At 62.7% G+C, this 57,671-nt stretch carries 41 protein-coding genes and 3 pseudogenes (1 of these 44 running past the window's edge); 29 read left to right on the top strand and 15 right to left on the bottom strand.

The genetic code is table 11. The annotated features are described in order from the left end of the window. Positions 1 to 262 precede the first annotated feature (262 nt). The gene (locus tag ACZYZ3_RS12150) at positions 263 to 1,531 is read right to left on the bottom strand and encodes a plasmid pRiA4b ORF-3 family protein (RefSeq protein WP_463964078.1); all 1,269 of its coding nucleotides are present in this window, start codon (positions 1,529 to 1,531) and stop codon (positions 263 to 265) included. A gap of 184 nt (positions 1,532 to 1,715) precedes the next feature. On the opposite strand from ACZYZ3_RS12150, the gene ACZYZ3_RS12155 reads away from it, so the two are divergent. Beyond that, positions 1,716 to 1,898: a PspC domain-containing protein gene (locus ACZYZ3_RS12155; RefSeq protein WP_282383186.1), complete on the top strand. Its 183-nt coding sequence runs from the start codon at positions 1,716 to 1,718 to the stop codon at positions 1,896 to 1,898. Positions 1,899 to 2,512: 614 nt separating this feature from the next. Continuing rightward, the gene (locus ACZYZ3_RS12160; RefSeq protein WP_463964079.1) at positions 2,513 to 3,559 is read left to right on the top strand and encodes an AfsR/SARP family transcriptional regulator; all 1,047 of its coding nucleotides are present in this window, start codon (positions 2,513 to 2,515) and stop codon (positions 3,557 to 3,559) included. 367 nt (positions 3,560 to 3,926) lie between these two features. Here the strand turns inward: ACZYZ3_RS12160 and ACZYZ3_RS12165 are convergent, their stop codons facing one another. Continuing rightward, positions 3,927 to 4,130 carry a cold-shock protein gene (locus tag ACZYZ3_RS12165; RefSeq protein ID WP_024365339.1) on the bottom strand — a complete coding sequence of 68 codons (204 nt, stop codon included), beginning with the start codon at positions 4,128 to 4,130 and terminating at the stop codon, positions 3,927 to 3,929. Positions 4,131 to 4,389: 259 nt separating this feature from the next. On the opposite strand from ACZYZ3_RS12165, the gene ACZYZ3_RS12170 reads away from it, so the two are divergent. Further along, complete coding sequence (locus ACZYZ3_RS12170; RefSeq protein ID WP_463964080.1) at positions 4,390 to 4,827, top strand: helix-turn-helix transcriptional regulator; 438 nt, start codon at positions 4,390 to 4,392, stop codon at positions 4,825 to 4,827. Positions 4,828 to 4,837: 10 nt separating this feature from the next. After that, positions 4,838 to 5,242, top strand: coding sequence for a VOC family protein (locus tag ACZYZ3_RS12175; protein ID WP_463964081.1), 405 nt, complete (start codon positions 4,838 to 4,840; stop codon positions 5,240 to 5,242). A gap of 112 nt (positions 5,243 to 5,354) precedes the next feature. Here the strand turns inward: ACZYZ3_RS12175 and ACZYZ3_RS12180 are convergent, their stop codons facing one another. Both ACZYZ3_RS12180 and ACZYZ3_RS12185 read right to left on the bottom strand, forming a co-directional pair. Further along, positions 5,355 to 5,678 (bottom strand): helix-turn-helix domain-containing protein, encoded by a 324-nt coding sequence (locus tag ACZYZ3_RS12180; protein ID WP_463964082.1) that lies wholly within the window; start codon positions 5,676 to 5,678, stop codon positions 5,355 to 5,357. Positions 5,679 to 5,700: 22 nt separating this feature from the next. Continuing rightward, a pseudogene (locus tag ACZYZ3_RS12185) lies at positions 5,701 to 5,976 on the bottom strand (response regulator); the annotation flags it as partial. Between ACZYZ3_RS12185 and ACZYZ3_RS12190 the strand changes: the two are divergent. Continuing rightward, positions 5,962 to 6,072, top strand: a complete 111-nt coding sequence (locus tag ACZYZ3_RS12190; protein WP_463964149.1) for a heme-binding protein — start codon at positions 5,962 to 5,964, stop codon at positions 6,070 to 6,072. The pseudogene ACZYZ3_RS12185 and the gene ACZYZ3_RS12190 overlap by 15 nt on opposite strands. 167 nt (positions 6,073 to 6,239) lie before the next feature. After that, on the top strand, positions 6,240 to 6,821 hold the full coding sequence (locus ACZYZ3_RS12195) for a protoglobin domain-containing protein (protein WP_463964083.1): 582 nt from the start codon (positions 6,240 to 6,242) through the stop codon (positions 6,819 to 6,821). A gap of 65 nt (positions 6,822 to 6,886) precedes the next feature. Here ACZYZ3_RS12195 and ACZYZ3_RS12200 read toward each other — a convergent pair whose 3' ends face one another. From ACZYZ3_RS12200 to ACZYZ3_RS12210, 3 genes are all read right to left on the bottom strand, one after another. Continuing rightward, on the bottom strand, positions 6,887 to 7,432 hold the full coding sequence (locus ACZYZ3_RS12200; RefSeq protein ID WP_463964084.1) for a DM13 domain-containing protein: 546 nt from the start codon (positions 7,430 to 7,432) through the stop codon (positions 6,887 to 6,889). Between the two features lie 208 nt (positions 7,433 to 7,640). Beyond that, positions 7,641 to 8,867 (bottom strand): acyltransferase family protein, encoded by a 1,227-nt coding sequence (locus tag ACZYZ3_RS12205; protein WP_463964085.1) that lies wholly within the window; start codon positions 8,865 to 8,867, stop codon positions 7,641 to 7,643. An 83-nt stretch (positions 8,868 to 8,950) separates the two neighbouring features. Then, the gene (locus ACZYZ3_RS12210) at positions 8,951 to 10,918 is read right to left on the bottom strand and encodes a vWA domain-containing protein (protein WP_463964086.1); all 1,968 of its coding nucleotides are present in this window, start codon (positions 10,916 to 10,918) and stop codon (positions 8,951 to 8,953) included. 562 nt (positions 10,919 to 11,480) lie between these two features. On the opposite strand from ACZYZ3_RS12210, the gene ACZYZ3_RS12215 reads away from it, so the two are divergent. The 7 genes from ACZYZ3_RS12215 to ACZYZ3_RS12245 all read left to right on the top strand — a co-directional run bounded on the left by ACZYZ3_RS12215 (position 11,481) and on the right by ACZYZ3_RS12245 (position 21,013). Further along, the gene (locus ACZYZ3_RS12215) at positions 11,481 to 12,371 is read left to right on the top strand and encodes a hypothetical protein (RefSeq protein ID WP_463964087.1); all 891 of its coding nucleotides are present in this window, start codon (positions 11,481 to 11,483) and stop codon (positions 12,369 to 12,371) included. 3 nt (positions 12,372 to 12,374) lie between these two features. Beyond that, on the top strand, positions 12,375 to 13,379 hold the full coding sequence (locus tag ACZYZ3_RS12220) for a hypothetical protein (protein ID WP_463964088.1): 1,005 nt from the start codon (positions 12,375 to 12,377) through the stop codon (positions 13,377 to 13,379). Positions 13,380 to 13,560: 181 nt separating this feature from the next. Further along, positions 13,561 to 13,935 carry a PH domain-containing protein gene (locus ACZYZ3_RS12225; RefSeq protein WP_463877338.1) on the top strand — a complete coding sequence of 125 codons (375 nt, stop codon included), beginning with the start codon at positions 13,561 to 13,563 and terminating at the stop codon, positions 13,933 to 13,935. A gap of 230 nt (positions 13,936 to 14,165) precedes the next feature. Beyond that, the gene (locus ACZYZ3_RS12230; RefSeq protein ID WP_463964089.1) at positions 14,166 to 15,608 is read left to right on the top strand and encodes a DUF3375 domain-containing protein; all 1,443 of its coding nucleotides are present in this window, start codon (positions 14,166 to 14,168) and stop codon (positions 15,606 to 15,608) included. Next, on the top strand, positions 15,605 to 16,282 hold the full coding sequence (locus ACZYZ3_RS12235) for a DUF4194 domain-containing protein (RefSeq protein ID WP_463964090.1): 678 nt from the start codon (positions 15,605 to 15,607) through the stop codon (positions 16,280 to 16,282). Before ACZYZ3_RS12230 ends, ACZYZ3_RS12235 begins: the two co-directional genes overlap by 4 nt. Beyond that, entirely contained in the window at positions 16,279 to 19,695 is a 3,417-nt protein-coding gene (locus tag ACZYZ3_RS12240; protein ID WP_463964091.1) for an ATP-binding protein, read from the top strand. Before ACZYZ3_RS12235 ends, ACZYZ3_RS12240 begins: the two co-directional genes overlap by 4 nt. A gap of 37 nt (positions 19,696 to 19,732) precedes the next feature. Continuing rightward, positions 19,733 to 21,013, top strand: coding sequence for a Wadjet anti-phage system protein JetD domain-containing protein (locus tag ACZYZ3_RS12245; protein ID WP_463964092.1), 1,281 nt, complete (start codon positions 19,733 to 19,735; stop codon positions 21,011 to 21,013). Between the two features lie 68 nt (positions 21,014 to 21,081). On the opposite strand, the gene ACZYZ3_RS12250 is transcribed toward ACZYZ3_RS12245, so the two are convergent. Continuing rightward, positions 21,082 to 21,285, bottom strand: a complete 204-nt coding sequence (locus tag ACZYZ3_RS12250; RefSeq protein WP_463964093.1) for an antitoxin MazE-like protein — start codon at positions 21,283 to 21,285, stop codon at positions 21,082 to 21,084. 355 nt (positions 21,286 to 21,640) lie between these two features. Between ACZYZ3_RS12250 and ACZYZ3_RS12255 the strand changes: the two genes are divergently transcribed. Then, on the top strand, positions 21,641 to 22,024 hold the full coding sequence (locus ACZYZ3_RS12255) for a TfoX/Sxy family protein (RefSeq protein ID WP_463964094.1): 384 nt from the start codon (positions 21,641 to 21,643) through the stop codon (positions 22,022 to 22,024). A gap of 40 nt (positions 22,025 to 22,064) precedes the next feature. On the opposite strand, the gene ACZYZ3_RS12260 is transcribed toward ACZYZ3_RS12255, so the two are convergent. Further along, entirely contained in the window at positions 22,065 to 22,802 is a 738-nt protein-coding gene (locus ACZYZ3_RS12260) for a hypothetical protein (protein ID WP_463964095.1), read from the bottom strand. A gap of 288 nt (positions 22,803 to 23,090) precedes the next feature. On the opposite strand from ACZYZ3_RS12260, the gene ACZYZ3_RS12265 reads away from it, so the two are divergent. From ACZYZ3_RS12265 to ACZYZ3_RS12275, 3 genes and pseudogenes are all read left to right on the top strand, one after another. Continuing rightward, complete coding sequence (locus ACZYZ3_RS12265; protein WP_463964096.1) at positions 23,091 to 24,671, top strand: alkaline phosphatase D family protein; 1,581 nt, start codon at positions 23,091 to 23,093, stop codon at positions 24,669 to 24,671. A gap of 125 nt (positions 24,672 to 24,796) precedes the next feature. Then, complete coding sequence (locus tag ACZYZ3_RS12270) at positions 24,797 to 25,543, top strand: haloacid dehalogenase type II (RefSeq protein WP_463964097.1); 747 nt, start codon at positions 24,797 to 24,799, stop codon at positions 25,541 to 25,543. Between the two features lie 32 nt (positions 25,544 to 25,575). Then, positions 25,576 to 25,739 (top strand): annotated as a pseudogene (locus ACZYZ3_RS12275) (alkaline phosphatase D family protein); the annotation flags it as partial. Between the two features lie 193 nt (positions 25,740 to 25,932). On the opposite strand, the gene ACZYZ3_RS12280 reads toward ACZYZ3_RS12275, so the two are convergent. Then, on the bottom strand, positions 25,933 to 26,538 hold the full coding sequence (locus ACZYZ3_RS12280; protein WP_463964098.1) for a DUF4230 domain-containing protein: 606 nt from the start codon (positions 26,536 to 26,538) through the stop codon (positions 25,933 to 25,935). A 409-nt stretch (positions 26,539 to 26,947) separates the two neighbouring features. Here ACZYZ3_RS12280 and ACZYZ3_RS12285 point away from each other — a divergent pair, with 409 nt between their 5' ends. The 3 genes from ACZYZ3_RS12285 to ACZYZ3_RS12295 all read left to right on the top strand — a co-directional run bounded on the left by ACZYZ3_RS12285 (position 26,948) and on the right by ACZYZ3_RS12295 (position 29,366). Further along, positions 26,948 to 28,258, top strand: a complete 1,311-nt coding sequence (locus ACZYZ3_RS12285; RefSeq protein ID WP_463964099.1) for a hypothetical protein — start codon at positions 26,948 to 26,950, stop codon at positions 28,256 to 28,258. 71 nt (positions 28,259 to 28,329) lie between these two features. Next, a complete protein-coding gene (locus ACZYZ3_RS12290; RefSeq protein WP_463964100.1) occupies positions 28,330 to 28,557 on the top strand; it encodes a hypothetical protein in 228 nt (75 codons plus the stop codon). Between the two features lie 284 nt (positions 28,558 to 28,841). After that, on the top strand, positions 28,842 to 29,366 hold the full coding sequence (locus ACZYZ3_RS12295) for a hypothetical protein (protein ID WP_463964101.1): 525 nt from the start codon (positions 28,842 to 28,844) through the stop codon (positions 29,364 to 29,366). Positions 29,367 to 29,539: 173 nt separating this feature from the next. Here ACZYZ3_RS12295 and ACZYZ3_RS12300 read toward each other — a convergent pair whose 3' ends face one another. Together ACZYZ3_RS12300 and proA are read right to left on the bottom strand one after the other, a co-directional pair. After that, positions 29,540 to 29,896, bottom strand: a complete 357-nt coding sequence (locus ACZYZ3_RS12300; RefSeq protein ID WP_463964102.1) for a hypothetical protein — start codon at positions 29,894 to 29,896, stop codon at positions 29,540 to 29,542. Between the two features lie 200 nt (positions 29,897 to 30,096). Then, positions 30,097 to 36,513 (bottom strand): anti-phage protein ProA, encoded by a 6,417-nt coding sequence (gene proA / locus ACZYZ3_RS12305; protein ID WP_463964103.1) that lies wholly within the window; start codon positions 36,511 to 36,513, stop codon positions 30,097 to 30,099. Between the two features lie 254 nt (positions 36,514 to 36,767). Between proA and ACZYZ3_RS12310 the strand changes: the two genes are divergently transcribed. Both ACZYZ3_RS12310 and ACZYZ3_RS12315 read left to right on the top strand, forming a co-directional pair. Continuing rightward, on the top strand, positions 36,768 to 37,337 hold the full coding sequence (locus ACZYZ3_RS12310; RefSeq protein ID WP_463964104.1) for a hypothetical protein: 570 nt from the start codon (positions 36,768 to 36,770) through the stop codon (positions 37,335 to 37,337). A 210-nt stretch (positions 37,338 to 37,547) separates the two neighbouring features. Continuing rightward, entirely contained in the window at positions 37,548 to 37,862 is a 315-nt protein-coding gene (locus ACZYZ3_RS12315; protein ID WP_463964105.1) for a hypothetical protein, read from the top strand. A gap of 6 nt (positions 37,863 to 37,868) precedes the next feature. Here the strand turns inward: ACZYZ3_RS12315 and ACZYZ3_RS12320 are convergent, their stop codons facing one another. Further along, on the bottom strand, positions 37,869 to 38,798 hold the full coding sequence (locus tag ACZYZ3_RS12320) for an HNH endonuclease (protein WP_463964106.1): 930 nt from the start codon (positions 38,796 to 38,798) through the stop codon (positions 37,869 to 37,871). Positions 38,799 to 39,113: 315 nt separating this feature from the next. On the opposite strand from ACZYZ3_RS12320, the pseudogene ACZYZ3_RS12325 reads away from it, so the two are divergent. After that, positions 39,114 to 40,444: pseudogene (locus ACZYZ3_RS12325) on the top strand (ISL3 family transposase). A gap of 84 nt (positions 40,445 to 40,528) precedes the next feature. Then, positions 40,529 to 42,898 carry a HelD family protein gene (locus ACZYZ3_RS12330; protein WP_463964107.1) on the top strand — a complete coding sequence of 790 codons (2,370 nt, stop codon included), beginning with the start codon at positions 40,529 to 40,531 and terminating at the stop codon, positions 42,896 to 42,898. Here ACZYZ3_RS12330 and ACZYZ3_RS12335 read toward each other — a convergent pair. Then, positions 42,895 to 44,814 (bottom strand): hypothetical protein, encoded by a 1,920-nt coding sequence (locus ACZYZ3_RS12335; RefSeq protein WP_463964108.1) that lies wholly within the window; start codon positions 44,812 to 44,814, stop codon positions 42,895 to 42,897. The genes ACZYZ3_RS12330 and ACZYZ3_RS12335 overlap by 4 nt on opposite strands. Beyond that, entirely contained in the window at positions 44,808 to 45,959 is a 1,152-nt protein-coding gene (locus ACZYZ3_RS12340; protein WP_463964109.1) for a DNA cytosine methyltransferase, read from the bottom strand. The genes ACZYZ3_RS12335 and ACZYZ3_RS12340 overlap by 7 nt, the downstream gene beginning before the upstream one ends. 180 nt (positions 45,960 to 46,139) lie before the next feature. On the opposite strand from ACZYZ3_RS12340, the gene ACZYZ3_RS12345 reads away from it, so the two are divergent. The 5 genes in view from ACZYZ3_RS12345 to ACZYZ3_RS12365 are tightly spaced (at most 19 nt apart) and all read left to right on the top strand, a layout consistent with a single transcriptional unit that may run on beyond the window. Continuing rightward, positions 46,140 to 48,962, top strand: coding sequence for a DUF1156 domain-containing protein (locus tag ACZYZ3_RS12345; protein WP_463964110.1), 2,823 nt, complete (start codon positions 46,140 to 46,142; stop codon positions 48,960 to 48,962). Positions 48,963 to 48,981: 19 nt separating this feature from the next. Further along, positions 48,982 to 52,359 (top strand): DUF499 family protein, encoded by a 3,378-nt coding sequence (locus tag ACZYZ3_RS12350; RefSeq protein WP_463964111.1) that lies wholly within the window; start codon positions 48,982 to 48,984, stop codon positions 52,357 to 52,359. After that, entirely contained in the window at positions 52,356 to 53,903 is a 1,548-nt protein-coding gene (locus ACZYZ3_RS12355) for an ATP-binding protein (protein WP_463964112.1), read from the top strand. Before ACZYZ3_RS12350 ends, ACZYZ3_RS12355 begins: the two co-directional genes overlap by 4 nt. Continuing rightward, a complete protein-coding gene (locus ACZYZ3_RS12360) occupies positions 53,896 to 54,873 on the top strand; it encodes a PD-(D/E)XK motif protein (RefSeq protein ID WP_463964113.1) in 978 nt (325 codons plus the stop codon). The genes ACZYZ3_RS12355 and ACZYZ3_RS12360 overlap by 8 nt, the downstream gene beginning before the upstream one ends. After that, positions 54,800 to 57,671 carry the 5' portion of a Z1 domain-containing protein gene (locus ACZYZ3_RS12365; RefSeq protein ID WP_463964114.1) on the top strand. It continues 230 nt past the right edge of the window, so the window shows 2,872 of its 3,102 coding nt (coding positions 1-2,872); its start codon is at positions 54,800 to 54,802; its stop codon lies beyond the right edge, outside the window. Before ACZYZ3_RS12360 ends, ACZYZ3_RS12365 begins: the two co-directional genes overlap by 74 nt.

Below are 57,671 nucleotides of genomic sequence, written 5' to 3' on the forward strand. Positions count from 1 at the left end.
ACCGCGAACCATTCTCAGGATGTTTGTCAGGGGGTCGGTCGCAATCTCTCCGCATCAGCGGCGGCGACTCGAATTACTTTACACGCCACCCCGACAACACACAAATCCACCCCCACACCGCCCCCACACCCCCAAAACCCCCGCCACCACACGGAAACCGGACGGGCTCGCTGCCTGCCGCGGCCCCTTTCGGCGAACTCGGGTTGCTGTGTACTGGCTCACATCCGCGGCGGACCCTGCTGCCCTTTTCTACGCCTTTGAGTCATTGGCCTTCAAGAATCCGTTCAACCCGCAGAAGGAACTTCCGGCCGCCGTCGGTCAGGGCCGGTTCTTCGGTGAACGATTGTTCCGAAACCTTCAGCTGCAGGCAGTCCAGCGTCCAGCGAACCTCCTGATACAGGTCCCGGGCGGCGTCCAGGGGCACCGGCTGGCCACCCTTCATCCGGAACCCCGCTGCGGTCAGGGTGTCCGCGATGATCCGTGGCCGCCGGTCCCAGGACGGCGTGGAGCCTTCGAGCAGCCAGTGGACCACAATGCGGGCCGCGACGGCCGCTGACTTGTCCGCCGGGGAGGAAACGGCCTGGGCGAGGTAGTCCCATAGCGGGCGGCCGCCGTCGCGCATCTTCCGGCCGGCCGGTGACAGAACCAGCCTTCCCTTGCTCTTCCGCAGCAGTTTCCAGGCCTGCAGCTGCTGACGGAGCCGCAGCACAGGAAGGGTCTGGCTTTCGCGGTTCGCAGCTCCGGGCCAGCGGTAGGACCATCCAAGTGCGCGGACGGCCTCGCTGACCACGGCAGGTTTGAGATATCCATCCTGGGTTAATTGCAGTCCGTCCGAGCCCGCATGGGTCAGCAGCCACTGCACGGGACGGACGACGGCGTCGATCTCCCCGTCCGTGGGCGGTACCGGCCAGAGGCTCTTCGCCAGCCCGTCCAGACGGCTGTTGAGCGCAGCGGCGTCGAACGCATCCGGCTTGAAGGTGCCGGCGTCCTGTCCCGTCGCAAACTCATACCAGTCGGCGAGCTCCTGGTGGTCCTCATGCGAGGGATCGGCCAAGGCCTCAATGAGGCGCGCATAGCCGGAGGTCCCGCCGGCGTCCTCCACCGGGCCCCGGTGGGAGCCGCCGACGCAGCGCACCACACCGGCCGGCAGTTCGGCCGGCCCCATCAGTTCAACGAGGTGGGTCCATGAATCGCCGAAGTCGTACTCGTATTCGAGCGGGCTCGGCCCGGTCCGTTGCGCATCCAGGAGTTCAAAGAGCACGACGCCGGAAGCCGGCTCTGCGCCCGTCTCCACCGCCGCGTCGTCGGGACCGATGATGTCGCGGGCCTGGCCAAGCCGGTCCACACACCGGATGCCGAAGAGGTGGCGGTTCTCCCAGCCGAAAGCCGTCTGGAGCACCCGGTGCAGTTCCGGGACGGTGATGGTTTCCGGCACCAGCAGGCGGCGCCAGATCTCCGGTTCGGTGTCCTGGATGCTGACGCGGAGATCGTAGGCGGGGACTGACGCGGGAAGGGAAGTGACGGGCTCCATGCGGGCTATCCTGCCAGAGCCCCGCCGCCCGGCCCTACGGTGGCGCGCCTCACGACGCCACCCGGTGATCCCAGCCGGATTGCCAGCCGGGTTCTGTCACAGCGGGCCGGGCTGCTGGAGCGATGTTCCCGCGGGCAGCCGCTGTCCTGTTCTCCTGGCGCGCCCACACTGCTACGTTGGCTGGATGGAACGATCTTTGGCTAGGCCCAGGAATGGCAAGATCATCGCGGGCGTGTGCGCAGGCCTCGCCGACCGCTTCGGCATCCCCAGGACGCTGGTCCGCATCGGCTTCGTGTTCTTCGGCCTGTTCGGCGTCGGGGAACTCGTCTATATCGTGCTGTGGATCATCATGCCCAAGGGCCCATAGCGGCCGGAAGTCAGCGGTTAGCACGGGTTTCGAGGCGGACGTAAGCAGGGGACGGATTATTACTGCCGGCCCGGGCTTGCCGCGCCATTTGACGACCGGGGGTCTGGCCCCGCCCCGGCACCGGGTTTATCGATGTAAGGCCTGAGGGCCAACAAGTGTTTGGCCAGCGCGACTTCCGGTTGCCCGGGATGCGCGTCCACGTGTGCCCTCAGCTTTTCCCGTTCCCGCGCACTCTGCGGATCGGACAGTGCCATCAAGGCCTCAATAGCAGCTATGGCCTGCCGTCGAATGTCAGGCATCTTCCTGCCCCTGGGAACTTCAACTGGGCTGCTGCATACTAGGCGGGGTCGCGGAGGCGGCGGAGATCCGCCCAGGCTACGTTCCGGAAGTGAAGACGGACTGGTCGACATCTGGTGTCCCTTATTCCTGTTCCAGTTGAACCTGAAACGGATCCACGGCCATACGCGCTCCCAGGAGCGGGTGCTCGACGCGGAGGACTATAACATCAGTTTACGCCTTGACCGCAAGGCCCACTCCTGGCGGGTGCCTTTGCCATCCTGCCCGGGCCGCTTTTTTGCGATTCCATCGCTGGTCTGGGTGCGCAAATTACTCCTATGGCCGAGACGTGGATCCGGCTCCTGGGTCCGCCAAGGATCGAGTCGCCAGGCACCACTCCCCCACAACCCAAGGGCCGCAAAGCCTGGGCTGTGCTGGCCTACCTTGCCCTGCAGCCGGACGGCGTCAGCCGCTCCCGGACCGCCACCCTGCTGTTCCCGGACGCCGCGGATCCGCTGGGCGCCCTGCGCTGGAACCTTTCCGAGCTGCGCCGGAGCCTGGACGGGGTCTCCCTCACCGGCGACCCGCTGCGACTGACCCTCCCGCGGCCCTGGCGCTGCGATGCCCCGGAGCTGGTCGGCTCGGTCACCGGCACCGGGCTGGACCCGCGGCGGTTCGACGGCCAGCTGCTGGCCTCGGACACCGCACACTACGGGGACGCGGTGGCCGCCTTCGCCGAGTCCCGGAGACTGGCCCGTGCGGTCCGGAACCGCCGGCAGCAGGCGTTCAGCGAGGCGCTGCTGGGGCGGGTGCATCTGCTGCGGGGTGACCTGGAGCTCGCCGCTGCCGCGCTGGAACGGGCGCTCGACGGGGTGGCGGCGGAGCACTGGACGGCGTTCGAGCCGTTTGTCGCCGGAGTCCGGGGTGAAACCTACCCTGCTGCCAGCCGGATGGACGCCGCGGCGGACCTGATCGGCCGGACCTGGGTGATGGCCGAACTGGCCGGCGACCACTGCTACATGGCTTTGGCGGCGGGGGCTGAGGCCCGGCTGTTCCTGGCGCACGGCGACCTCCCTGCCGCCGAGCACTGGATCGACCGCGGTCTGGAGCCCAAGCCCTGGTACCTCTGGTACACGGCCCGGCTGCTGGACGTCGCGGCGGAAGTCACCATCGCCGCGGACTCGCCGCGCGCATCACAGTTCGTCGAGCGGCTGGCCGCACTGGCCAGCAAGAGCGGCATGCGGGAGTTCGCGGTCCGGGCGCCGTCCCACCGGGCGGCACTCGGCGACGAGGCCGCCGCCCAGGCCGTGCCCTGGCCGGCGAAGGAGATCGACAACCCCGCGCTGACCGCATTCCTGGCCCGGCGCCACGGCGTTTTCCTCTGAGTGTGCCGCGCGGGCAGGCCCGCAGCCGAGACCAGCGAAGAATTTACGACGGCGGCGCCGCTTACGATGCGCAAACCGGTGCTCGACGCGCTAATTTCCTGACGCGGCCGGGTTCCGGCGTCGCCAGGACTTTCGCGCAGCACCGGCCCTACAGAGCGTCGCCAGGACTTTCGCGCAGCACCGGCCCTACAGAGCGTCGCCAGGACTTTCGCGCAGCGCCGGGTGCCAGGGCGTTATGCGTTGCGACGCGACGTGGGTCCGGGACTCAGCACACCCCGGTTAAACAAAAGCAGGGCCCGTCAAAAGACGGACCCTGCTCGAAACCTGTAAGGTTCCGGACTCAGAAGAGTTAGCTGAAAGCTAAGTCTTAGAGAGCCTGGATGTTTACGGCCTGGGGACCCTTGGGGCCCTGCTCGGTTTCGAAGGAGACCTTCTGGTTCTCTTCGAGGGAGCGGAAGCCGGAAGAGGCGATCGCGGAGTAGTGTGCGAAGACGTCCTGTGAGGAGTCATCGGGGGAAATGAAGCCGAAGCCCTTTTCAGCGTTAAACCATTTGACGGTACCAGTAGCCATTATTTTTTGTCCTTCGTGAAGGTGGAGGAAAAGTCCCGACTTTCGGGTCCTCCGGTGTGGGGTGCTCAAAACCGCTGCTTCAGAAGAACAAGGTCTTTCAACCTTGCGTACTGCCTGAACTACGAACTGCATAAACACAACAACAAGATCAACTGTACAGGAGAAATCCGGAGCGGATTACCACCGGCGTGCACAGGGCGCCTCCGGCACCTATTCTTGGGTCCCTCCGCCGGGACCTCAGCGGATCTAGAATGGCGGCATGACACCGCAGGAGTTGGCCAACCTGGCGCACCTGCGCCGGGCCCGGGACCTGATCGACCGCCACTATGCAAGGCCCCTCGATGTGCCCGCCATGGCCGCCGGCGCCCTGATGTCCCCGGCGCACTTCTCCCGCCAGTTCAAGGCAGCGTACGGGGAGTCGCCTTACAACTACCTGATGACCCGGCGGATCGAACGCGCCATGGCGCTGCTGCGGGCCGGTGTGAGCGTGACGGATGCTTGCATGGAGGTCGGCTGCGCCTCGCTGGGATCGTTCAGCTCGCGGTTCACCGAGATCGTCGGCATGACCCCCAGCGCGTACCGGGCCCGGGAGCACTCCGCGGTGCAGGCCATGCCGCCGTGCATCGCCCGGCTGCGCACGCGGCCGCCGCGCAAACCGAGCAGGATTGGAGAAGCGCCCCCGCAGCCGCTGCCATAGCGTGAGGGACATGAACATCTCACTGCAGTACGCACAGATCACCGTCAACGATCTCGACGAGTCGCTCGCCTTCTACCGCGACGTGCTCGGCCTGGAGGTCCGCAACGACGTCGGCTCCGACGGGCAGCGCTGGGTCACCCTCGGCAGCAAGGCCCAACCTGACCTGGAACTGGTGCTCTCCGAACCGCATGCCGGCCGCTCCCAGGACGACGGCGACGCCCTCCAGCAACTACTCGTCAAGGGCGCCCTCCCCATCCTCGTGTTCCGCACCGACGATCTCGACGCCACGTTCGAGGCGGTCCGGGCCTCCGGCGCCGAGGTCCTCCAGGAACCGATTGTCCAGCCCTGGGGTCCGCGTGACTGCGCGTTCCGCGACCCATCCGGGAACATGGTCCGCTTCAACCAGGCTGCCTAGCCCCGCACCTCACGGCGGGCCGGCCTCGCGTTCGTCGGGAACCTCGTGGGCACCTACACGATGCCCTGGACCCGTGGCTGGAGGTTCGCGCCAGGCACTCGAGCTCGCTCCGTTATCCGCAGGGATGCGCCGGGACGGCTTCTGCTCCCGTCATCCCCGCGAGCATCGTCCGGTTCCGCGCGCCGGTCTTGCGCAGGATCGAGCCGACATGCTTTTTCACGGTCTTGACCGAGATGCCCAGTTCGCGGGCAATCTGCTTGTCCGCCATGCCGCGGACCACCATGTCGTGGACCTCTTTTTCGCGGGTGGTAAAGGCGCCTGTTCCTGGCTCGGACTCCGTGGACGAGGAGCCCAGGAGGTGGTCGAAGATGCCGCCCTCCACGAGCGCCTGGCCCTGGCCCGCAGCAACGAGGACGCGGGCAATCGTATCCCCCACTGGCCCGCCGGTTGATAAATCCCCGCACCCCGGCCTGCCGGGCCGGGCGCACGTGCTCCACGGCGGGGTTGTCCGTCAGCACCACAATTGCCACGCCGGGATCCGGTGCGCGGATCCCGGCCAGCACGCCGGTGGTGTCCTGAAGGACCATGTCCAGGTCCACCAGGATCACGTCCGGGCGCAGTAGTTCGAACGCGTCGCACAGCTGCTCCGCGGACCTGACCTCGGCGGTCACCTGGATGGCCGGTTCGGCGATGCCGAGCAGCACGGGCCGATCCACGGGCTGAGCGACGCCCACGGCGGGCGGCTGGTGGTGTTCCCCGGCGGGATCCCCCTGGTGCGCGACGGCCGGATCATGGGTGCCATTGGGGTGTCCACCGGAACGATCGAGTAGGACCAGGAGGTTGCCGAGGCCGGCGCCGGGGCTTATTGAGGAGCGTCGGCCGCAGTCCGGCCCGCCGGGCCCGGCACGACCACGACTGCCAGCTACTTGGGCTGGACTCTATACGGCGACGCCTCCAAGTGCTTTCATGAGAAAGTTCCCCGGCGAAAGGTGTCATCATGTCCACGATTCCCGGCTACAGCTTCGGTAGCGAGTCTCTTGTCCCGAGTCCCGTGTCCCTGGACGACCTGGCCCGGCTCGAAGCGGCGGTGCTCTGGACCCCGGATGACGCGAACGCGTTGCGGCGGGCCGGCGAGGTTCTTGGACCTCAAGCTGATCGCATCCTCGACATCTGGTACGGATTTGTTGGCAGCCATGATTTCCTCATTGCCAGTTTCGCCGGTGCAGACGGAACTGCGAATCCGGACTATCTGGGAGCCGTGCGGGCCAGATTCGCCCAGTGGATCATGGATACGTGTTCCCGCGACCGCGACCAGCAGTGGCTGAACTACCAGCATGAGATTGCCCTCCGCCACACGGCTGCGAAGAAGAACCTCACCGACGGTGTGAGCTCGACGGCGTCCGAGATCAACCTGCGCTACATCATCGCTTTTATAGTCCCGCTGACGGCCACAATCCGGCCCTTCCTCGCCGCGCAGGGCGCTGACGCGGAAGAGCTCGAGGCGATGTACCAGGCGTGGTTTAAGTCCGTCACGCTGACGGCCGCCCTTTGGGCCGAGCCGTACTCCCCGTCCTGGTAGGTGGCGGATCATCCGGGCAGGTGGCGGCGCCGCCACCTGCCTGCCGGATCTGCCTGCCGGTGTAACTAACTCGTCAGCTCGGCGGCGGCGAAGGAGACCGCGAAACGGGCGCACCAGATACTGACGGCGCTGTAGTCGGCCAGGTTCGCTCCGGGCGGGATCACATAATTCTGATCGCCCTTGTTGGCCTTGAGCACCCCCAGATCGAGGTAGGCTCCGTCGTCGAACACCTGCCAGCCGGCCGCTCCCTCGATGACCGGAGCGTCGCTGAGCCACACCCGAAGGTCTGGGCCATCGGACGTATCGAGGCCTTCAAACCTCAAGATCCGGCTGCCATCGGCGAGTTCGAGGATTTTCACGGTGCCGGAGCTCGCATGTTCGTGGCTGATCAGTTCGCCCGCCCTGAGTTGACGCGGCGGGAGCGGGGACGGTTCGGCCGATGGCCCCGCTGACTGGGGCGGAGACTGGCTGGCCTGCGGCGCAACGACCGGAACGTCTTCCGCCACGGTGGAACTCGTGAAGATCCGCCATGGCTGGAAAAGATACAGTCCGACGGCAGCCGTGACAACGGCCAGGATGACCACAACCGGAATCACAAAGCGCCTGTTCATACCCTTCCAACGACAGGCCCGTTAGCGGAGTTCCGGGCCAATGCCGGGCGCTCTCCATGCCGGGGACATCGCTTCCGTGGCCCCTGCCCCCAGCGGTGGGCGTTGAAGTGGTCGCTCAGGGCGTCGAGGCACTGTAGCGGCTTCTAGGCAGGGGAAGGTCCAGCGGTCAAGCGCGAGCGCGTTGCGTTTCAGGTGTCTGCCGTAGCCACTATCCGCGCCAACCCGAGGCCGCCTCCGCCATTGCCCGGACGGGCGGTGCCGCCGGGGTGTCCGGGCCACCCAGGGTGGCCACGGCGTCCGGAGTCGCCGGGCTGGCGTCGCGGCGGGTCCGGCGCCCCACGGCGCGCCCCACGGCCATCGAAAGCCTATGGGAGGGCTGTTCCACGTAGCGGTAGAACAGCTCGGCGATCACCAACGAGGCGGCCACGGACACGGCGAGCGCCAGCGGAAGCGAGACGGATCGCAGCAAGGTGACGCCGGCCAGAATGATCGGAAGGTGCACCAGGTAGAGGCTGAAGGACACCCGTCCGAGCCATTGCGCGGCGGCCGTGTCACCGAGCAGTTTGGCCGAGCGGCAGGACACGAACAGCAGGACAATCAGCGTCGCGCCCACCGTAACAACGGCCTCGACGCCGGGGATGGGCTGCTCCTGGCTGATCCATTCCGCGTTGGCCAGGAAAATGCCTGCGGCCGCCACGAAGAACCAGACGAAGCGGGGCCAGGACTGGGTCAGCTCCCGGATCCGCTCGCGTTCGGCGCCCAGGACGGCACCGATGGCGAAAATCGGGAGGTAGGACAGCCACTCCACGTCCAGCAGGGCTCCCGCCAGGGCCAGCAGGAGGGAAAGGCCGATTTTCACGGCCCAGAGGCGCCGCCAGCGGAGGGCGAGGAGGACGTAGGCCGGGAGCAGGAGGGAGAAGAGGACTTCCCATTTGAGCGACCACAGCGGGGTGTTGATGGTGCTGGCGTTCAGCAGCAGCAGGCCGTCTTTGAGGACCTGGCCCACGCTGGGGTCGGTCACGTAGATGTCCGCCCAGGGGCTCTGCAGCGGCGACGCCGACCGGGGAATGAGTGCCATCAGAGCAACAGCCACGGCCAGGGAGGCCCACGCCGGCAGGTAGAGGCGGAAAAAGCGCTTGGCGTAGTACTGGGCCCACTTCCCGGCCGCCCCCGGCCTGGTGAACGGCAGGACCAGCACGAAGCCGGAGAGCACAAAGAAGACGTGGACAGCCGGAGTGCCGTTCCAGAGCACATGCAGGGGCGAGAAAACGGCCCACGCCTCTGCGGTGTTGAGTCCCGCGGACCGGTCGCCACTGACAGCGCTCCCGATTCCCGGGAGGGTTGACAGGACGTGGCAGGCGACAACCACCAGGGCGGCAATCCCCCTGAGGCCATCGAGCTGCGTGACTCGTGTTGAACCAGAATTAGACCGCATTAGACCAATGTTACCAGTTCGTTATATTGCTCTCCTGGCTTCCGAACACTGGAGGGGCCTCGAACCGGCTATCCCGCTGTCCGCTACCTCTGCCTGCGCCGGAGAAACACGAACGTTCCGGCGGCCGCTGCCAGCAGTCCGGCAAGGCCCAGTCCCCACCACATCGGGCCGGCAGTGTCCGAGGCGGACGCCGCCTGCGGGGTGCCGGCGTCGGGCGCTGCCGGGGACTGTTCGGAGGGCTGTTGGGAGGGCTTGGCGGCAGCCGCCGTCGCGTTCAGGAGCGGCCCGTCCTCGGCGTCGCCGCTGACGTCGATGGCCAGGTCGAACGCCAGTTCGCTGCCGATGTCCACGGTCGAACCGTCCTCGAGAGAGGCGGCCAGGTAGTAGCCGCCCGGGTAGGCGATCAGCTCGATGCCCGTGTCCTTGGAATTACGGTTGTTGTAGCGCACCGGGACCGCCATGCTGGCACCCAGGCTGTCGCCGGTACCCATGAACGTGTAAACCAGCGAGTTGCCCAGGATGTATTTGTCGCTCCCAGGTGCGAGTTCAGCCTCCTGGCGCAGCGGGTTGAAGAGGGCGAGGTTCAGGCTTTTTCCCAGCGACCCGGCCGCGGCGCCGTCGGCTGTCACGGTGGCCTTGAAGCTGAGCCGCTGGCCGTAGCCCACGGGGATCTTGTAGAACTTTGTTTCCGCACCCAGGAGCGAATCGGAGAACAGGCCGGGCCTGAGCTCGGCCGCGGTGTTGTAGCTGGCTCCGCCGGTCACCGGGGATGCCGTGCCAGCGGAAGCCGGGACCACCGGGGGCAACGCCGCCGCATACGCGTCCGGCAGGCCCTTGGTGTCGCCGGCAGGCTCTGTGGCGAACAGGAGCTCCACAGGCAGTTCCTTGGTCCAGGCCCAGCTGCCGGAGCGCTCCACCTTCAGGAAGGCCTCACCCTTAGCGTCCGCCCCGAAGCACTTATCGCCGGCATCCTCGCCCAGGGCGGGGGTACTGACCGCCGCCGTCGGCGGGAAGAGGAAGGACTGGTTGGAGTTGACGTGCTCGGTGTCATGAATGAGGCACGGCGCGTCCTGCGCGTCCACGAAGGACACGCCAAGGTAGGCCGTGCCCGAGGTGTCCGTCTCCCCGGCCCGCGGGACCAGCAGCGTCGCGGCGGCGTGGGCCCGCTCCCCCGGGGCCAGCTCGACCTTGTAGTAGCGGGTGGACCCGGGCTCGGACGCGCTGTTCTTCTTGGACCCCTTGTCCAGCACATCCAGGTACTGCCCGGCGGACAGGAGCGGGGCGTCCGCCGGGGACGTGCCGCCGGTGATCGGGGTGCCCTGCGCCTCGTAGACGCCGATGGCCCGGGTGGTCCGGATGGTGAGTTCCTCCGTGAGCGCGGCCGCGTCCCGGGCGTCGGTATAGGTGCCTCCGGTAGCCGTGGCGATGCATTCGAGTTCTGCCCGGGCGGAGGCGTCCACCTTAAAACCGATGGAGTGGATGCTCAGCTCGGTGCCGGCGGCGGCGAGTTCCTTGGCGACGTCGCACGCGGCGGGAGGGGCGCAGGTATCGATGCCGTCGGAGACCAGGATGATGGACCGCGGGCCCTTCACCTCGGCCAGAGCCGCGCTGGCTGCCCGGAGCGACGCCCCCACCGGGGTGTAGCCGGTGGCCTTGATCCCGTCGACGGCGGTGGTGAGCGCCGCCTTGTCCACCGCGCCCACCGGCGCCAGGGTCCGGATGTCGGCGCACCCGGCGGCCTTGGAGGACGGAGCGGAATCGGTGCCTGTCCCGTAGACCATCAGCCCCATCCGGGCGGAGTCCGGGACGGCGCCGATGAGGTTCTTCACCGCGGACTTGGCGGCGTCGATCCGCAGGCCGGGGGCGTCGTCCTGCATCATGGAGCCGGAGGCATCGAGGACTACCATGACGGGCACGGACTCTTCTGCGGCCGCGGACGGCGCCGCCGGCAGCAGGATCGCGGCCGGCACCAGCGCGACGGCGAGGGCCAGGGCGGCTGCCGCGGAGGCTTTGCGGGTGAAACGGGACGTGCGGGGCGGTCGGCCGGACATGAGGCCCTTTCACAGCGGTGGAAAGTAAGAGTGGACTCCAACCTACCGGGAACGTGGGCCTGAACTGGGACGACGTGTCAATTGGGGGCCAGGCCGCAACGGCGAAATAGCTGCCACGCTGATCCCTCCTTCCTCCCGGGCCCCCCCGCATTGACCGCCCCCCGAGCCGAAGCCCCACCCGCGCACGGCGGGGGCGTCTGGAGCCGGGACAAGGACCCCATCGGGCAGGAGGGACCAGACGGAAGCGGACGACGGCGGGGACCTCCCGCCGTCGTCCGCTGAATACGTCGATGTCCTGCTGCGCCGAAATCCTCCCGAGGTAACGGGGAGCAGCCTGAGGGCACATCGCAGGCCGCCTCACCGGCCGCGGTGGTTCGTGGTGGGCAGGTCCCGGCGAGTCCGGAGCCGTGCCGTAATCCCGAGGGATAGGGTGGCGCATACGCCCCGATGCGCAGGGACGGCCGGATTGGCCGCAATGCAACTAGCCCGCACGTGAACTCGCATCGGAAGCCGTAGCATTCTGGCGCGGTTTGCGAGGTCGTCTCAAATGGGGGATATGGGCTTGGATACAAACGGAGAAGTACAACAGCGGCCTTCCTGGCGCAGGAGAATCATTGCCATTTCGCTGATAGCGGTGTTGTTAATCGCCCTCGGAGTCTGGTTTGCTGTTTCGCGCATGGCCGGAACGGCGCGTTCGGACCTTGTCCACCTCAACAATCAGCGTGCAATTGTCGACAGCTCGATGAACCTGTACGAGCCTCTGATGAACAGGTTTTCAACGCGATATACAACTGCCTTTTCAGAAGAAGCCTCTGACGAGGGCAAACAGCAGGTGCTTGACGAAGAAGCCGGGCGGCTGAAACATGAATCGCGCATAAATACGGATCGCCTGCAGCGAATGGAGTCATCCCCTGCGCTGCACAAGCAGGAAGTTGCCGCCGCGTTCAACGAATTCAAGCGGGCATACAGTGCAGTGATCACCTACAACGATCAGCTGGTGACCAATGTGACGGGCATTACCCGGTCGGTTGGCGGGGCCTGTGCATCCATACATTCAAAACTGAATGTTACTGGCGAAAAATACGCAGAGGAGTATGTCGGGGCCGCCGACGGATGCTTAGCGGCACTCTCATCGGCCAAGGAGGGTAGTGACCAGGAAACAACTAAACTCCTATCTGCCGTTGAGGGGCTCATTCAAAAGCAGCGGGACAGCGCGCAAAAGGTGGTCGGGAGCCAGGACTCCTTTGAGCGTTCCGCCGCAACCATCGAGTCCGCACTGGCGTTGCTGGAAATCAACGCACCTCTCAATGACGCGCAGCGGACCTACGAAGCTGATGTCCTGATGAAGCAAACTGAGATTGTTGACAAGGCCAACAAGTCAAATACCGAACTCGAACGGATCTTGAAGGACAGCCTTGAGTCGGCCGGTCAAGACATGAAGAGTGAGGGATAGGCCATGACTGCCAATCTGATCCGCGGAAAAGGCCGCAAGGGGCTTGTCGTACTAGCCGGCGTTATCGTCTTACTTCTCTTGATCGCCTCAGCTGTTGTCGCAGTGACCAACGCATCCAGGCAGCAGGACAGGGACAGCCTCTTGCAGCTCAAGGATGAGCAGCTAAAGACACTTCTTGACGCACGAGGCAAGCTGCCACCAGCCGTGAATACGTACATAGCGGCGTATAAAAAAGCACACCTGGCCGCTGGTTCACGAGATAAGGCCGAGCAGGACTCGAAGAAGGAGCACGACGAGTTCAAGCAAGCCGAAGCTTCCGCGCGCAACGCAATGGGGACATTGAACGCGGGCCGCGGCGTCGGAGGAGGCGGGGTCAGCGATGCCATTGAGCAGTACGAGGACTCATACCTGGGTTCTGTTGACTACATGGCCGGACTCGTCGACTCATATCCGCAATATCACACGTTGTTCGGAGAAGGCGGTGAGAGCTGCCAGGGCATCTTTATCGGCAGTAAAGCGGCCAATCTGACTGAGCGCAAGACTCTCCTTACTGAGGCCGCGGGCATTTGTCGCAGCGCCACCGATAAACTCGGACAGTCTAAAAACCCCACGTATGTTGAATATGCCCTGCGAGTGGAGAACCGGGTAAGGCTGCTGGAAGTCGATGCGACGTCTACAGCACAAGCGGAGGAGAATATCAACGCCTTCACTGCGACAAAGGATCAGCTGGTGCAAAAGGTGGAGGAGGCAACAGCGAGGAAGGCTCCGGACGCGGAACTGCTTGGTCTCGCTGATGAGGCGAAGAGTCTGAATAAGGCGATTAAGGCCAGTAACTCAGAGTTCAGCTTTGCTGCCAAGCGGTACACGAAGACGGTGAAAGAGATGCCCTCATTGCTCGAGGATGTCTTCTCAAAGCACGTTGCAGACGAGATGAAACACTTCGATTCCGTGATTCCGCTGCGCTCGAAGGTGCTGGAAGCAGTTATTGACGATCTGCTCGTCGAATAGGCCCTGGACGGATTGGGACTCGTCCTTCAGGTCCCCGGCACGGTGGCCGTGAGGCCACCGGGCTGGCCGACCTGTGGTGTCGGCTTCCCGGCAGAAGGATCGCCGTCTTCAGCGGATCGTGAAGAACCGGTCTCCCCCCTGACCAACCTTTAATGCCCGCCACAATCGAAGGAGACCTCTCGTGGAAGCAGCAGCAATAACCACATGGATGTTCGTCGCCGAATGCCCGATCCCCAAAGATGCGATGGAGCTCATGGTCCCCGGTGAGCAACCGGTGGCCGCCTATAAGACATTTCGCGACAGCGCCATTTTCACGACCAAGCGACTGATCGTCCGCGATGCCCAGGGAATGACCGGCAAGAAGGTGGAGGTGTACTCCCTGCCCTACTCGGCCATCAACATGTGGTCCTCCGAGAATGCCGGCACCTTCGATATGGACGCCGAATTGGAGCTGTGGACGCGTGCCGGCCACATCAAAATCAAGGTAGGCAAGAAAGCGGACGTGCGGCGGCTCGACATGCTGATCGCCCATTCGGTTCTCGGCGCACTGCACTGATCCCGTAACCGACGACCCTGCCAGTCCGGCTGGAGGGCAGCAGTTCCGCGGCAGGGTGCTCGTTTTCCGTGGCCGGGCCAGCAGGAAAGGGCGCGGGCCTCGATCCCAGCCACCCGCCCCCGGACCCGCCCCGCACTAAAATAGGGACGTCGGCTTCTCCTCCACAGCATGTCTGTGATCGCATGTACCTTAGGCCTTAACGTCAGCACGCACCCCGCATCAAGGACACGATGGACTATTACGCAATCAATTCGCTGCGTGAAAATCACGCCGGGTGGTCGCTGCTGCGCGCCCAGAACGCCCCGCTGGCCGTGTCCTTCTTCATCAAGGCCTTCACCGGACCCAACCAGCGCGACATCGGCCGCCAGGAGCTCATCGACCACCTCGACGACGTCCTGTTCGGGCTGCGCGATGTCTTCGGCGAGGACAAGTTCCCCCGCCCGGCGTCCGAATACCTGGACGACTGGGCCGCCCCCGAGCGGGCCTGGCTGCGCAAATACTACGTCCCCGGCCAGGACGAGCCCCGCTACGATCTCACCGCCGCGGCGGAGGACGTGGTGCACTGGGTGGAAAGCCTGCGCGGCCGGGATTTCGTGGCCACCCAGTCCCGGCTGACCAGCATCTTCGCCGTCCTCAAGGCCCTGGTCCAGCAGTCGGAGACGGACCCTGAGGTGCGGCTGGCCGAGCTCCAGCGGCAGCGGGACGGCATCGACGCGGAGATGCAGCGGATCCGTGGCGGCAACATTCGGGTGATGACGGCCCCGGAGGCCCTGGACCACTTCCAGCAGCTGACCTCCCTGGCCAAGGACCTCCTCTCCGACTTCCGGGAGGTCGAGCAGAACTTCCGGAAACTGGACCGCCAGGTCCGCGAACAGATCGCCACGTGGGACGGGTCCCAGGGCGAGCTCCTGGAAACCATCTTCGCCAACCAGCAGGACATCAGCAGCTCCCTGCAGGGCCGGACGTTCCAGGGCTTCTGGGACTACCTCATGTCCCCGCAGCTGCGCACCGAACTGAAGGACCTGCTGCAGCGGGCCACCCGCATCGAGGCGCTGTCCGGTGCCGATAACCTCCATGCGGTCACCAACCTCCACCAGGACTGGCTGCCCGCCGTCGAACAGACCCAGTCCACCGTCCGCCAGCTGTCCCAGCAGATGCGCCGGCTCCTCGATGACAAGGTCTTCCTCGAGAACAAGCGCATCATGCGGCTGATCCGGAGCATCGAAACCGGGGCGCTGGGCACCCGGGACGCGCCGCCGTCGGGCGTCTTCATGGAGATCGCCGCGCCGTCCGTGGACGTGGCCCTGCCGTTCGAGCGGCCCCTCTATGAGCCCAGCCGGAAGGTGATGGTGGACGACCACGTCGTCACCGCCGACGACGCCGACGTGGACGCCGGCGCCCTGTTCAACCAGTTCCATGTAGACACGCAGCGGCTCAAATCCAGCATCGACGACGTCCTGTCCGGCGCCGAACAGGCCACCCTCGCCGAGATCACCGACGCCCATCCGCTGCAGCAGGGCCTCGCCGAGATCGTGGCCTACTACCAGCTGGCCAGCGAGTCCGAGTGGGCCAGCATCCATCCCGAAACAACCCAGCAGCTGTCCTGGTCCCTGCCGGACGGCAGCATCCGCGAAGCAACCATCGACCAGATCATCTTTGTGAGGCCCGCATGAACCCCGCCGCATCCCCCGCCACCCACCCGGCGGACTCCCGGACCCCCGAGGAACTTCCCGGCGTCGTGACCCGGCTGTTCCGCGGTGTGGTGTACGCCGAAGCGGACGAGAAGATTTGGCAGTCGCTGACGGCACTGGAGTCCCAGGCCCGCGACTATGTCGCCGTGCTGGGCCTGGACCTGATTCTGGACGAGTCGGAGGGCTACGCGTTCCTCCGGTCGCGGGAGGACCCGGAGGGCACCCTCCCCCGGCTCATCCAGCGGCGCCGGCTGACCTTCGACGTCAGCCTCCTGCTGGCCCTGCTGCGCGGCCGCATGCTCGAATTTGACACCAACAGCAGCGATCCCCGCCTCATCATGACCGAGCAGGAAATCATGGACATGGTGGCGGTATTCCTGCCCGAATCCAGCAACCAGGCCAGGATCCTGGACAAGCTGGGCGCCAACATCAAGAAGGTCGTGGACCTCGGCTTCCTCCGCCAACTCCGCGGACAGCCCGGGACCTACGAGGTGGCCAGGATCCTGAAGGCCTACGTGGACGCCCAGTGGCTGGAGGAGTTCGACGCGCGGCTGGCGGACTACCGGGCCACGCTGGACGGTTCCCCGGGACCCGCCCCGGGCACCATCCAGGAAGAACCTGCCGCACGGGACAGCAACGCCGGGGAGCTCTCATGACCGCGGACCTGCAGGACAGCCTTTTCAGCCTGGACGAACCCCTCGGGCAGACCGCGGACGACGCCGGCACTCCCCCGGGTTACCGGCTGCACCGTCTGGAGCTGCTCAACTGGGGCACCTTCCACCAGGGCGTCCGGACGTTCCGGCTGGACGGCGCCAACAGCCTGCTCACCGGCGACATCGGCTCCGGGAAGTCCACCGTGGTGGACGCGATCACCACGCTGCTGCTGCCGGCCAACAAGATCGAGTACAACAAGGCCGCCGGGGCGCAGAAGAAGGAACGCACCCTGATGTCCTACGTGCGGGGCTTCCACAAGAGCACCCGCAGCACCGGCGGCGAGTACTCCAAGCCGGTCTCGCTCCGCGGCACCGGCGCCCTCACCGTGGTGCTGGCCGTGTTCCACAACGCGGTGCTGGGCAAGTCGGTGACGCTCGCCATCACCCTCTGGGCGGTGCAGGAGGCCGGGCAGCCCAACCGCTTCTACTCCCTGGCGGAAACGGACCAGTCCATTGCCGGGGACTTCTCGAACTTCGGCCAGGACCCCGCCAAGCTGAAAAAGAAGCTGAAGGCTGCCGGTGCGGCCGTGCATGACACGTTCGAGCCCTACGCGGCGGCGTTCAAGCGGCAGTTCGGCATCAGCGGGAACCAGGCCATGGAGCTGTTCCACCGTACGGTCTCCATGAAGCAGGTGGAGAACATCACCCACTTTGTGCGCACCAACATGCTGGACGAGGACGATGTTGCCGCCAGGATCACCAACCTGATCCACCACTTCGATGACCTGAAGAAAGCCCACGGCGCCGTGCTGCGGGCCAAGGACCAGATCGCCCTGCTGGCCCCCATCCGGGAGGGCGCCGCCCGGCACGCCCAGCTCACCGTGGAGGACGAGCTGGCCCGGGCCCAGCGGGACCAGCTGCACCCGTGGTTCACCAACCAGCGCCTCATCCTAAGCCTGGAACACGCGGCAGAGCTGGAGAGCACCGGGGTCCGGCTGCGCGAGGACAGCGCGTCACTGGCTACCAAGATCTCCGGACTCCGGCACGAGATCGCGGCGGTGGCCGAGGACATCCGCACCAACGGCGGCGGCCGGCTGGCCGCCATCGACGAAAAAGTGGCGGCGCTGGGCGCCGAAGCGAACGCACAGCGGACCCGCTACCAGAGCTATGCCGCAGCGGCGGCGGAGCTGGGCCTGCGCGCCCCGGAAGACCGGGTGCTGTTCGATGCCAACCGGGACCGGCTGGCCGCCGTCGAATCCGGGCTGGCGGAGCAATCCGAGGACCTGCAGGAGCGCCGTACCGGGCTCACCGTCCAGCGCAGGGAGCTCACCGAGCGGTCCGCCGCGATCAAGGCCGAGCTGACCAGTCTCCAGTCCCGGCGCAACCTGCTGCCGTTGCGGCAGCTGGAGATCCGGCGCCGGCTGTGTGAGGGAACCGGCGTGGAGGAGAAGGCGCTGCCGTTCGCCGGGGAGCTGCTGCGCGTCCGCGAAGGCGAATCCGCCTGGGAAGGCGCGGCGGAACGGACGCTGCACGGCTTCGCGCTGTCCCTGCTGGTCCCCTCGGAACACTACGCTGCGGTCAGCAGCTGGGTGGACGCGAACAATCTCCGCGGCCGGCTGGTCTACCTGAAGATCGGCGACGCGCACTCTCCCAGGGCCGCCGAGCCCGGCACGCTGGCCGCCAAGATCGCCATCAAACAGGGCACCCCGTTCCGCGATTTCCTGCTCGATGAGCTGGCCAGCCGGTTCGATTACGTCTGCTGCGAATCGCTGGAGGACTTCCGCCGCTTCCCCAGGGCGCTCACCGCCAACGGCCAGCTCAAGGGCGGCCGCGGCAGGCATGAGAAGGATGACCGGAACGAGCTGACCGACCGGCGGAACTACGTGCTGGGCTGGGACAACCAGGACAAGATCAACCGGTTCCTCGCCGAGCTGGACGAGGTCACGGGCCAGCTCCAGGTGTCGGAGACGCAGCTGGCGAAAGTCGACGGGCAGCTCGGTGACATCGGGCGCCGGAACCAGCACCTCGGCACCGTCCGTTCGGTGTCGGATTTCCGCGAGATCAGCTGGGAACTCACCGCCCGGCAGATCCAGGAGCTCAAGGAGGAGCGCCGGGCGCTGGAATCCGCCAGCGACATCCTGCAGGAACTCGCCGCCAAGGAAGCTGCCCTGAACGCCGACCTCGACCGGCAGTCCGGCAAGGCGGACAAGATCCGCGAGCGGTTGGGCGGCAACAACAAAGAGGCGGAGAACCTGGCGGAGGCGATCGAGGAGTGCCGGGCACTGCTGCAGGAACAGCCGCTGACGGACGACGCCGGACTGCTCTCCGCCGTCGCCGGCCTCGCCGCGGCGGCGCCCGGGGAAAATGCCCTCACCTACAAGAACACGGTGGCGGTGGAGAGCCTGGTGCGGTCCGAGCTGACCAAGTCCATAGATGCCCTGTCCAAGCGGCTGGCGACGGCGGAGGCCGGCACGGTGCGGCTGATGGCCGACTTCCGCAACAAATACCCGAACGAGACCACCGAAATCGACGCATCACTGGACGCGGCCGGTGACTATGAACGGCTGCTGGACCAGCTGGTGAAGAACGACCTGCCCAAGTTCGAGGCGCATTTCAAGGAGTCCCTGAACCAGAACACCATCCACGAGGTGGTGGCCTTCAACGCGTTCCTGGACAGCCGCCGGCAGGACATCGTGAACCGGATCACCGAGATCAACCTGTCCCTGGCCACCATCGAGTACAACCGCGGCCGGCATATCCAGCTGGAGCACCAGAACAGCAGCGATCAGGACATCCGCCAGTTCATGGCGGACCTCCGCGCCTGCTCGGAGGGCACCATCGGGGACGACGAGCAGTACTCCGAGCAGAAGTACCTGCAGGTGGAGAGCCTGATCGAGCGGTTCCGCGGCAGGGAGGGACTCACCACCCTGGATGAGCGGTGGACGGCGAAGGTCACCGACGTGCGGAACTGGTTCACGTTCTCGGCCTCGGAGAAGTGGACCGAGACCGGCGAGGAGTTTGAGCACTTCACCGATTCCGGCGGCAAATCCGGCGGGCAGAAGGAAAAGCTGGCCTACACCATCCTGGCCGCCGCGCTGGCCTTCCAGTTCGGGCTCGGATCCGGGCAGGGCAGCGGCAGTGGCAGCGGCCGGAACGCCGGCAAGGGCCGGAGTTTCCGCTTCGTGGTGATCGACGAGGCGTTCGGCCGCGGCTCCGACGAGTCCGCGCGCTACGGCCTGGAACTGTTCCAGCGGATGAAGCTGCAGCTGCTGATCGTTACCCCGCTGCAGAAGATCCACGTGATCGAACCCTTCGTGGCGCACGTGGGCTTTGTGGCCAACACCAACGGCAACGATTCGCAGCTGCGGAACATGACCATCCAGGAATACCGGGACGAACGTGACCGCCGTGCCTAAGCGGCGTCCCGAGGGCCCCGCACCGGGCTTGCGAGGTGTGGGAAGGGACCTCCGCGCTGAATCCCCGGCCGTGCGGGCCCAGGGCTGGACCACGCTGGCGATGCTCCGCGCCCAGTCGCAGAAGGCCTGGGACAGCGGGACACTGCTGCGCGAGCTGCTGGAACCCAGCGGCACCTATCCGCGCCGCCGCCCGCTGAAACGCCCGACGGCGGCCACCCTCCGGAGCGACTACGCTGCGGCACGTGCGTGGGCTGCGGAGTTGTTTGCCGGGGCCGGCCACTTCTCGCTGGAGACCGCGGAGGTGGGCCGCACCACCATCGGATCCAACCTCCTGCCGGCCGCGGCGGTGTTCGCCTCCGCGGAGGACGAGACTGCATTCGTGGGCAAGCCGAAGGACGCGGCGCGGTTCCGTGGTCTCGCCGACGGCTTGTCAGCGCTGGACCCTGCCTTCCGTGCGTGGGCGCTGAAGCGGCCGTTGCAGCTGCTGGAACTCGGTGACGACGCACTGACCGCCGCCCGCGTGGCACGCTGGCTGCGCGACAACCCGTCGCCGGGAGTCTATGTCCGGCAACTGGCCCTGCCCGGGGTCCACACCAAGTTCATCGAAAACCACCGAAAAGTCATCGGCGAACTCGCGGCGGAGCTGCGGACCGACGAACCGATTCCCGGGGATGCTGCGGAAGACGAGGTCCTCCCCGACCTCGCCGCGGAGCCGGGGTCACTGCTGGGGCAAACAACCGCCCGGACGCCGGCGTCACGGTTCGCGGCGCGGCACGGATTCCTGCACCCGCCCGAGCTCGTCAGGTTCCGGGTGCTGGACAAGGGGCTCAAACTGCTGGGCGGGGCACAGGACCTGACCGTCACGGCGGAGGCGTTCAGCACCCTGAATCTGCCCGTCCAAAGAGTGATCATTACCGAGAACCTGGTGAATTTCCTGTCCCTGCCCGGCCAGGCCGCCACCCTTGCCATTTATGGCGGCGGATATGGTTTTTCATCTCTCAGGGACGCGGGATGGCTGCGCGACTGCGGGGTCCGGTACTGGGGTGATGTTGACACGCACGGCTTCCGGATCCTGGACCAGCTCCGGGCCGTTCACCCGCATGTGGTCAGCGTGCTGATGGACGAGGAAACGCTGCTGGCACACCGCGACGGGTGGGGCACCGAACCGGCTCCGTCCCGGGCCGCGCTCACCAGGCTGACGGCTGAAGAGTCGGGGCTCTATGACGCGCTGGGCAGTGACCAGTTCGGACAGTCGGTCCGGCTGGAACAGGAACTGATTCGCTGGGACTGGGCGCTGGAAAGACTGCTGGACGCCTGAAAGTTGAGCGCCTGGACTGGGTTTGTGCCCACGTGTGCCACCCGAAACCGTCCAAAGCTCGCGCCAGTTCACTCCGGCCAATCTTCCGAAATCTTTTCGATGAAGTCCTGGTCGTTCCCGACACGATCCGAGGGGGCAACCGCAAGCGCCTGGCGCCTCGCCTCACGCTTGAACTCGTCCGATCGGGCGTCTGGCATCCACATGTGGATCTGCCGGAAGCCACGCTCGCGCATGGCGGCCCGGTGTCGTGCAACGCGATCTCTACCGCTCATAGTCCAGCGTTACATGGTCACTCCTGGCGCGGTAGGGGTTGAGGCCGGGCCCAGGCGGGGACACCGGACCGGTATGCGATCCAAGGTCCTGCTCCAACGTCCGGGCACGCGGCGTGCATGGATCTCTTCGCGGTTTCGTAATCGGCTGCGGTCTTTCTCGGCCGTCGGGACAGCCGAGTCGCATCATCCGGTGAGCTAGCTGGCTCCTGCCTTGCACCGTGGGCGTTCCGGGTTTCGCCCGTGACGTGATCCAAACCCCGGCGGGAAACGATTCCCTGCACCTGTACCGCCCCCGGCCGCAGGCATATCCTGCAGGAAGACCAGCCCCTGACCGCCAGCCGCCGGAGGAAGACTCATGGACATGCCGAAAGCGTCCGACGCCGACAAGGAACACTTCCGCTCGGTGCTGCCTGACCACCCCGAGGTGATCATCAAGCCCATGTTCGGGAACCTCGGGGCCTTCGTGAACGGGAACATGTTCGCCGGCCTGTTCGGCGCCACCATCGGCGTGAAGCTGGCCGAGGCGGACAAGGGGATGCTGGAAGGTACCGAGCGGACCGTTCCCTTCGGGCCACCGGAGCGTCCCATGGGCGGCTACACCGGATTGCCGGAAGTCTGGAACGCCGAGGGCTCCGGCGATGAGGCCCGGGCCAAGGCCTGGGTAGAAAAAGCATTTCAGCACGTGGCCAGGCTGCCGCCCAAGGAACCGAAGGTTCCTAAGCCCCGGCACCAAAAGTAGCCGCCGCCGGCACGTATTTGCCGCGCACAGCCTGAGAAGTCTACGGCTGAGCAACATTCACGAGTTCTGACCGGCTCCCCGTCTGCAGGTCCTCGGTCAGGACCAGCGCACCGACCTCGGGGCAGTGATATTTATGCTCCCGTGCACTCTTTTCAAGCGGCGTCCAGTCGTAGACCTTGACGCAGTCGGTGTAGGTGCCGGATTTCGTGGTGACGGTCTCGCCGGTAGCGACCGTGTCCCTGATGTCTTCCGCATGACCCGGGTAGAACTCCTGCCGGTAGGAATCGCCGACGCGCTGCTCCGCTTTCATCCAGATGCCGGCTTTCGCCCCGTCCCGTCCATGTAAAAAGCTGCCCGAGTGGTTCAACAAAATCCCGTTCCAGTAATTGTCCACGTCCTCGCCGAAGTACCACACGTCGCCGTCTTTGTGTTGCGCCAGGTAATCCCGGGTTTCCTCCACGAGCTGCCCGTTCTTGAATTCCCTATCCAGATACACGACCGTCTCCACGCCCTCGATGGTCACCGTCTCCGGCAGGATTTCGATTTCAACCCTCTCGGTGACCTTTCCCTGCTCGGTGGTCTCGTAAGTCAATTTTTTGCCAACAGGGAGGGCGAAGTACTTATTGGTTATTTGGGTGGTGAAATCGGCAGGGTTGATCTGCGGGCTGTACTCCGCGGCCCTGGACCTTTTGGTGCTGTCGAAGGCAAACAGTGTCACCCCGCCAACCACCAGCAACAGGACGATGACACCAAGGAAGATTTTGGTACGTGGATTCATGACCTTCCCACTCCTTCTGAGTAGAAATTCCTGCAGGGGGTCAGCGCTCCGCTGCTTGCCCATGGCCCTAGACAAAAGGTAGTGCAGGCGGCACTGAACGAGAACACCCTTCGCAGACTGACTTCTGATGAGGCTGCGCTTGATGACGTTGGGAAGGCTCCTCCCCGGTCATTGGGCAGGCTGAAACCGCGCCTGCCGACGCCCAGTCAACAGCTCTTGTCACATAGTTAACCGCGTATTCACATCGTGCACAGAACTGGTCCAACAGGCCTTCGTACGGTCGAAGGCATGGACAACATTTCACGCAGATCCGTTCTTTCCGCCGGCCTCGGGGCCGGACTCGTCGCTGCCTGGCCGGGTGCCGCCGTCGCCACGTCCACCGCGGACGACGCCGGCCTCCGCACCGATCCGTTCCTGCTCGGCATCGCCTCCGGCGAACCGTGGCCGGACGGCTTCGTGATCTGGACGCGGTTGGCGCTGGACCCGGTGGCTGGCGACGGCCTGGGCGGGATGCCCTCGCGCAACGTTGCCGTGGCGTGGGAAGTGGCGGAGGACGCCGGCATGCGCAAGGTGGTCGCCCGCGGCGTCGAGCATGCCCGGATCGAGACCGCGCACTCGGTGCACGTGGAGCTGCGGGGTCTGCGGCCGGGGCGTGAATACTTCTACCGGTTCCGTACCGGACGGCACCTCAGCGCGGTGGGCCGGACGCTGACCAGCCCGGCGCTGCACGAGACGCCGGCGGCGCTTGCCATGGCGTTCGCCAGCTGCGCCCAGTACGAGCACGGCTACTTCACCGCCTACTCCCGGCTGGCCCAGGACCAGCCGGATCTGGTGCTGCACCTGGGCGACTACCTGTACGAGTACAAGAAGGACAGCTACGTGATTGCCGGCGGCAACCCGCGCGACCACGAAGGCCCCGAGACCTCTACCTTGGCCGGTTACCGGCAGCGGCACGCGCAGTACAAGGCCGACGCCGACCTGCAGGCAGCGCACGCGGTCGCACCGTGGCTGGTGGTGTGGGATGACCACGAGGTGGACAACAACTGGGCGGACGAGATCCCGGAGAACACCGACGCGGCCCAGCTGAACGACACCACCGAGCGGTTCCGGCAGCGCCGCACCGCCGCGTTCCAGGCGTACTACGAGAACATGCCGCTGCGGGCGTCGTCAGTGCCGGCCGGGGTCGACATGAAGATTTACCGCACCATCCAGTGGGGGCAGCTGGCCAACTTCCACATGATGGATACCCGCCAGTACCGCGATGATCAGCTCGCCGGGGACGGCTGGAAGAAGAACGTGGCGGGACGCCTGGCCGAGGACCGGACCATTACCGGCGCGGAGCAGGAGAAGTGGCTGCTGGACGGCTTCAAGAACTCCACCCAGCGCTGGGACGTCCTGGGCCAGCAGGTGTACTTCGCCGAGCGGGACAGGAACAGTGCGCCGGAGATCGACGACGTCTCCATGGACGGGTGGGACGGCTACGCCGCGTCACGCCGCCGCATCACCCAGGGCTGGGTGGACGCCAACGTGCGCAACGCCGTGGTCCTGACCGGAGACGTGCACCGCAACTGGGCCAACGACGTCAAGGTGGACTACAAGGACCCGGCGTCACCCGTGGTGGGCTCGGAACTGGTATGCACGTCGATTACGTCCACCGGTAACGGCTCAGGATCCGCTGCGGATCCGGTGATGGCCTGGAACCCGCACCTGAAGTTCTACAACGACAACCGCGGCTACGTGAACACGAAGATCACCAAGGACGCGTTGACCGCCGACTTCCGGGTGCTGGACTACGTCACGACGCCGGGATCCCCCGTCCGCACGAAGAAGTCCTTCACGATCCAGGACGGGGTACCTGGGCTCCAGTAGCGGGGGAATCCGTTCGAAACCAACTTAGACGACGACGGCGGGCGGGCGGACGTGTCAGTGGGGCTGAAATAAGTTCCCAAGCTGCCAGACTGACGGTCAGGGAAGTTTAGGGAAGGAGACAGGATATGACGTTCCAGCCATACCGTTCACCGTCAACCGGGTGCCGGGTACGCGCCGTCCTCTTCGACACCTTCGGCACGGTGGTTGACTGGCGCACCGGCGTCGCCCGGCAGGCGGCCGCCTTCGCCGCGGCACAGGGGCAGGATCTCGAGGCCGAGGCGTTCGCCGATGACTGGCGCGCCCTCTACCAGCCGGCAATGGAGGCCATCCGCTCCGGATCCCGTGAATTCGCCACCCTGGACACGCTCCACCGCGAGAACCTGGACCAGGTGCTCCGCCTCCACGGCTTCGATCCGGACCGGCTGGACGCAGGAACCCTGGAGGAGTTGAACAGATCCTGGCACCGCCTGCCACCATGGCCGGACAGCGTGGAGGGCCTGGCCGCCGTCCGCCGCGGCTACATCGTGGGTCCCCTCTCCAATGGCAACACCTCGCTGCTGGTGGACATGGCCAGAAACGCCGGGCTTCCGTGGGACGTGATCATCGGCCCGGACATGACGCGCACGTACAAGCCGCTGCCGACGGCCTACCTTCGGACCGCGGAGTTCCTGGACCTCAGGCCCGGTGAGGTGATGCTCGTGGCAGCCCACAACAACGACCTGCATGCTGCCCGGGAGGCCGGGCTGGCGACGGCGTTCATCGCCCGCCCCACCGAATACGGCCCGGGCCAGGTCGCGGACCTGACGCCGGAGAGCGATTGGGACCTCTCGGCATCGAGCATCACCGAACTAGCTCACGAGCTCGGGGTCTGAGCTGCATACCGCACACGGTTTCGTGATTTTGACCCGGCCTGAAGGTCTACACCGACAACCGCGGCTACGTGAACACCCGCGCGATGACCGCTGTTTCCGGGTGCTGGACTACGTCACGACGCCGGGCGCGCCCGTTTCCACGAAGAAATCCTTCGCGATCCAAGACGGGGATCCGGCGCCGGTGGCAAAGGGCTAACTGCTCGGGCACACATTACGACGGCGGCGGGGCGGCCAGCATTTCTGCTGGCCCCTCGCCGCTGTTGTTCAGTCAGCTTGGTCGGCTTTTCGCTCTAGGTTTCCCGACACCTGCCACTGTCCTCGCTCAGCCTGAGGCTTTCCGAGATCTGGATCAAAACCGGCTTGATCAACTCAGCCGAGATAGACGCCTCTTAAAGGAATGTGACCTGGATTCCTTGCGAACGGAACAGGCCAGTCAGCGTAGCCTTGGTATTCTCGGCAGCCCGCTCCCGGAGCTCCGACTTCTCCGAAGCGGCAGCCATCCTGGTTTCGGCGAGCTTATAGAGCTCCGCCTGTTGCGGCGCATCGAACACGTCTGAGATCCGGTCGACCACGCCACGATCGTCTTTGTGCACCTTGAACCGGTCATAGTCGATGTTTGGCTTGTCGAGCTCCGGCTCGGGGAGCCGCAGCTCCAACGATTTGCCGTCCGGAGACAGTGTCAGGTCCTTTTCGGCCAAGCCTGCTAGATCGACATAAGCATTGACTGTGCCAGCCGCGACAAACAGAGTGCGCCTTCCGGCGATAATGTCGGGCATCCCCTCATCGTCGTCTCCGGTGTCGATTACCAGTTCAAAGGTTCCGACCGCGCTGTGGAGCTGGCTCACATCCTTGATCGACTTAAGAAGAACAGTCTGAGTTCGCTCGCCCTGGCTTGCCGGGAACGGACTGTACCCAAACACGTTCGCTACGCCAAGGACAGCCAGCGCCACTACCACCACGGCCGCGACGCGCTTGAACAGTTTTGGTGCCGACATCGGACCTCTTTTTGCCTTGAAACGGCTTGGGTTCCGTTCCTATCAGTTTGCCCGTCCGGCGAGTGCGGCGGGCGGATTCAGCATCAGTGTAGCGCCTGTGCTCGACTTGGCTGGCCTGGGCATGCCGGGCTCGCCGCACCGTCAGTGTTGGCTGATATCTGCCTCATCAAAATACCCCAATAAGCCACAAGTACGCGGATGAATTGGCGGCCAGGGGTTTCGGTTTGCGCCGAATAGTCGTTCAGAAGGCTTCTCGGTAAGGATCGACCCGTATGTCCCCACGTCGATACGGTAAGGACAACGAATAGCGTTGATAGTCTCGGCCAGGACTACGATCTGCGGCCAGAGGTTACTATTGGTGTCGCTACCACCGCCTATGGTGGCAGGCGGTTTGGGGAGGGGACAAGACGTGACCACTGATAACAAGGCACTCGTGCCGGTATGGACACTCGCTACGGAAGCCGGGACCATGGCAGACGTACTAGGCGATGAGGGCATGACACCGGCCCGACTCGCTGAATTGAGGACAGTCCTAGCGACGCTCGCGGATTCCCCCATAGTCACGCTGGAAGCGCATCCCATTTCGAAGAAGAGCGATCGGAACGGCGGGATTGTGCTGCATGCGGCCAGTCCGCTTGCAAAGCAGTTATCGCACCTTGTGACTGACACAGCGAAGTCAGCGCCTCCGACGCTGAACGTCGCCGCTACCGGTGACGTGCTCTACCGAATGGTAGTACCGGCAAAGGTCGCCGCGCAGGTCGGTAAAGGACTCGTGAATCCCATGGCTTCGAAGGCAGTTGCTGGAGGTGTTTACAGCGCGCTGCGCGACTCCACCGGCGTCGTGGCTAACGCCACGTTTGTGCCCGTTGCTGGCAAGGCCGCTGTCGCAGGTGCCGCAACCGGATCGGCCGCAACCGCTGGTTTGGCGGTCGCGAGCGCCGGGGCATTGACTTTGGCCGCTCCTCTCGTGCTGATGGCCGTCGCGGTCAGCGCCAGCGCCTACGCCGATCACCAGCGCCAGAAAGCGATCGAGCGAATCACCGACCTCTTGGAGCAGTTGCACGACGACAACCTCGAGAGCGAACGCAACGAGCTGGATGCTTGTCCTGAAGCGATCGACAAGGCGACGTCGATCCTCCTTGACCAGGGCCGAATCGGCCTATCGCTAGGACTGGATTCCTCATCGCACGCGATCAGCACGGCGATCGCAGCAACTCGTAGGCGGCTCAAAAAGTGGCAAGCGGCGCTGGATACCCTGCCCGACGGCCCTGTCGAAGTCGGTGCATTGACGAAATCATTCCCCGGTGTAAACGAGGAGGGCGGCGCGTTCCGAGCACATCTAGAGATTGCACGATTGGCCATTGCCCTCAAACGCCGAGTACTCGTGCTTCAAGCTGTTGAACACGCTCAACAGGACACGAACAATCCGTTCAAGAGCTTCATCGGAACATTGCACGACGACGAACGTGGCATAGACGAGCTGGAATCAGGCATCAGCTCAGTCCTTCTTAGACTGTCAGCACTGGAGTTGAAGCGCGACGGCGGCTTCCGGATCCCCGCATTCACTCCGGGCGAGGTCGACCACCTACTCCAAGCCGCATACCGTCTTCGCGCCTTGGGCGATGGCCTCAACGGGAGAATCCAGCACGCTGACGTTGCCATTGAGATCGAACGAAGCAGCGACGGATCGCTCGTAGTGTTCCCTGCAATCGCTGCATAACGGGAGTCCGCACTCTCGACCGCCGCTGGATCGGCGACATCTGACTAACCACCGACGATACGGAGCAAACCATGGCTGGAAAAGCAGACAAAGCCGCAGCCCTATATAAGAGCGGAGGGGATAAAGCAAAAGCCGCCGGCACCAAGCTTTACTCCCTCGCTAAGGACCCCGAGATGCAGGCTAAGGCAATGAAACTGTTTGAGGACGGCAAGGGGATGTACCGGGCAGCAACAAGCCCCGAGGCCAAGCAGGCCTACCGTCACGCAGCAGAAATCATTAAGAAGGCGCGGAAGAAATAGCCCGGACTGTAGACCCACCAGGCTACTTGCTTGGAAGGTACGGCTTGCCAAGCCAGGACGAGCTCCGCTACGATCTCACCGCCGCGGCGGAGGACGTGGTGGACTGGGTGGAAAGCATGCGAGGCCGGGACTTTCCGGCCAATCAGTCGCGGCTGACCAGCGTCTTCGCCTCCTCAAGGCCAGCCAGCAGTCAACCAGACGGTCGATGTCACTGTCTCCCCCAGAGCGCGTTGTGTTCTCGACGCGCTGCATGCCACAATCAGCGGCCACGCAAGGACGTAACAATGAACGAAAAAGGACGAGAGCTAGCCCGTCTCTATGCCACGCTTGCCCAGATTCATGAAGATTGGGTAGAGGAGATGCGGCCACATGTTCCTTACAACCCAGACCATGATTCTCCAGGTTCTGACTACAGTCAGCACCACGTGGACGCGGATGCGACTTGGGAGCAGGAGCAGGTTCTTCGGGGCAGGTCAGCCCCCATTGAGCGGAGAATCGCCGAGATTCGGGACGAACCGCCTGCGTGGGAAGCAGAGCTATTATCCAAGGCATCAGACATCGTTGAGTTCCATCTGGCATTAAACGGTAAGGCTGTCCTGATGCTTGTGAAGCATGATTTGGATGCGGGACTACTCTCCTATCGCGAGGGCGGGGAATGGATTCCGGTAAGGCCCGAGGACAAGATTCCAGCGCTCGATGACTCTGACCTTTTTGAGGTCATCGTGGATGCTACAGAGATCTGGGACGCCAACGAAGGCGGGGAGCTCAAGCTCCTAGATTTCGAAAGGGTCGCACTGGACGGACTCTGAGTGACAAGCGCGGCGGCGCCGACCACTGCATCACCGCGCGTCCGACTTCTCAGGTCACCGGGCCAGGCCCTTCACAAAGGGCTTTTCGACCGGTTAAACAAATATCGCAGCTCCTGCGATATAAATGATGACCGGCGATGCCCAACCCTTAGCAGCCGGGACCACCAGAAACTTCAGGTCCGCCCCCGGAAATTCGGGAAGGTGTATTCGTAGCTGATTTCGTTCCGGCTCTGGCTGAGCTTCATAACGGCCCTACCATGCATCCAGAGCACCAAAGGGACGCCAATATCCTCTCCGTTCGCGTTACAGACGATAGCGAAGGAGACGGGCTCGAAGACCATTTGCTCGCCCTCACCGTTGTAGTCCTGGCTCAGGATGCCGGAGAGTTCCCGGGCCTCTTCAACTGTCACTAGCGCGAAGTAGGTGAAGACTGAGGACATAGCCCTGTCATATTCGGGTTCGCTGCTGAAGTTCCGGAAATGGCCGCTTTCATCCTTGAGGTATCCGCGCTGGAAGATTGTGATTTTCATAGGTTGCTTTCCATTCCGGATATCGTTTTGCCACCTGGCCGCGTCGCGGTACTGGACCCGGCGATTCCCATCGTTTGCCACGTTTCCTCGTCTACACAGCCAGGGGCTTGCGGGCTGGCTCGAGGAACGGCCAGTGCCCACGCGCAGAACCACCAACACGCGAGCAGTCACTGCCGGGCATTACTCCCTGGCGCGTCTGGCTAGGCAGCCAAGTGCACCACATCGCCGCGCAGCTCGAGCCGCTCGGTATCCACTCCGTACTGGAGACCTTCGTTCAGCCGCGCGGTGATTCCGGCAGTTCGCCGCTTCCCGCCGAAGACTCGAATCGCTTCTCGGTGCAGCTCGCTGACGGAGATTCCACCGGACAGCCGGACGATCTCCACCATGGCATTTCGAAGCTCCACCACGCTGATGTGTTCGGGCTTCCGGTCGACCTCTTGCCCGTTGGTCCGGAATTCAGACCACGCCTCCCGGTCAATGGACGCGTCCCAGATGAAGCCGTCCTCATCGGAGCGGTGCACTGACCTATCCAGGACGTCCAGCACTGAATTGGCACGCTGGGCGTTGACCTTGTTTAGGCTGAAAGCAGCGCAGGCAAGCTTGGCCAGCCGCTCCTGATGGATCGGCCCCTCGGCCTCCACGATGGCGCGGATCGCCTCACGGACAGAAGCAGCCGCCCGACGCGACGGCAGGCTGTCCAAAACATCGGTGCTGCCGAACCGCCGGACCGTCCACGGCTTATACGCGGGACTTTCCGGCTCGACGACGGCGGTTGCGATCCTGGAACCGCTAGCCGCTGAGGCCAGCAACGGCACAGGAGCAGCCGTAGGAACGTGGCCGGATAAGCTGCCGGCCGTCGAGAAGGCAACAGGTGGCAGCCCGCTCGGAAGGTCACCGATTGAGCTGTCCGGAACTGGAGCAGACAATCCTGAACCCGCCTCAGCGAACGCCATCTCCAGCTTGTCCAACACTGCTTCGCGGTCGCTGATCCAAGCCGGCAGCCAGACCCGCTGGACGGACGGCCAGCGCATCATGCGCGTGAGGACGTCTCCCGGCAGGCCGTCCCGGTCCCCCGCAGTCCGCCGGGCGGCCCAGGCCGGGCTGTCCAGCAGGATGGCCATGGACGGCCGGTCCGGCGCATCCATCGAAGCCAGGCTGATGTCGACCTTGAAGTCGGACAATCCGACGTCGGTGGCGACGGCGTAACCGCGGTCTCGGAGCGCGTCGGCGATTTCCTCCCGGTGAAGGTCCACTGCGATGGCTCGGCGGCCGTCGTAGGGCAGCGCGCCGGTTCCGTGCTCGGCAAGGTCCAGGTAGGAGCGCAGGTGCTTGATCCCGACGGAGCTGGTTTCCTCGGCCCGCAGCTCGGAGGGGCTGAAACTGGAGAAAACGATCACCTGCCGCCGCGCTCGAGTCACAGCCACGTTCAGCCGCCGTTCGCCGCCGGCCCGGTTCAGCGGGCCGAAGTTCAGCGGCAGGTAGCCCTTGTCGTTCTTGCTGAAGCCTGTTGAGAAGAGGATGACGTCCCGCTCGTCGCCCTGGACGTTTTCGAGGTTCTTCACGAAGAGACCCTCGGGGTCTTCGTCCAGCGCTTTGATGATGCGAGGGTCCTCGGTGTCTCGCAGGAGGCTTTCGATCAGGGCCCGCTGCTGCAGGTTGAACGTCACCACACCCACGGACGGCGACTCAGTGCCGCCGTCGAACCGCCGCCGCACTTCAGCCACCACGGCCTTCGCCTCGATCGGATTGGTCCGCAGCACCTTGGAAGTTCCCGACCGGTAGAACTGGCCGTCCACGCGCACAAAGTTCACGCCATGACCGCGCGGACCGGGGTCAGGGGCTCCATGAGAGGGGCCGGGGAAGGACGACAGCTTGGAATCGTAGTACTGCTGGTTGCTGAACGCGATGAGCGATTCGTCCTGGCTGCGGTAATGCCAAGACAGCCACTGCCGCGGCACGCGCGCCTCAACGCATTCGGACAGGATGGACTCCATGTCCTCGACGGCGGTAACTTCGCTCTCCACCTCGTCGAGGGAATCGCTGGACGATTCGGCAAATGACGTCGGGGGCATCTGCTTGCTGTCGCCCACCACCACCACCGAGGCCCCGCGGCCCATGGCACCGACGGCGTCTGCCACCCGGATCTGCGACGCCTCATCGAACACCACAATGTCGAAGAGGTCGGCTCGTGCCGGGAAGAAGCGAGCGACGGAGTCCGGGCTCACCAGTGTGCAGGGCATGATCTGGGTGATGAGGTCGGCGTAGCTTTCCATCAGCTTGCGGACGGTGAGGCCGCCGCGTTGCCTGGTGAGCTGTCGCTGCAGCTCCCCCATCCGGCCGGACGTCGACGACGTCGATACCCGCCGTGAACTCACGACGCCGGCGGCAAGGTTGCGCTTGAGGAGCCCACGTACCAGCGTGGCCCGGGTGCTGAACCGCTCGATGGTTCGTTCGTGGGCTTGGGCGTCAAAATCCTGCAGGCCGGTTGCCAGGCTGCGTTCTGCCATGGAACTTTCGGCCAGTCCGCGTTCGAAAGCTGTGGCGGCGTCATCCGCGTCAAGTTCGCCGTCCAGGATCGCTGTACGAACTTTTTGTAAGCCCACGGCACGCAGCGGCTCCACATGGCGCAGCAGTTCCAGCCACCGCTGCAGCGTGCGGGACCCTGCGGCGTCGAGGGCTCGGGCGGCGCGTGTGCCGGACCAGACGTCCAGGAACCCCTTGCGTCCCGTCCAGCGGATGAGTGCCGATTGGTCGACAGCCGGGAGGCCCGTGAGGTCTTCCCATGCTGATGCGAGCTCGTACAGCCAGGCGATCACGTTCTCATGGACCGGCTGGCCGCCGTCGAGGAAGGCGCGCAGCGCAGCTTGGAAGGGGACAATGTTGTCGCCGGCATTGGGCTGGACGGCCTGCGCGGCCCAGCGCAGCCACCCGAGCCGGTGCTCCAGCGCTTGCTGGCCGGCCTCAGTCAACGGGTTCCAGCCCTGAGGGACCGCCATGCCGGGTACAGCTTGGGCCTCGGTCTGAAGTCCGCGGATCTGCTGCTGCGCGGCAACCAGGTTCTGCAGCAGCTGCACCAGCTCCTTTGGCCGGACATTCGCTCCCGAGTGCACCACGGCATCAAGTTCCGCGACCACTGCCAGCATCCGCTTCTTACGTCCAAAGAATCCGCTGGCCGCCGCATGCTCTGCGCGCCCGAGGATTTCTTGGAGAGGGAGGTTCATGGCCTCCGGCCCAACTTTTTCGAGTCCGGGGTGGTTCACCGCTGCGAAGGCTGAAACCAGTTGTTCCAAGTGCTGCGCCCCAGCGGACCACTGTCCTGACCTCACGACGTCGAGGGTCTCCACCGGGACGCTGCGGTCCTCGAGGAGCGCAGCCAGGACGCGGAGTTCGGAGGGAGTGGCTGCGGACGACACCACGTCGGGCAGCCCCTCAACAGAACGGACGGCGTCGAGCGCGGCGTCGACGCGTTGTCCGGCGCCGATCAGCTGGTCTCCCACGCCAGCGCTGGCGGCGGAGCTGACGAACCGCCAGGGGTGGGTTGTGGCGGGGCGGGCCCGGTCCGTGTATTCGGGCAACTCCCGAAGCACAGCGCGCACGGGTTCCAGGACGGTCTCGGTCGCGGAGGCCGTGAAATCCACGCTCAGCGGGAGTCCGACGTCGTCCGGGTCAAACGTCAAGGCTTTGGTCCGCGCACTGTAGAGGGATAGCTGGGCGCCGTTTTCCTCGTGCAGACGGCTGGCATAGCGGATGAGGCCGCGGCGCGCGGAGGCGAGGTCCGTCGAAGCGGTGTCCAGCTGCTGGGCGTCGGAATCCAGACGCAGCTCAAGCGCCTGCTTGATTTGGGCGCGGACGGCGGCTGGTTTACTCCCCTTGTCGTGAAGGTCGAGAGAGAACGGGCCCATGCCCACCTCTTCAAGGCGTTTCTGGACAACGTCCAGCGCGGCACGCTTCTCAGCGACGAACAGGACACGCTTACCTTCCACGATCGCGCGGGTAAGCAGGTTGGTGATGGTCTGGGACTTGCCGGTGCCGGGAGGTCCTTCGAGGACGAACGTCTGGCCAGCTACCGCCGATGCGACAGCCTGCAGCTGCGACGAGTCGGCCGGGATGGGACATTCCGCAGCGAGCGCATCGAGGTCCGTCCCTTCTGCAGCCTCCACCGCGTCGTTGAAGAGCTCCGTCGGGCTGCTGATGAGGTGGTCCACGAGGCGGTTCTTGGCGAACTGCTCCCAGCTTTCGTCTAGGTCTTTCCAAAGACGGAACTTAGCGAATTGCAGCATGGACAGGTCCACCGTGTTCTCGACCCTGAACGCCAGCCCCTTCGCAGAGACAGCTTCCCTGACTGCGTTGAAAGCGGCGTCCAGGTCGATGCCGGAGCCGTCTTCGGCAGGTTCGGCCAGACCGGGAATCCGGAGCCCGTGGGTCTGGGCAAGCTTTTCCAGGAGGCAGTAGTTGGGCGTTGACTGCCCGGCCTCGTCCAGTGTGACCCGGTACTGCCCGTTCTTTCCGGCCGAGGTGAGGTTGACGGGGATGAGCACTAGCGGCGAGCGCAGGGTGCGGCCATCAAGTTCCCAGAGTAGGCTGCCGACGGCCAGATAAAGGTTGTTGGCGCCCGTTTCTTCTGTCTGGGTCTTTGCTTTGTACGCCAGGCCTCGCATTTTGGAGTTGTAGGCCTCCTCGGTCACCTCCGCGAAGACGGTTTTCTTGGTGCTGAGCATGCTGATCAGTTCGTCCTGCGGAAGGTCCCGGCCGAAGCGGATGCCCCGTTCCTGGTGGACGGCGCTGATCTGATTGGACGGAAGTAGGCCGATGGGGGTGCCGTTGCTGACGAAATCTTCGAACGGGCCAATCCAGGTACTGGGAACCGCGAGGGGGAATCGTGCCGTGTCCGTGAAGTTGATCAGCCTGTTTCTGAGGCTGAGGTCCAGCAGCGCGTTCTTCCACTGGGTGACGCGCGGCGGAACATCTGACGCGGTCCCATCGCGCCGGGAAATCCTACCGTTTTTCTCAGGTAGCACGGGGGCAATTTTGGCCTGCGGAACGTAGTTGTTGACGACCAGCTCTCCGGAACCAGCCGTCGTCCGTGCGGGCAGAGGGTAGATGCCATCAAGGCGGGCGCGGCGGATGTCAGTGACCGCCAGGATCTCATCGTGACCCGTCTCGATGTACTTCGATTCCGGGCTACTCCTGAGCATGGGAAGCGTGATCGTCTGGCTGCCGGTCAGCAGAGTGGTTTCAATAAGGCCGATGTAACCACGCTGGACAAGGCTGACGAGTTCGGCGACGTCGTCGGAAGCCGCGGTGGGAAGCGCCATTTCCTCCCTCCAGTACCCGAGGAAGGCGTGCCCGTCCACTAGCCACAGGAGTGGTGCAATTCCGCAGAACTCCAGCGCGGCCGCCAGTACGATCGTCGTATCGAGACACGTGCCTAGGCGGTCTTCCAGCACCTGGGCGGGAGTCCGGACCTGTTGGCCCTGGAGGCCCCAGCTGGCGGGCGGCATACTGTACCGAATGTCGCGCTTGCTGGCTGCTTGGGCGAGCGCAAAGACGATTTGGTCTACCCGCTCGGCACCGTCCGTGTAACCGTCCAGACTGCTGCTTCCAGTGGTGCTTGCCAGTAGGTCGGCCCCTTCGGAGACCAGCTTGGCGATTGCCGGGTGATGCGGCTGAACGAAGGCGGCGAGGAATTCGTAGGAGACGAGACCTCTGCCAGCGATCCATAGCTGCGCCGGGAGGAGTCGAAGACGCGCTTCGGCCTTGCCGAGTTCCGTCGCCGCTGAGCTGGCCGCACCGGACTCGACGGTGACGACTACCCGGCCCGGCTGCTTGTCGGACAGCTCATACATCGTGGTGGCGGAGATTTGCACGTCGATGTCGTCTAAGACGATCGCCTGCCCAGCCGCCAGGTCGACATACTGCTGGAAGTCCTCTGAGATCCTGCCGGTGCTGGCAAAGACCTCCACGCGGACCACAGCGCCGCGGATCTCCGTGCCCGGGTTCGTGATCTTGACCTGACGCACGAACTTGAAGCCGTTGTGCACCATGGCATAACTGAGCGACTCGGCTGCGGTAATCTCCACGCTGACGGGATGCTGCTTCGTCGAGTGCTCGAGCGGCTGTGGATCTGCTTTCTCTCCTGCCTCGCTCCCGACGCCGGTCTCCGAAGTTTCGCTGGCGCGTTCCGAGGTCTCGCGCGACTTGTATTCATCAAGCAGGGCACTGACTGCCTGCGTCGCGTCATCCAGCCCCAGATGCTTGGCGAGCCGGCCGGCCGTATCCAGCGCGCGGAAGGTGTCCGCGTCGTTGAAGGTCTCGTTGTGGGCCCAGAGGTTACGGGTCTGGCGAAGCTCGGAAGTGTAGCTGCGGGCGTCGTGGGTGAGGTTGAAGGGGTACCCGAGCGATCCCAGAGACTCGGTCATGACGCGGAGCTGCACACTCAGATCCGTGGGCGAGTAGGTCATCGGCGGCCTGCCGGCGCTGGCGTCCTTGTGCTCCAGGAGCTTGGGCCAGGAAATGCCAGGCGCAGCACCCTCCAGAACTGAAGCAATGTAGGAGCCAAGGCTGGTTGCCAGGGCCTCCAGCGCACGGCCAACGTTCTCGCGGTTGGAAAGCCCCATTATGTTCCCCCATCTGCGGCATCTGTGCCATCATCAGCTCTGCTCAGAGTAGTGGGTTGACGGGGCTCTCCCAACATACAAACCCCATGGCTTCAATTTTTTGTATCCCAGCGCTAGCGATTGACATTCTCGCGCTACGATACGGAGGCAATAGTGAAGACCTCAATCAACTGGGGAATTCGATATCTATGAGGGCAGCCCGCGAAAGCGAACAATCTACAGGGGGCAGAATGAGAGCAATAACAGATTCTGGGATGGCTGTCTGGCTCGCAGAGGACGGCACTTGGGTAGCCGAAGAGCAAACGCAGATCCTCGCCAAGGAAGGTTTCAGAAAGTCACCGTGGGGCGCCTCGCTGTGTGAAGTCAAAGCCGCGGAAGCTCAAGCACCTCGACAAGAGCGCGACGACTACCTGGATTTTGAAGTCAAGCTTGGAAGTTTTAGTTGTCGCGCAGTCTTCATTTTCGTGGGGGACAAACTGGTGCGCGGTAAGTATCGCATTCTCGACGACTACCAGAATCCAATCAAGTATCTGTCCGTATACGACGAGCTCAGGGACTCAGTGAGCAAGAAATACGGGTCGGTCATTGAGGATAAGTCTTACTGGCTCAACGATTTGTACAAGAGTGACTACCGTGAGTGGGGAATGGCCGTCGCTCGAGGTCATCTGAGCAAATTCGCGCTCTGGGAGACGTCCGAATCTAAGATCACCCTCGGGCTTCTCGGAGAACGATCGAACGTGAGTGTGGTCGTGGAGTATGCAGGCAAGGCCTTCGATGGCGTTGAGGAAGCAGCCAAAGAGGCGTCCCTTCTTGGCGACCTCTGACGTGTCGTGCGCTCCGACTAGGATTCGGCCGCATACAGCCCGGCCCTCGTCAGAGGGTACTGACCGCATGTCGGCCGGAGCTGAGCACTGAATTACTCGGAAGCTGTCGGTAGATCGATCCGTGAGGCAAGGCTCCGGGTCCAAAGTGACCCGGTGCCTTGGACAGACCTATGGCACAATTGAATCCTTGCGAAATCGACGAGGAAGCCCTTGAACGACGACACTTTCGACATTTTTGCCCAACCCGCTACGATTCCCGAACTACTCTCCGACTTGCCCATCCGGGACGTCCAAGTGCAGCAGATCCGAGACGCCTTCGCCGCCGCCGGCATCGACTCCATGGATGACCGCCGAGGAATCATCGAAAGCTGCACCGTTCGCAAAGTGACTTCCATCAGAGATCTCCTGGCGAAGGACGTGCGCCCTATCCTTCGTCGAATCGAAGAGCAAAGCCTCCCGCAAAAAGCCAACACCGGGTCGGCCTGGGATAACCGAGAAGAAGAGACTTGGATAGACAAGCTCTGACCCGCCTTAGCCAGCCTGCCGGAACCGCTCGAAGGCTCGTTCGAGGAGGTCAGCTCTCGGCCTCTCAGCTCTCGCACTCGGTACTGCGACTCGCTTACCGTGCATCTCCTGGAGTCCGTGTCGAAGCATCGGGCCGTCTACTTCATGCATCAATTCTGACCGTATCTGGACGATGAGATCGGGCCGAATGCCCAAAATGCCGACGTCGAACGCTGCATGATGAATCTTGCAGAGAGCCATGCCGTTGACGACGCTCGCCACACCATCATTGTCGCTGTCCGGAATGATGTGTGCCGCGTCCAGCAGTTGGCCATGCTGAAGGCTGCACACTGCGCACCGCCCTTTATAAGCGCGCATCACTGTTCCACGAAAGACAGCTTGAAAGAGCCTGTGGCGCGTTTCTACTTGGAGGTAGCGGCGGAGGAATTGCTCTGCGACACCTTCCTCATGCTTACCGATGGCTGAGGGGTCCGCATCCAGGATAAATTGCCTATTCTTCTCCTCTTCGGCCACCACGAAAACCGGAAAGATCGGCATAAAGACACTTTTCCCGACGCCGAAAAACCAGATCAATGGAACACCTGCTTGCATCGCCGATCTCAGCGAGCGATTTGTAGCCTCATCCCGTTCGATTCCGTTCCACTTGTACCTAAGTAACCCGTCCTCCTCGTGAATCAGATCGTCATAGGGTCGTACAACGCCAGGGGGACGATACGTCGTCGTGATCGAGAGTGCCGAACTTAAACTTGCTGGTTTCCAGATCCCCTTCACTCGGTCCTTGAGCGGAATAGGGTGTCCCTCAAACACGAAACTCTGGATTTCGGAGTAGGTTAGGTTCCCTGTGCGTTGAAGAGTTCGGCTCGTTAGCCAGGCAAATGCGGCAGTGCGGACCCTGCTGTCGAAGTCGTCCGGCATGCGGCCCGCTTTAGTGAACATCGGTCCAGGCTATTGCTCGGATCCTCCGGTGTAAATCGTCGCATCCCGACAGCATGAGGCACTGCAAAATTCCGTGCACACGTGGTGGCGTGCCTACTTGGCGTCCAGATCGTTTACGTACTGCACGGCAAATCGGCTAGGAGTGTACTGAACACAGGCTTTAATGGCCCTTCGCAGATGAGCGTGGTTAGGGCGGTCTGAGGCTGGCGCCGCGGGGTCGGCCATTGCCGGTGCGGCGTGGTGCGGCGGGAAAGAGGTCAGGGCCTCTTTGAATTGGTAGCGACCAAGCAACCAATATCCAAAAGAAACCCTGACATGACTAACCCTATGTCTTGTTCCGATGGCCGCCGGTGCACGCGCGCGGACGCGCTGCTCGGTGTCGAAGGCGTCCACGTCAGCTCCGTCACGGCAACCGCGGCCGGCCTGGTTCTGGGCATCGAGACCGGGGAGGACGTCACCGGTTGCCCTCACTGCGGCGTCGTCGCGGTCGGACACGGACGCCGGCAGGTCCGGCTCCACGACATCCCCTGTTTCGGCCGGCCGGCCGGCCGGTGCGGCTGCTGTGGGCCAAACGTGTCTGGCGCTGCCCGGATCAAGGCTGCCCGAGAACGACGTTCACCGAGGAACACGCGCTGGCTGGACCCCGGGCGAAACTCACTGCCCGGGCAGTGTCCTGGGCAACCGATGCACTCCAGGATTTCGACACCTCGGTCTCGGCCCTGGCCCACCAGCTCGGCGTCTCCTGGCACACCGTCTGGCATGGAATCAGGGCAGAGGCCGCGCGGCGGATCGCCGACACCGGCCGGCTGAAGGGGGTGGACGCGCTCGGCGTCGACGAACACGTCTGGGCCCACACCGGCCCGCCCGGCACGGGCATGGTCACCGGGATCGTGGACCACACCCGCGACGCGGACGGGACGGTTCACGCCCGGCTGCTGGACCTCGTCCCGGGACGTTCCGGAAAGGCCTACGCGGACTGGCTCAAGGACCGCGGCACCGGGTTCACCGCCGGGATCAGGACCGCCGCGCTGGATCCGTTCCGCGGCTACGCCAACGCGATCCGCGACGAACTGCCCGAAGCCATCACCGTTCTGGATGCCTTCCACGTCGTGAAACTGGGTTCGGCCATGGTCGATGAGGTCCGCCGCCGCGTCCAGCAGGACACTCTTGGACACCGAGGCCGCAAGGGAGATCCGCTCTACGGAATCCGCCGGACCCTGCAGATCGGCGCCGAACACCTCACCGAGAAACAGGCTTCACGGCTCGACGCCTAGCTCACCGCCGGGGACCCGGACCACGAAGTCACGCTCGCCTGGCAGTGCTACCAGAAGCTCCGCAACATCTACCATGCCCGTCCGGAACACGGCCGGTCACTCGTGGCCGAGGTGATCGCGTCGTTCCCGACCTGCCCCATCCCGGAAGTCGCCCGACTCGGCCGGACCCTCAAACAATGGAAGTCGGCGATCCTGGCCTACTTCGACACCAACGGCGCCTCCAACGGCCCCACCGAAGCGATCAACGGCGTCATCGAAACCACCCGCCGAATTGCCCGCGGCTTCCGCAACTTCACCAACTATCGGCTCAGATGCCTACTCGCCGCCGGCGGACACCGCCCCTACCGGGCGAAACAAACCAACCATGCCTAAATGCGAAGGGCCGCTTTAATGCCACCTACCCGCAGCTGTCGTTCCTCTCTGCTTTAATGTGATCCACGAGTCACAGGGGGCACAATGACTGCACAGTTGCAGGACACCGATCAGGACGCTTTTGAGGCCGAAAAGGCGCTGGAGCAGGACTATTTCGACACGGCCAGGCAGGCCTACGACAAAAACCTAGCCGACGTTGGTTCCTCGACTGTCAGCGGAAACGTCCACGAGCGTTCAAGTCAGCGTGCGTCGTTGCTGAACCGCAAAGCGCTTGAGCCCTCAGAAGCAGTTGCCACGGCTCGAATGGACTTGGAGGATGGCGAGACCATTTACCTTGGCAGTGTGGCCATCCGGGACGAAAAGTATGACCTGCTAGTCGCTCCATGGCAGTCGCAAATCGGGGAAATCTTCTATGAAGCGACCCATGATGAACCGCGCGGGCTTGCACGCAAGAGAATCTTCACCACAACCCTTAATCGAATCGACTCGTTCAATGATGTGATCTTCCAAGAGCTGTCTGACGATATTTCGGCGGGGACTTTTGTCGGCGAGCAAGACCCATTGCTCGAGGACCTCGGGCGCGGTCGCGACGAGTTCATGCGGGATATCGTGCGGACCATCACAGCCGCTCAAAACCGGATCATCCGGGCCCCGAAAGACCAACTTCTCGTCATTCAGGGTGGTCCCGGGACAGGAAAGACGGCCGTCGCACTTCATCGCGTGTCCTGGATACTTTACAACTACCGAGGAGAACTGCAACCGAAGGACGTGTTGGTAGTAGGGCCTAACCCGACTTTCACTAAGTACATCAGGCGCGTACTGCCAACTCTCGGCGACGTGGACGTGATCCAACAGTCGCTTGCGCAGTTGCTGGCAGGTGACTTTGCGCCGCGTGGCATCGACAACCCTGATGTGGCACGCAAGAAGGGCTCTGCAAAAATGGAGTCCATCGTCCAAAGCGGGCTGAGCGGACGCGCGCGAGTTCCAGCAGACGGTCTACGCGTGAGGAGGACCGACACCGCATTGTCTGTTTCCGTTACGAAGGAGGACATAGAACTCCTCCTGGCTGGAATCACAACCGGCTTATACAACCGCCGTCGCGCTCAGTTCAGGGCTGCACTGCAAGCTTTCGTCGCGAGCAAGATCGACGCTGGCAGAAAAGACTCCGCACCGCTAATAGATCGAGCTTCATTGGATGAGCAATCCGAGAGGGCATTCCCATCGCTCTCCCCGCAGCAGTTTGTCCGGGAGTTGTACGGTTCGAAGGACAGGCTCGTTCGGGCGGGCGCCACAGAATCTGAAGTCGAGTTACTTTACCGGCCAGCGGCCCCAAAAATCGGGGACGAACCGTGGACGATGGCGGACTTAGGGGTTATAGACTGTGCGGCCGATGCAATTAGTGGCACGCTCAGCCGCTATGGGCACATCGTCGTGGACGAAGCGCAGGACCTCTCCTATTTGCAGCTCCGAGCGGTCCGCAGGCGCAGTCAGAACGGATCCATGACTGTGGTGGGCGACATCGCCCAGGCGACTTCAGCCTATTCACGCAAGGACTGGAACCAAGTCCTGACGACGCTTGGAACTGAAGGCAACTTCACTGAAGCTGAGCTGACCATTGGGTATCGCGTGCCAGCACCTGTCCTGGCTATCGCAGCCAAAGTCCTCGCCACGGCAGCGCCTGGACTGACTGCTCCGGAGGCATTTCCGCGGCAGATTGAAGAAGAACCTCGTTGGCGTTTTGTGAGCCTCGACGGGTTGATGGACGCGGTGGTGTCGTCAGTGAAGGACTACAGTTCACGTGGCTTGTTTGTAGGTGTGGTTGTCGCTGAACCCCAGATGGTTTCAGTTCGCACCGCATTCCGGGCAGCTGGAATCAAATATAGTGAATCGGCCGATGGTGGGTTGTCGCAGGGCATCAACCTGGTTTCCCCTGAGGATTCCAAGGGCCTCGAGTTTGACGCAGTCGTAGTCGTCGAGCCAGCTTCAATACTCGAGCTCCCCCAGGGAGACAAGCTCCTGTACGTCGCCCTGACGCGCACTGTCCACCATCTTGACGTGATCCTCCGAGTCGACAGGGTCCCGGAGATGCTTACGGACTTCGTCCCCCCCGGCGGCACCGAAGCCATCGAACTTGACTCCGATGGTAGCGACGGCGGGAATGGCGAATCAACCGTCGGATCTGAACCGCTTGAGATAGACATTCACAGCGCCGAAAGCGATCAGGAAGCTAGCTCCGAGAACGATATTCCACGGCGCGACGACACTCTCGGCAGCCATGAGGCACCGGCAGCGATAACGCCGTCAAATGGCGAGTTGAAACCTATGCTTGAGCGCATGGCCCAGAGCATGGCCCAAGAGTTCTTTGAGGTACTACGGGAAGTCGGTCCCAACGTGCAGCAGCGGGTCGTAGACATCCTGTGGGACAAAATGGAGGCATCTGGCTCCGACTCTTAGTTCGTCTGAGTGTTCGGCAGATGTGGCCCGATGTATCCAACGATGATCTTCCCGGCTATGGCGGTCGCGTCCAAGTAGTGGAGCCTTGGGGACACTAGTCCGTGTTTGGCGATACGGAAATGGGCTCCCATAAAGGTCTCCCCTGCAGAGTCAATCTTTGTTGGCACGACAAGGGTTCTAGGAACTGAGAAGCTTGGATTGTTCTTGACCGATTCGCTCTCATCGCGAGCATGGCGCCCGGGGTGGTAGGTGCGGCCACCCGGAGGCGGGCTTTCCAAGTACGCCTGTACGCCCGGGATCTCCGCGCCCTCGGTCTTGAAGCGGGCGTAGTCGTTCAACGCCAAGAGGATGCTCCACGTCATGTCACACCAGCGGCCCACTGCATCATGATCATCGAGACTTGCAGTCACGTCTTTGTCCCCGGTGTACAAAACATACTTTAGGTCAGCGAACGATTCCACCAGGCTGTTGAAGTTTTGGGGGACGGAAAGCTCAGTCGGCGCGACTTCGTCCAGCTGGGTCCAGTCAACGTCGCCGCCGGTCTTGGCCAGCATTCCGCGCAGCTTGAGTTCAGTATCCTGGGCACTTCGGGTCCGCGAGTATTGGGCTTCGAGCTGCTCCCACGTGTCCCAGGCGTCTAGCTCAAGGTCGTCGATGAGGTGTCGCAGCTTTGCTTGTTCAACGGCTGCCGCGTCGAGAGCAGCGGACTTTTGGTCAATCTTGGCTAAGAGACGAGTGCTTAGTGCCTCGGCTGCAACACCGGCTTCCAGAAGTCCTCGGACAGCCTCCACAGCGCCGAGCGACGTCTCACCGCCTGCGTACTCTTCGACGAGGGAACGAAGCGCCAAGTAGATCTCGGCCTGCTTCCCCAGCGACGCATCAGCGGCCTGGCCCCCGAGGATATCTTCCGCCTGGGAATGCTCCGCACCAAGGGCATCAGGCGCTTCGGACGGTGAAGCCGTGCCCTCGAGTTCGGGGATGACATTCGGCTCCGACGACGGCATGACCGCATGGGAACGGTCCCCAAGGGCTGCTCCAGCAGTTGGCTCCTTCATGACCCGCGGGGCCAGCCGAAGCTCCAGTTCATCAATCCGTCGATCCAGCAGCCTAATACTGTCGTCCAAAAGTGATGTCTGGGCCACTTCGCGGGCCTTGTAGCTGAGTGTCTTGCGGAGACGGCCCACGTTCTGCGAAGCGATCGACTCGGATGTCAGAAACCGGTGTCGGGCCGAATCTTGCGGATCATTGATATCCAGATCCGGGAGGTAAGTCCTCAACATGCCCGGCCTCACACCGAACTCCATGCCAACTCGCTGGTTGAACATCGCCGTTGCAACCGGGTCCAACACGTACGCCGACGCTTGCCCCGTGGTCTGTTTGAGAATATCTCCGACGAATTCCGTCCATTCCCGCATCGGCAGGCCAGCGCTACTTCCGGCAATGAAGGACAGAGTCCTCCGGCCGTTTCGGCCGAGGAGCTGGATGAGCTCACCAACTTGCTGGGGACGAACTACGACAGGCTGTTTTGTCAGCCGAACGCCACGATCGGAACACGAGTAGTGCTCGATCAACGATCGGACGAGTCTCGGCGCCCCAGCCCACTCTGGTCCCTCCACATCCATCCAGAACCATGGGCGTCCGTCTGCCGGCTGCCGAACTGTGATCGTGGAGATCCATTCGCCCATGGGCGACTGCTCCGTAAGGATGAGGCGGTGGGTACCCGCGAAGTCTGCGGAACCGGGGGCAATCCACTTCACTCGCGCATGATCGGCGACCGCTACTTCTTGGTTTGCTGCCACCGAATCGGCGTTCAGGCCCTTCCCCCGCATCCAATCGAAGGTCTTGTCCAACACGCCTTGAACCACATCGGCATCTGACCCCGGGTTGATGCTGAAAAGCGTTCTATAGCTCAGCATGCCGCTACCGCTTTACGTCCATTCCCAGCGCCAGCTTCGGCATCCACAAGGGAGGAGTCCCAAGCCTCAGCGATGAGTTGGCCTATGTACGCTGCCAGCTGCACCGGCACAGCGTTGCCGATCTGGCGGGCAATTGCCGTCTTTGTCCCCATCCACTTATACGTGTCCGGAAAGCCCTGGAGCCGCGCTGCTTCGAAATGCGTGATTGCCCGGTGGACATCGGGATCAGGGTGGAGATATCGGCCCTTTTCAGGTTTGAAGAATTCCGTTCGAATCGTCACGGAAGGTTTCGTCCAGTGAAGACGTCCCATTACGTCGCCAGAGCCGCTCTTGTGTTTCCGCCAGCAGTCAGCCAACAGTTCATCGGGGATATTGAAGCGGTTCCCGCCCGCGGGGATCGACGCGAAGCGCTTCAAGGACCGCTCCGTGTAGTTGCGCGTGACGTGCAGCTCGGGCGTGGTGAACGGACCGGGCATCGTTACACCGCCGACTTCAGTCCTCGTGTCTGGGAAGGCCCTCACGGACGTCATCCGCGGTATGACCCGCTGGCTTGGCAATCCCGCAAATGCGTCCTCGACACTGCGGTGCTTTCCCTTGAACGGTCCGACGGCCGGCACTGGGACCTCCGGAAGTCCCCTCCGTCGCCCGATCACGATGGTTCGCGTGCGGGCTTGGTATGCCCCAAAATCCGCGGCATTAAGCAAGAGTGGCTGAAGCTCGTAATCTTGCAAGGGTCCACCTGGCGAGGCCCACGACTCAAACTCGGCGAACTGCGGTGACGTCAGGAACTGCCTCACGTTTTCCACGACGAAATACTTCGGTTGTGCCCGAATGATGGTCTCAGCGTACTTCCGCCAGAGGAAGTTCCTCTCATCGAGCACGTTCTGCTTCCCAAGGGCCGAAAAACCCTGGCAAGGGGGGCCTCCGATGATCACGTCGGCCGACGGAACTGTTCCTTCAACGAGCCAGTCTTCGATTCCGCCGGTGTAGACGCGTGCCGCTGCATGGTTCTGCACGAAAGTGGCCGCAGCATACGGATCCAGCTCGACGGCGACGGCTGTTTCGTACCGCCCGGTGGACTTGAAACCCTGAGTCATTCCGCCAGCACCGGCGAAGAGGTCGATGAGGCGTAGAGGTTGTGGCATGACCAACAGCTTAGCCGGCGGCTCAGACAATCCCGGCCACGCACGCTAGCGCGCCGGCCATAGCCAACCGTAGTTATCCGACCCTCGTTGCACCACGTGTGCCGATGCCGCCCAACTGGCCCTCGGAGTATACATTTGGCTGTGGAACCCGGATATCGCGGGTCCGACAGCACAACACGAATGGACCAAGCACGTATGCACGCGGAGAAGCGCAAACTCATCGAGGTCTCGATGCCTCTCGAGGTCATCAACCGGGAGTCAGCCCGCGAAAAGTCCATACGCCATGGACACCCGTCCACCCTGCATCTTTGGTGGGCCCGACGTCCTCTTGCCGCGGCACGCGCCGTGCTCTTCGCCCAACTGGTCGATGACCCCTCTTCACACCCGGACCGGTTTCCTACCGAAGAGGCACAGGCCACCGAGCGCGCACGCCTCCACCGCATCATCGAGCATCTTGTTGTCTGGGAAAACTCGAACAACAAGACGCTCCTCAAGGCAGCTCACGCCGAGATTCTGAAGTCTGCTGGCCCGGACGGACCGCCAGCCATCCTGGATCCTTTTGCCGGCGGTGGTTCGATCCCACTCGAGGCTCAGCGCCTAGGCCTTGAGGTTCACGCGTCGGACCTCAACCCCGTCGCCGTGCTGATCAACAAGGCCCTGATCGAGATACCGCCGAAGTTCGACGACGCGCCGCCTGTCTTCCCCGGACTTTCTGACGGGCAGACGACGGCGTGGACCGGCGCGGAAGGCCTGGCCGCCGATGTTCGCGCCTACGCTGAATGGATGCACGCCGCCGCGCAGGAGAAGGTTGGCCATCTGTACCCCAAAGCCGAGCTTGGTGCTGGACAGACCGCTAACGTCATAGCTTGGATCTGGGCCCGCACGGTGACCTGCCCGAACCCTGCCTGCGGCATAGCCACCCCGCTGGTTCGCTCGTGGTGGCTAGGGAAGAAAAAAGGCAAGGAAGCGTTCGTTATTCCGGCCGTCGAAGGCGGCAGGATCACTTACTCGATCTGTACGGATCCGACCAAGGCTCCGACTGGTTCAGCCGATGGAACGATGTCGGGCAGGAACGGTGGGACCTGCGTTTCCTGTGCCGCGGCTATTCCGACTAGCTACATCAAGGAGCAGGGACTCGCCGGGGCCCTCGGCCAGTCCCTGATAGCTGTTGTCGCTGAAGGCAGCAGGCAACGCGTATATCTGGCTCCGGATTCAAGGCACGAAGCCTCTGCGATCGTGCCCAAGCCCGACGACGTTCCAGACCAGGAGCTTGGCTTTGACCCGCGTAACCTATGGACGCCATCCTACGGGCTGACGAAGTTTTCTGATCTCTTCACCAGCCGTCAGCTCGTAGCGCTAACGACATTCAGCGACCTGGTGATGGGAGCGCGGGAGAAGGTACTCGCCGATGCCCTCGCCGGTGGCCTGCCAGAAGGAGATCGTCTCGAAGCCGGAGGCACTGGAGCTGCGGCCTACGCCGATGCCGTTGCGACCTACCTCGGCCTCGCCGTCAGTAAAGTGGCGGACGTCTGCAATGCATTGTGCATGTGGAGCCCAACTGCGGATCAAGCTGTGCACCTATTCGGACGTCAAGCAATTCCGATGGTGTGGAGCTTCGCGGAGACGAATCCGCTGGCGTTAAAGAGTGCGGGTGGGCTCATGACCACCGTCGCGGGAATGGTCAAAGTAATCCGCAACCTTGGCGTGTCAAAGTCTCTCGGCCGAGCTGTTCAAGCCGATGCGGCGACGCGCGACTACAGTCACGCAGTTATCTCCACAGATCCCCCCTACTACGACAACATCGGCTACTCAGACCTGTCGGACTTCTTTTACGTGTGGCAGAGACGCTCATTGAAGAGCGTACATCCACGTCTGCAGCGAACGCTTTTGGTACCAAAGTCTGAGGAACTGGTGGCGAATCCATACCGCCACGAAGGAAAGGCGGGAGCCGAAGCCTTCTTTGAGTCGGGTTTCGAACACGTGTTTGAGAGAATGCGCGCCGGTGCCAACCGTGACTACCCGATCACCGTTTATTATGCCTTCCGACAATCTGAGACGAGCCTAAACGGCGAGTCCTCGACCGGTTGGTCGACGATACTCGAAGGGATCGTTCGGGCCGGGTGGATGATCACGGCAACCTGGCCAGTGCGCAGCGAAAGACCCGGGAGAATGATCAGCAACGGGGCGAATGCCTTGGCATCGTCAATCGTCCTGGCCTGCCGTCCTCGCGGCGATTCCGCGTCGGCCACGGATCGCGGAGGGTTCCTGGCCGTCCTCCGATCGGAGCTACCGAAAAAGCTGCGGCAACTTCAGGAGGCCACAGTTGCACCGGTCGACCTTGCCCAATCGACTATCGGTCCGGGAATGGCCGTGTTCACGCGCTATTCCAAGGTCACAGAAGCTGACGGTACTGCTATGCGAGTTCGAACCGCACTGCAGCTCATCAACCAGGTTTTGGCGGAGGTGCTCAATGAACTGGAGGGCGACTTCGACTCAGACACCCGCTGGGCTATCAAATGGTTCCACCAGCATGGATTCGAAGAGGGGCTCTTTGGTGAGGCCGAGACGCTCGCCACCGCACTCAACACTTCGCTCAACGGCCTGGAACGCGGCGGAATCGTGACCAGCCGCGGAGGAAAGGTTGAGCTCTTTGCCCCCGCCAAGCTGCCGGATGGTTACGATCCACGACGAGACCAGCGGCTCAGTGTCTGGGAAGCTGCGCTGCACACAGCTCACGTCCTTGAATCCAAAGGAATCGAGGACGCGGGGCAGCTAGTGGCCCATCTAAAAAAGGGACCCGGATCCCGGATCGACTTGGACTCAGTCAAGGAGCTTGCATATCTGCTTTACTCAATCGCCGAGCGCAAGAACTGGTCTGAGATCGGCCAGACATTCAACAATCTAGCCACCGCATGGCCGGATATTCTCCGTGCCTCCGAGTTCGGCGCGTCAACCACCGTTCAGACCGGATTCGACTTCGAATCCCTCGAAGAATCGTTTTAGAAAGGCACATGGGGGAATAATGGCATTGAGTAATCTAGACCGAATCGGCAAGGCACTAGACATTTTTGCGCAGGGCCTGGAGCCTTTCATAGCCGATGCGCTGGTTGCAAGAGTGCCTGCAGGCAAGGACTGGACAATCATTCTCGCCGCGAAAGATGCACAAAATGGTGCGGTAAAACAGTACAACCGATTTGATCCCAATGATCAGCTCCGAGCGCTCACCGAAAAACTGCTTCCCGGCTGGTTCCCCTTTGACGGCAAACTGTCTCCGGCGGAACGAAATTTGGCTGGTGAGGCCCGGGATATCCGCAATAACTGGGCGCACCGGACACCGGTCAATTTCGACGACGCGTATCGCGCACTGGACACTCTGGAACGACTCCTGCGTGTGGTTGGGTACCCTGATGGCGCCGACCAGATCAGGACGTCCCGTGAGGACCTCCGCAACAGCAACTTCCAAAAAGATGTCAAGAAGGCGACGACCTCGGGTGTTCTCACCGAAACGGGTTCGTCCACCATCAAAGCCTGGCGCGACGTCGTCAAGCCGCACGCGGATGTCATCACCGGAACCTTCAATGCGAGTGAGTTCGCGGCTGACCTCCACATGGTGGCGCAAGGTGTCGGGTCCGATGAGTACATCGATCCTGTTCAGTTTTTCCGCCGCACTTACCTGACGGAAGGCCTCAAGGATCTCCTTAGTAAAGCCGTTCGCCGCGTCAGCGGCGATCTCAACGCTCCCCCGGTCATCAACCTGCAGACCAACTTCGGCGGCGGAAAGACCCACTCGATGCTCGCGCTCTGGCACATCATGTCAGGCCATGAACTCGGTGATTACCCTCAGGAAATACAAGAGCTCCTCAGTGGCACCGATCTCCAGGCACTCGGAACGTGCAAGCGCGCAGTCCTGGTAGGTAATCACATAGCCGTAACTCCGGGGAATGACAGCGCTAAGGAAGATGGCACCGTCGTAAACACTTTGTGGGGCGAGCTCGCCTGGCAGCTCGGCGGCCGTGAGGGCTATGACATCGTTAGGGCTTCCGACGTCTCCGGCACTAATCCGGGCGCAAGCCTTAGAACGCTGCTAGGCCGCTACTCGCCGTCGCTCATTCTCATTGACGAATGGGTGGCGTACGCCCGGCAGCTATACGCGCGGGATGGTTTGCCAGCTGGTACCTTCGACACGCAGTTCACTTTTGCACAGACGCTCACTGAAGCGGCGAAGTCTGTACCCGGCGTCATGCTGGTGGTTTCAATTCCGGCGTCGGACCATACTGCGGAGGGCCAGCAGGATTCCTCTTCCGAACTCGAAGTCGGCGGAGCCAATGGCAAGGCTGCACTCGAGCGTCTCCAAAACGTGGTCCGCCGGGTGGCAGATCAGTGGCGGCCAGCAACGTCCCGCGAGTCATTCGAGATCGTGCGCCGGCGTCTATTTGAAGCTCCCTCCGGAGACGCATCCGTAGACATCTCATCAACGGCCCGACAATTCGCCGAGTTCTATAAGAACCATCGCGATGAGTTTCCCATCGAAACGATGGATCGCGAATACGAGCGCCGCATCGCCGAGGCGTATCCTATCCATCCGGAGCTATTCGAGCGTCTCTACCGCGACTGGTCCACGTTGGAGAGGTTCCAGCGAACCCGCGGCGTCCTGCGGCTCATGAGCACAGTGGTCCACGAGCTATGGGTGGCTGGTGACCAGAGCCCTATGATCATGCCGGGCAGCGTCCCGCTCGACACTGACGGTGTTCTCACGGAGATCACGCAGTATCTCGACGACCAGTGGAAACCCATCATCGATTCCGATGTGGACGGCTCAGCATCTACCCCCGCGCGGATAGATGCGTCCAGGCCGGCCTTCCAACATCGGCTTCTGTCTCGACGTTTGGCACGAACGATTTTCCTGGGCTCTGCTCCAACGCTCCGCAGCGCGCACAAGGGCATTGAACGTCAGCATGTTGCCCTTGGAGTCGCCATCCCCGGCGATGTGGTGGGCAACTTTGGCAGTGCACTCCAACTCATGTCGGAGCAGGCCACCTACTTTTACTCCGAGTCCAGCCGCTATTGGTTCGACGTCCAGGCCTCTGTGAGTCGCAAGGCAAAGGACATTGCTGAGCGCCTGCACAAAGAAGACGTCTGGCAGGAGATTGTGGACCGTCTCAACAAAGGCGAGGCGCGCGCGACTTCCGCGTTCGCCGGAACGGTAGTGGCGCCGTCGTCGTCCGCGGACGTGCCTGATGCGGAAGGCGTTCGGCTTGTCCTGCTCCACCCTAAACACCGACACCGAAGCAAAGCGGAGACGAGCGATGCACTGGCGTTCGCTCAGGAAGTGTATGAACACCGCGGGTCTGCGAATCGGCAGCACCGTAACACTGTTGTGTTCCTCGCTCCGGACGAGAACGAGTACGCCTCACTTGATACCGCGGTCCGGGATTTCATTGCATGGCGCGACATCAACGGCCAAATTGATGATCTCGGGCTGACTCGCCAACAAGAAACCCAAGTCAAGGCACGACTCGCGGAAAGCCGAAGGGCCGTGGATCTCCGACTGTCCGGCACGTACCTGTGGGCCCTCGCGCCTGAGATCCACGAGGGCCACGCGGTCCAGTGGTCCAAACAGAAGATCGGCAGCGGCAGTGAGTCGCTAACGGAGCGGACTGGCGCGGCGCTGGTCCGCTATGACGCGTTGCGCGTGATCAACGCCCCGGCCGCGATCAAACAGGCCCTCGATGGGCGACTGAGGGCACGCTGGAACGCTGGATGCATCGCTTTAGGCGAATTGTGGGGGTACTACACGCAGTACGCGTACCTCCGGCGTATCCGCGACCGCTCAGTCTTGGAAACGGGTGTGCGTGCTGTGCTGGACTTGCCTACGTGGAGCACCGAAGGATTCGCCCTGGCCGAGGGGTACGACGAAGCTTCGGGGGACTTCCTCGGGCTGGCACTTCCCATGACTAATGACGCGTTTGAGACAATCACCGACTCGACCCTGTTGGTAGATCCGCGACTGGCTGAGAAGCAGCGAGAGCGAGAGACGGCTAGGGCACAAACAGCCATCGACGAACCCGCGGACACCTTGCCCAAAGCCTCTGGAGGCAAGGAAGGTGCGAGGGCGAGGCTGCCGTGGGAGCAGCTGGAGCCGACCAGGCATGAGCGCGCCGAGAACGTACGCTTCACCGGCACGTTCTACGCGCGCGCCGAAGTTCTCAGAGCGGATCTCCAGAAGGTCTATGACGAAGTGTTGAGTCATCTTGCCACGGTGCCCGACGCCGACATCGAGGTCTCAGTAGAGGTCATCGCCAACCGCGCGGCGGGATTTGATGCCGACACCGTACGTGTGGTCCGCGAGAATGCCACACAGCTCAAGTTCGAGTCAGCTAGGTTCGAGGACGAGTCATGACAAGTGTGGATCTCTTCGGCGGCGAGGAGGCAGTTGAGCAGGTCACACTCCCCATCGATTCCAAAGCGATGGAGGGTCTGGGAAAACACCACACACTAAGCTCCGCGGTCGCCGACCTAATCGACAACAGCATCAGTGCGGAAGCCAATGCGGTGTTGGTTCGGTTCCTGCAGAGTCATGGGGCCATAATCGGCGTGCAAATCGTCGACAACGGAAAAGGGATGACTCCGCAGGGGCTCCGCGACGGGATGACGGTAGGCCGACGTAGAGACTATCGACCCGACGAACTCGGTCACTTCGGCATGGGCCTCAAAGCAAGCTCGCTCAGCCAGGCCAATGTGCTTAGCGTGTGGACCAGGGCTGCTAACAACGATGCGACCGGCATGCGGATGACGAAAGACTCAATGATGCATGGCGCTCAGTGCGACATCCTCAGCAAATCTTCCGCCCTTGCGCACCTCTACGCGTCCGACTACGGCTTCGATCTGACGACCGGCACAGTAGTGCAGTGGTCGGACGTGCATGGCATGTCCGCGGCAGACAACCTCGCAGACCAGACCCGTTGGTTCGAAAATGCGCTGGTGGCTCTCAAACTGGAGCTGTCCGTCATTTTCCACCGTCTTCTAGAGACGGGTGCAGTCGACATCTACGTTGACGTGTTCGACGCCGATCGGTCCACGGCGGGCCTAAGTTCCAGGCTCGAGCCCACCGACCCGTTCGATTACAGGCAAAGTGGACACGATGACTACCCGATGAAGCTGATAGGACGGGTGGGCGATCAGGAGTTCACTCTCGAGTGCCACGTTCTGCCGGCCAGTGGATCGTCCCCGTCAGCACGTCTCCTAGGCAAGGATCGGGAGCACCACCAAGGCATATTTGTGTACCGCCGCGACCGGCTGCAGCATCTCGGTGGATGGCCGAAACTCCTTCCGAACGAGAAAGCGCTGCAGTTGGCGCGGGTAATTTTCGATGTCGGTACCGGCATCGACGAGCACGTTAAGATCAATCCAGAAAAGACCGGGGTCCAATTTACCCCGGCTCTCACGACTGCGATCGACAGAGCCGTCAGCAGTTCGGGGGTGACCTTTCGACAGTACCTGGATACCGCCAGAGCCGCCTTCAAAGAGTCCAACCGGCGTACGAGAGAACACCGACGCTTCGCACCCATGGGACGCGGCTTCTCTGATGCCAGCAGGACCATGATTGCATCCAACGAAAAGATGCTGCGCCCCAACTCGGACCCCATTCAAATAAGCTGGAAAGCCCTCAGCATGGGACTTTATGAGATTGACCTCGAAGGTCGAGTAATTTATCTAAACCAGAATTATAGGGAAATCATCAATGGTGGTATGCGAGGTGCAACGAACGATGCGCAGCTTATCAAGACGCTGTTTTTCCTGCTGCTCGAGGAAGAGTTCCTCAAATCCCATCTTCAAAAGAATAGACAACAGGATCATTTTCGGATTTCACTGGCACTGGAGCACGCACTGAGGGACGATGTTAGTCGAGCCTCCGCCGTCCACGAAGAGAGAAAAGATGAGTAACCTCCAGCACCGGTTCTTTGACCCCGATTCACTTGAACGCCTATTTGCGGAACGTGAGATTTCCAGACATCGCGTCATCGACTCTCCGAGATGCGAAATCACTATCGACCCAATCCACGAGGAGATAGCTCTGACTGCCCCGGCAGAAGGAGCTGAACCGGACGTCAGCAAATTCAGCAGAATCTCCTTTGCCGTACTGGGCGATGGGCCATCCAGCGAATTCGAGGTCCGGGTAGATGCCACGGACGCCCACTTCGAGGCTTACAACATTCTGACGGCAATCATTGATGAACTGTTCGCCGGTTCCAGCTTCGCGCGAGCAACTACAGAAGCTCTTGGAAATTACAAGGCTTTGCTACGTGGCAAGAGCGGCTTGAGCGCAGAACAGCAGCACGGATTATACGGCGAGCTTCTCCTCATGCGCCAACTCATCGCCTCGATTGGTGAAACTAGTGCCGTGGATGCATGGTTGGGGCCCGCGAGCGAACAGCATGACTTCGTCTTCAGCGCATTTGACGCCGAATGCAAGACAACCACCAGCGAAAAACGCACCCACGTAATCGGATCGGCATCCCAGCTCGAGAAAATCCCCGGGCGAGACTTGTGGCTAATTTCAGTTCAGATCACGAGGGCCGGGTTGGATTCCGGTGAGTCTTTGAACGAGCTGGTAACCAACGTCGGGCAGTCGTTGGACACTGAAACCGAGCGATTTTGGGGTTACCTGAGAGGTCTGGGGTGGCGCCGCGACGACGCCGACTTGTATTCACAGCGATTCATGCTGCGTAGCCCCATCCTGACTTACCTTGTCACCGACGATTTCCCCGCAATTACCACCGCGGCACTGAAGTCGGTCGTGCCGCACTTCGAAACTGTCAGTGACGTGTCCTATCGTGTGGATGTCAGCAGCCGAGAACCGGCTGCTGCCCCGGCTCCTCTCAATCAAGCAATTTCCATCGGCCAACTGGTCTAATCACGAAGGGACGGGTCCTATGGGGGAAACGTTGTCATCATCCGCAGTTCGCGAGGCTATCATCTCTCACCTGAAGGTCATGGGTGCTGACCGCCCGAAATCGTTGTTGGTTCGTGTAAACAACGAACTCAAGATTGAAGATCTCCCGGGCATTACTGAGGAAGAGCTGATCTCGGCCATCACGGCAGAGAACGTCAACGACCCCATCCGAATGGAATTCCAACTCGCTTTGGCTCGGTGGGACGGCACGTCCCAGGGCGAGTGGTTCGAAGGCTCGGAGCCCGCGACCATTGGCCGCCGCGATCGTGTCCTCACGCTTCTCGGCTTCAGCGATGATGCCAAAGACGTGGTGAACGGCCAATGGCCGGTGCGCTCGGACGAAGGAGACATTGTCATCGCAACTGAGGCTGACCCTTGGTACACAGAGGAGCGCGCCAAGCAGCACTCGTTCTACTGGCCGGCCTACCGCGGTGTTCTTGCTGGCAAAGGGTGGCCTGCGGAGGCGATAGCAGACCTGGACGTCAGCACACGTGAAGTGGTCAGCCGGCTCAGCGACCCCACAAACGAAACTGCATACCAGTCAAAGGGCTTGGTCGTGGGATACGTACAGAGCGGGAAAACTGCCCAGTTTGCCGGAACGATTGCTAAATCCATCGACGCTGGCTACCGACTAATCATAGTGCTCGCTGGAACGCTGAACATGCTGCGGACGCAGACGCAGCGACGCCTCGACATGGAACTCGTGGGCAAGGAAAACATCATCGGCGGCATGGACGTCGGGGATCCGGATCACCGCAAGGAAATCGATTATCTGGACGATACGGACTGGGATAATTTCCTGTCGCACGGCGTTCAGCCCTCCGATGCCGGATTCGTGGACATTGTCCGCCTGTCCGGATATGCAGACGACTATAAGCGCCTCAAGAAGGGACTGAACGCGCTCGAGTTCCGCACCGGCCTTCGGGACAAGACGAAGCCGCTTTACCATCCGGACAACCTTTACAAGGCTGACGCCAAAATCGTCGTTGTGAAAAAGAATACGACCGTCCTCAAAAAGCTTGTTTCGGATCTCAAGTCTTTGAAAATCAGTCTTGCCGAAATTCCGACACTCATAATCGATGATGAATCAGACCAGGCATCCATCAGCACAAAACGTCCAACTGCGGCCGAGAAAAAGGAACGCACGGCCGTAAACCGCGAGATCACAAACTTGCTCGGCGCCCTTAAGCGTGCGCAGTACGTCGGCTATACCGCCACACCCTTCGCCAACGTATTCGTAGATCCCGACGACGCAGCGGACATTTTCCCGAATGATTTCATCATTGCTCTGAAACGCCCGGCAGGATATATGGGTGCGAAAGATTTTCATGATCTTGGGGTGGAGTTCGAGAATGGCTCTAAATCGTTCGCGACCTCCAATGAGGCAGCTTTTGTTCGGTCCGTTCACGGCGACGACCCAGAGTCGGTGGAGGAGTCCCTACGAAGTGCTCTCGACGCCTACTTGCTCTCCGGGGCGATCAAGCTCTATCGCGCGGAAAGATCTGAACTGAAATTCCGACACCACACGATGCTGGTCCACGAGTCGGTGAAGATGATCGAACATCGGGACACTGCGGACCTCTTACGCGAACTGTGGGCCCAAGGCGGCTACTCATCGTCGGGCCTACCCAGGCTGGAAGAATTGTGGGCCAAAGACTATCTCCCTGTTAGCGAAGCCCGAGCTGAAGACCATACGTTGATTCCGGCGTCATTCGAAGACCTGCGGCCGTATATCGGGAAGGCGCTCGACAAGATTAACTCCAGCCAGAATCCTGTTCTCGTTATCAATGGGGACAAGGATCTGCAGGCACACCAAGATGCGCTGAATTTTGATCGTGGCTCCGTTTGGCGCATTCTCGTGGGCGGCACGAAGTTGAGCCGTGGATTTACGGTTGAGGGCCTCACCGTTTCCTATTATCGGCGAAAGACGTTGGCTGCGGACACGTTGATGCAGATGGGACGATGGTTCGGATTTCGCGGCGGATATCGGGATCTGGTGCGCCTCTATATCGGGCGGGCGGAGCTCAGCGGCCAGAAATATTTCGACCTCTATGAAGCTTTCGAATCCATAGTCATTGACGAGGAGCTCTTCCGCGAGGAGCTCGCGCGCTACGCCGAACTGGACGACGAAGGCAAGCCACAGGTTCGACCAAGAGACGTGCCGCCACTTGTTACGCAGCACCTCCAATGGCTGTCCCCGACGGCTGCAAACAAGAGATACAACGCAGTTGTGACCGAGCGCGGGGAAGGCGGGCGCCTGAAGGACCTCAACGCACTGCCTGCGCAGAAGGACACCGTCAACAGGGGCAACTTCCAAGCCGTGAAGCCCCTGATTGACGCTGCCGTCGACGAAGCCGCCTTCGTTACAGACTCGGGATCAACTTACGCAGCTAAGTACGGAATCGTTTCGGGCGACGACTTCATCAAGGTTCTTCAGAACACGACCTTCAGCGAAACATTCGATCTCGAGCCCCAGCTTCAATTTCTCAAGAGGGCTGTTGCCGACGGACGGATTGAGGATTGGGTTGTAATTGCTCCCGAGCTGACAGAAGGAACGCGAGTAACTGTCGACGGAGTGCCGCTCAATGTGCTCAAGCGGAAGCGCCGTGAGGAGCGGCAATGGGCATTCTCCGGCAGCTCACGAAGGCAACGGGTTGCCGTAGAGGCCATTGCCGACCCGCGCCAGAAAGACGGTGTGACGGAGCTGGTGGAATCACTCCGGTCTCAAACGCGCGGAGCAATCCTTCTGACGGCCGCTC

Source organism: Pseudarthrobacter linnaei (genome assembly GCF_055412825.1).

Coding starts and splice junctions, on each gene's coding strand:
- ACZYZ3_RS12150 (WP_463964078.1), bottom strand. CDS start 1,531: ATGGAGCCCGTCACTTCCCTTCCCGCGTCAGTCCCCGCCTACGATCTC.
- ACZYZ3_RS12155 (WP_282383186.1), top strand. CDS start 1,716: ATGGAACGATCTTTGGCTAGGCCCAGGAATGGCAAGATCATCGCGGGC.
- ACZYZ3_RS12160 (WP_463964079.1), top strand. CDS start 2,513: ATGGCCGAGACGTGGATCCGGCTCCTGGGTCCGCCAAGGATCGAGTCG.
- ACZYZ3_RS12165 (WP_024365339.1), bottom strand. CDS start 4,130: ATGGCTACTGGTACCGTCAAATGGTTTAACGCTGAAAAGGGCTTCGGC.
- ACZYZ3_RS12170 (WP_463964080.1), top strand. CDS start 4,390: ATGACACCGCAGGAGTTGGCCAACCTGGCGCACCTGCGCCGGGCCCGG.
- ACZYZ3_RS12175 (WP_463964081.1), top strand. CDS start 4,838: ATGAACATCTCACTGCAGTACGCACAGATCACCGTCAACGATCTCGAC.
- ACZYZ3_RS12195 (WP_463964083.1), top strand. CDS start 6,240: ATGTCCACGATTCCCGGCTACAGCTTCGGTAGCGAGTCTCTTGTCCCG.
- ACZYZ3_RS12200 (WP_463964084.1), bottom strand. CDS start 7,432: ATGAACAGGCGCTTTGTGATTCCGGTTGTGGTCATCCTGGCCGTTGTC.
- ACZYZ3_RS12205 (WP_463964085.1), bottom strand. CDS start 8,867: ATGCGGTCTAATTCTGGTTCAACACGAGTCACGCAGCTCGATGGCCTC.
- ACZYZ3_RS12210 (WP_463964086.1), bottom strand. CDS start 10,918: ATGTCCGGCCGACCGCCCCGCACGTCCCGTTTCACCCGCAAAGCCTCC.
- ACZYZ3_RS12220 (WP_463964088.1), top strand. CDS start 12,375: ATGACTGCCAATCTGATCCGCGGAAAAGGCCGCAAGGGGCTTGTCGTA.
- ACZYZ3_RS12230 (WP_463964089.1), top strand. CDS start 14,166: ATGGACTATTACGCAATCAATTCGCTGCGTGAAAATCACGCCGGGTGG.
- ACZYZ3_RS12235 (WP_463964090.1), top strand. CDS start 15,605: ATGAACCCCGCCGCATCCCCCGCCACCCACCCGGCGGACTCCCGGACC.
- ACZYZ3_RS12240 (WP_463964091.1), top strand. CDS start 16,279: ATGACCGCGGACCTGCAGGACAGCCTTTTCAGCCTGGACGAACCCCTC.
- ACZYZ3_RS12250 (WP_463964093.1), bottom strand. CDS start 21,285: ATGAGCGGTAGAGATCGCGTTGCACGACACCGGGCCGCCATGCGCGAG.
- ACZYZ3_RS12255 (WP_463964094.1), top strand. CDS start 21,641: ATGGACATGCCGAAAGCGTCCGACGCCGACAAGGAACACTTCCGCTCG.
- ACZYZ3_RS12260 (WP_463964095.1), bottom strand. CDS start 22,802: ATGAATCCACGTACCAAAATCTTCCTTGGTGTCATCGTCCTGTTGCTG.
- ACZYZ3_RS12265 (WP_463964096.1), top strand. CDS start 23,091: ATGGACAACATTTCACGCAGATCCGTTCTTTCCGCCGGCCTCGGGGCC.
- ACZYZ3_RS12270 (WP_463964097.1), top strand. CDS start 24,797: ATGACGTTCCAGCCATACCGTTCACCGTCAACCGGGTGCCGGGTACGC.
- ACZYZ3_RS12280 (WP_463964098.1), bottom strand. CDS start 26,538: ATGTCGGCACCAAAACTGTTCAAGCGCGTCGCGGCCGTGGTGGTAGTG.
- ACZYZ3_RS12290 (WP_463964100.1), top strand. CDS start 28,330: ATGGCTGGAAAAGCAGACAAAGCCGCAGCCCTATATAAGAGCGGAGGG.
- ACZYZ3_RS12295 (WP_463964101.1), top strand. CDS start 28,842: ATGAACGAAAAAGGACGAGAGCTAGCCCGTCTCTATGCCACGCTTGCC.
- ACZYZ3_RS12300 (WP_463964102.1), bottom strand. CDS start 29,896: ATGAAAATCACAATCTTCCAGCGCGGATACCTCAAGGATGAAAGCGGC.
- proA (WP_463964103.1), bottom strand. CDS start 36,513: ATGGGGCTTTCCAACCGCGAGAACGTTGGCCGTGCGCTGGAGGCCCTG.
- ACZYZ3_RS12310 (WP_463964104.1), top strand. CDS start 36,768: ATGGCTGTCTGGCTCGCAGAGGACGGCACTTGGGTAGCCGAAGAGCAA.
- ACZYZ3_RS12320 (WP_463964106.1), bottom strand. CDS start 38,798: ATGTTCACTAAAGCGGGCCGCATGCCGGACGACTTCGACAGCAGGGTC.
- ACZYZ3_RS12330 (WP_463964107.1), top strand. CDS start 40,529: ATGACTGCACAGTTGCAGGACACCGATCAGGACGCTTTTGAGGCCGAA.
- ACZYZ3_RS12335 (WP_463964108.1), bottom strand. CDS start 44,814: ATGCTGAGCTATAGAACGCTTTTCAGCATCAACCCGGGGTCAGATGCC.
- ACZYZ3_RS12340 (WP_463964109.1), bottom strand. CDS start 45,959: ATGCCACAACCTCTACGCCTCATCGACCTCTTCGCCGGTGCTGGCGGA.
- ACZYZ3_RS12345 (WP_463964110.1), top strand. CDS start 46,140: ATGGACCAAGCACGTATGCACGCGGAGAAGCGCAAACTCATCGAGGTC.
- ACZYZ3_RS12350 (WP_463964111.1), top strand. CDS start 48,982: ATGGCATTGAGTAATCTAGACCGAATCGGCAAGGCACTAGACATTTTT.
- ACZYZ3_RS12355 (WP_463964112.1), top strand. CDS start 52,356: ATGACAAGTGTGGATCTCTTCGGCGGCGAGGAGGCAGTTGAGCAGGTC.
- ACZYZ3_RS12360 (WP_463964113.1), top strand. CDS start 53,896: ATGAGTAACCTCCAGCACCGGTTCTTTGACCCCGATTCACTTGAACGC.